66 protein-coding genes, 3 pseudogenes, 2 riboswitches and 1 other annotated feature (2 of these 72 only partly in view) are annotated in these 56,968 nt (G+C 39.8%); of the genes and pseudogenes, 56 read left to right on the forward strand and 13 right to left on the reverse strand.

Annotation, left to right across the window (positions count from 1 at the left end; translation table 11 throughout):
* From ACIQCE_RS09880 to ACIQCE_RS09890, 3 genes are all read left to right on the forward strand, one after another.
* Nucleotides 1-1,186: the 3' portion of a M20/M25/M40 family metallo-hydrolase gene (locus ACIQCE_RS09880; protein WP_400494681.1), read on the forward strand. Its footprint begins 425 nt before the window's first position; only the last 1,186 of its 1,611 coding nucleotides appear in the window; the start codon falls outside the window, past its left edge; the stop codon is at nt 1,184-1,186.
* Nucleotides 1,187-1,373: 187 nt separating this feature from the next.
* Complete coding sequence (locus ACIQCE_RS09885; RefSeq protein ID WP_400494683.1) at nt 1,374-1,862, forward strand: DinB family protein; 489 nt, start codon at nt 1,374-1,376, stop codon at nt 1,860-1,862.
* A gap of 14 nt (nt 1,863-1,876) precedes the next feature.
* On the forward strand, nt 1,877-2,029 hold the full coding sequence (locus ACIQCE_RS09890) for a hypothetical protein (RefSeq protein ID WP_400494684.1): 153 nt from the start codon (nt 1,877-1,879) through the stop codon (nt 2,027-2,029).
* Between the two features lie 36 nt (nt 2,030-2,065).
* Here ACIQCE_RS09890 and proC read toward each other — a convergent pair whose 3' ends face one another.
* On the reverse strand, nt 2,066-2,893 hold the full coding sequence (gene proC / locus ACIQCE_RS09895) for a pyrroline-5-carboxylate reductase (protein ID WP_400494686.1): 828 nt from the start codon (nt 2,891-2,893) through the stop codon (nt 2,066-2,068).
* 41 nt (nt 2,894-2,934) lie between these two features.
* Nucleotides 2,935-3,146 (reverse strand) — a binding site (T-box leader).
* A gap of 169 nt (nt 3,147-3,315) precedes the next feature.
* On the opposite strand from proC, the gene ACIQCE_RS09900 reads away from it, so the two are divergent.
* Entirely contained in the window at nt 3,316-4,266 is a 951-nt protein-coding gene (locus ACIQCE_RS09900; RefSeq protein WP_400494688.1) for an MBL fold metallo-hydrolase, read from the forward strand.
* A 12-nt stretch (nt 4,267-4,278) separates the two neighbouring features.
* Complete coding sequence (locus ACIQCE_RS09905; RefSeq protein WP_353855333.1) at nt 4,279-5,055, forward strand: SDR family NAD(P)-dependent oxidoreductase; 777 nt, start codon at nt 4,279-4,281, stop codon at nt 5,053-5,055.
* Nucleotides 5,056-5,153: 98 nt separating this feature from the next.
* On the opposite strand, the pseudogene ACIQCE_RS09910 reads toward ACIQCE_RS09905, so the two are convergent.
* Nucleotides 5,154-5,315: pseudogene (locus ACIQCE_RS09910) on the reverse strand (CoA-disulfide reductase); the annotation flags it as partial.
* Nucleotides 5,316-5,491: 176 nt separating this feature from the next.
* Between ACIQCE_RS09910 and coaA the strand changes: the two are divergent.
* A complete protein-coding gene (gene coaA / locus ACIQCE_RS09915; protein ID WP_400494690.1) occupies nt 5,492-6,451 on the forward strand; it encodes a type I pantothenate kinase in 960 nt (319 codons plus the stop codon).
* Nucleotides 6,452-6,596: 145 nt separating this feature from the next.
* On the opposite strand, the gene ACIQCE_RS09920 is transcribed toward coaA, so the two are convergent.
* The 4 genes from ACIQCE_RS09920 to ACIQCE_RS09935 all read right to left on the reverse strand — a co-directional run bounded on the left by ACIQCE_RS09920 (nt 6,597) and on the right by ACIQCE_RS09935 (nt 10,503).
* Nucleotides 6,597-7,832 carry an MDR family MFS transporter gene (locus ACIQCE_RS09920; RefSeq protein ID WP_400494691.1) on the reverse strand — a complete coding sequence of 412 codons (1,236 nt, stop codon included), beginning with the start codon at nt 7,830-7,832 and terminating at the stop codon, nt 6,597-6,599.
* Between the two features lie 288 nt (nt 7,833-8,120).
* Nucleotides 8,121-8,483: a YolD-like family protein gene (locus tag ACIQCE_RS09925; RefSeq protein WP_353855336.1), complete on the reverse strand. Its 363-nt coding sequence runs from the start codon at nt 8,481-8,483 to the stop codon at nt 8,121-8,123.
* A gap of 15 nt (nt 8,484-8,498) precedes the next feature.
* On the reverse strand, nt 8,499-9,731 hold the full coding sequence (locus ACIQCE_RS09930) for a DNA polymerase IV (RefSeq protein ID WP_353855337.1): 1,233 nt from the start codon (nt 9,729-9,731) through the stop codon (nt 8,499-8,501).
* Nucleotides 9,732-10,053: 322 nt separating this feature from the next.
* The gene (locus ACIQCE_RS09935) at nt 10,054-10,503 is read right to left on the reverse strand and encodes a YfmQ family protein (protein ID WP_400494694.1); all 450 of its coding nucleotides are present in this window, start codon (nt 10,501-10,503) and stop codon (nt 10,054-10,056) included.
* Between the two features lie 214 nt (nt 10,504-10,717).
* On the opposite strand from ACIQCE_RS09935, the gene ACIQCE_RS09940 reads away from it, so the two are divergent.
* The 4 genes and pseudogenes from ACIQCE_RS09940 to ACIQCE_RS09955 all read left to right on the forward strand — a co-directional run bounded on the left by ACIQCE_RS09940 (nt 10,718) and on the right by ACIQCE_RS09955 (nt 13,350).
* On the forward strand, nt 10,718-10,981 hold the full coding sequence (locus ACIQCE_RS09940; protein WP_400494697.1) for a hypothetical protein: 264 nt from the start codon (nt 10,718-10,720) through the stop codon (nt 10,979-10,981).
* 225 nt (nt 10,982-11,206) lie between these two features.
* Nucleotides 11,207-11,533: an iron-sulfur cluster biosynthesis family protein gene (locus tag ACIQCE_RS09945; protein WP_400494699.1), complete on the forward strand. Its 327-nt coding sequence runs from the start codon at nt 11,207-11,209 to the stop codon at nt 11,531-11,533.
* 12 nt (nt 11,534-11,545) lie between these two features.
* The gene (locus ACIQCE_RS09950; RefSeq protein WP_095408938.1) at nt 11,546-11,785 is read left to right on the forward strand and encodes a YqkC family protein; all 240 of its coding nucleotides are present in this window, start codon (nt 11,546-11,548) and stop codon (nt 11,783-11,785) included.
* A gap of 302 nt (nt 11,786-12,087) precedes the next feature.
* A pseudogene (locus tag ACIQCE_RS09955) lies at nt 12,088-13,350 on the forward strand (response regulator aspartate phosphatase).
* Nucleotides 13,351-13,378: 28 nt separating this feature from the next.
* Here ACIQCE_RS09955 and ACIQCE_RS09960 read toward each other — a convergent pair.
* The gene (locus ACIQCE_RS09960) at nt 13,379-14,308 is read right to left on the reverse strand and encodes an alpha/beta hydrolase (protein WP_400494701.1); all 930 of its coding nucleotides are present in this window, start codon (nt 14,306-14,308) and stop codon (nt 13,379-13,381) included.
* A gap of 356 nt (nt 14,309-14,664) precedes the next feature.
* A complete protein-coding gene (locus ACIQCE_RS09970; RefSeq protein ID WP_400494705.1) occupies nt 14,665-15,585 on the reverse strand; it encodes an aldo/keto reductase in 921 nt (306 codons plus the stop codon).
* 167 nt (nt 15,586-15,752) lie between these two features.
* Between ACIQCE_RS09970 and ACIQCE_RS09975 the strand changes: the two genes are divergently transcribed.
* From ACIQCE_RS09975 to lysA, 23 genes are all read left to right on the forward strand, one after another.
* On the forward strand, nt 15,753-16,301 hold the full coding sequence (locus ACIQCE_RS09975) for an NUDIX hydrolase (protein ID WP_353855342.1): 549 nt from the start codon (nt 15,753-15,755) through the stop codon (nt 16,299-16,301).
* Nucleotides 16,302-16,306: 5 nt separating this feature from the next.
* A complete protein-coding gene (locus ACIQCE_RS09980) occupies nt 16,307-17,485 on the forward strand; it encodes a TIGR00375 family protein (protein ID WP_400494987.1) in 1,179 nt (392 codons plus the stop codon).
* Nucleotides 17,486-17,556: 71 nt separating this feature from the next.
* On the forward strand, nt 17,557-17,745 hold the full coding sequence (locus ACIQCE_RS09985) for a GNAT family N-acetyltransferase (RefSeq protein ID WP_400494707.1): 189 nt from the start codon (nt 17,557-17,559) through the stop codon (nt 17,743-17,745).
* 15 nt (nt 17,746-17,760) lie between these two features.
* Nucleotides 17,761-17,919, forward strand: a complete 159-nt coding sequence (locus tag ACIQCE_RS09990) for a GNAT family N-acetyltransferase (protein ID WP_400494709.1) — start codon at nt 17,761-17,763, stop codon at nt 17,917-17,919.
* 374 nt (nt 17,920-18,293) lie between these two features.
* Nucleotides 18,294-19,424 (forward strand): S8 family peptidase, encoded by a 1,131-nt coding sequence (locus ACIQCE_RS09995; protein ID WP_400494711.1) that lies wholly within the window; start codon nt 18,294-18,296, stop codon nt 19,422-19,424.
* A 118-nt stretch (nt 19,425-19,542) separates the two neighbouring features.
* The gene (spoIIM, locus tag ACIQCE_RS10000) at nt 19,543-20,187 is read left to right on the forward strand and encodes a stage II sporulation protein M (RefSeq protein WP_400494713.1); all 645 of its coding nucleotides are present in this window, start codon (nt 19,543-19,545) and stop codon (nt 20,185-20,187) included.
* Nucleotides 20,188-20,311: 124 nt separating this feature from the next.
* Entirely contained in the window at nt 20,312-20,764 is a 453-nt protein-coding gene (fur, locus tag ACIQCE_RS10005; RefSeq protein ID WP_400494715.1) for a ferric iron uptake transcriptional regulator, read from the forward strand.
* Nucleotides 20,765-20,878: 114 nt separating this feature from the next.
* On the forward strand, nt 20,879-21,106 hold the full coding sequence (locus ACIQCE_RS10010; protein WP_353856520.1) for a YqzK family protein: 228 nt from the start codon (nt 20,879-20,881) through the stop codon (nt 21,104-21,106).
* 6 nt (nt 21,107-21,112) lie between these two features.
* A complete protein-coding gene (gene xerD, locus ACIQCE_RS10015; RefSeq protein WP_400494718.1) occupies nt 21,113-22,003 on the forward strand; it encodes a site-specific tyrosine recombinase XerD in 891 nt (296 codons plus the stop codon).
* A 150-nt stretch (nt 22,004-22,153) separates the two neighbouring features.
* Nucleotides 22,154-23,338, forward strand: a complete 1,185-nt coding sequence (deoB, locus tag ACIQCE_RS10020; RefSeq protein WP_400494720.1) for a phosphopentomutase — start codon at nt 22,154-22,156, stop codon at nt 23,336-23,338.
* Between the two features lie 11 nt (nt 23,339-23,349).
* Nucleotides 23,350-24,162, forward strand: coding sequence for a purine-nucleoside phosphorylase (locus tag ACIQCE_RS10025; protein ID WP_400494722.1), 813 nt, complete (start codon nt 23,350-23,352; stop codon nt 24,160-24,162).
* Nucleotides 24,163-24,287: 125 nt separating this feature from the next.
* A complete protein-coding gene (locus ACIQCE_RS10030) occupies nt 24,288-25,475 on the forward strand; it encodes a D-alanyl-D-alanine carboxypeptidase family protein (protein ID WP_400494724.1) in 1,188 nt (395 codons plus the stop codon).
* Between the two features lie 163 nt (nt 25,476-25,638).
* Nucleotides 25,639-25,992 (forward strand): anti-sigma F factor antagonist, encoded by a 354-nt coding sequence (gene spoIIAA / locus ACIQCE_RS10035; protein ID WP_400494726.1) that lies wholly within the window; start codon nt 25,639-25,641, stop codon nt 25,990-25,992.
* Nucleotides 25,989-26,429, forward strand: coding sequence for an anti-sigma F factor (gene spoIIAB, locus ACIQCE_RS10040; RefSeq protein ID WP_353855352.1), 441 nt, complete (start codon nt 25,989-25,991; stop codon nt 26,427-26,429). The genes spoIIAA and spoIIAB overlap by 4 nt, the downstream gene beginning before the upstream one ends.
* A gap of 13 nt (nt 26,430-26,442) precedes the next feature.
* Nucleotides 26,443-27,210, forward strand: coding sequence for an RNA polymerase sporulation sigma factor SigF (sigF, locus tag ACIQCE_RS10045; protein ID WP_353855353.1), 768 nt, complete (start codon nt 26,443-26,445; stop codon nt 27,208-27,210).
* Nucleotides 27,211-27,324: 114 nt separating this feature from the next.
* Nucleotides 27,325-27,945 carry a stage V sporulation protein AA gene (locus ACIQCE_RS10050; RefSeq protein ID WP_400494730.1) on the forward strand — a complete coding sequence of 207 codons (621 nt, stop codon included), beginning with the start codon at nt 27,325-27,327 and terminating at the stop codon, nt 27,943-27,945.
* Nucleotides 27,935-28,351, forward strand: coding sequence for a stage V sporulation protein AB (locus ACIQCE_RS10055; protein ID WP_353855355.1), 417 nt, complete (start codon nt 27,935-27,937; stop codon nt 28,349-28,351). The genes ACIQCE_RS10050 and ACIQCE_RS10055 overlap by 11 nt, the downstream gene beginning before the upstream one ends.
* Before the next feature lie 21 nt (nt 28,352-28,372).
* A complete protein-coding gene (spoVAC, locus tag ACIQCE_RS10060; protein ID WP_400494732.1) occupies nt 28,373-28,825 on the forward strand; it encodes a stage V sporulation protein AC in 453 nt (150 codons plus the stop codon).
* A 12-nt stretch (nt 28,826-28,837) separates the two neighbouring features.
* A complete protein-coding gene (gene spoVAD / locus ACIQCE_RS10065) occupies nt 28,838-29,854 on the forward strand; it encodes a stage V sporulation protein AD (RefSeq protein WP_400494734.1) in 1,017 nt (338 codons plus the stop codon).
* The gene (gene spoVAE / locus ACIQCE_RS10070) at nt 29,854-30,204 is read left to right on the forward strand and encodes a stage V sporulation protein AE (RefSeq protein WP_353855358.1); all 351 of its coding nucleotides are present in this window, start codon (nt 29,854-29,856) and stop codon (nt 30,202-30,204) included. The genes spoVAD and spoVAE overlap by 1 nt, the downstream gene beginning before the upstream one ends.
* A 6-nt stretch (nt 30,205-30,210) precedes the next feature.
* A complete protein-coding gene (gene spoVAEA, locus ACIQCE_RS10075) occupies nt 30,211-30,819 on the forward strand; it encodes a stage V sporulation protein SpoVABEA (protein WP_400494737.1) in 609 nt (202 codons plus the stop codon).
* Entirely contained in the window at nt 30,773-32,245 is a 1,473-nt protein-coding gene (locus ACIQCE_RS10080) for a spore germination protein (protein WP_400494739.1), read from the forward strand. Before spoVAEA ends, ACIQCE_RS10080 begins: the two co-directional genes overlap by 47 nt.
* 116 nt (nt 32,246-32,361) lie before the next feature.
* Nucleotides 32,362-33,687 (forward strand): diaminopimelate decarboxylase, encoded by a 1,326-nt coding sequence (gene lysA / locus ACIQCE_RS10085; protein ID WP_400494990.1) that lies wholly within the window; start codon nt 32,362-32,364, stop codon nt 33,685-33,687.
* A 73-nt stretch (nt 33,688-33,760) separates the two neighbouring features.
* Here the strand turns inward: lysA and ACIQCE_RS10090 are convergent, their stop codons facing one another.
* Nucleotides 33,761-34,645: a DUF1002 domain-containing protein gene (locus ACIQCE_RS10090; protein ID WP_400494741.1), complete on the reverse strand. Its 885-nt coding sequence runs from the start codon at nt 34,643-34,645 to the stop codon at nt 33,761-33,763.
* A 406-nt stretch (nt 34,646-35,051) separates the two neighbouring features.
* Between ACIQCE_RS10090 and ACIQCE_RS10095 the strand changes: the two genes are divergently transcribed.
* The 7 genes and pseudogenes from ACIQCE_RS10095 to ACIQCE_RS10125 all read left to right on the forward strand — a co-directional run bounded on the left by ACIQCE_RS10095 (nt 35,052) and on the right by ACIQCE_RS10125 (nt 39,201).
* Entirely contained in the window at nt 35,052-35,489 is a 438-nt protein-coding gene (locus tag ACIQCE_RS10095; protein ID WP_400494743.1) for a peptidylprolyl isomerase, read from the forward strand.
* A 145-nt stretch (nt 35,490-35,634) separates the two neighbouring features.
* On the forward strand, nt 35,635-35,871 hold the full coding sequence (locus tag ACIQCE_RS10100; RefSeq protein WP_353856522.1) for a DUF2164 domain-containing protein: 237 nt from the start codon (nt 35,635-35,637) through the stop codon (nt 35,869-35,871).
* A 249-nt stretch (nt 35,872-36,120) separates the two neighbouring features.
* Nucleotides 36,121-36,465, forward strand: a complete 345-nt coding sequence (locus ACIQCE_RS10105; RefSeq protein WP_353855364.1) for a hypothetical protein — start codon at nt 36,121-36,123, stop codon at nt 36,463-36,465.
* Nucleotides 36,466-36,579: 114 nt separating this feature from the next.
* Nucleotides 36,580-36,722: riboswitch (FMN riboswitch) on the forward strand.
* A gap of 234 nt (nt 36,723-36,956) precedes the next feature.
* Nucleotides 36,957-37,607, forward strand: a complete 651-nt coding sequence (gene ribE, locus ACIQCE_RS10110; protein WP_400494746.1) for a riboflavin synthase — start codon at nt 36,957-36,959, stop codon at nt 37,605-37,607.
* Nucleotides 37,608-37,618: 11 nt separating this feature from the next.
* Nucleotides 37,619-38,233 (forward strand): annotated as a pseudogene (gene ribB, locus ACIQCE_RS10115) (3,4-dihydroxy-2-butanone-4-phosphate synthase); the annotation flags it as partial.
* A 36-nt stretch (nt 38,234-38,269) separates the two neighbouring features.
* On the forward strand, nt 38,270-38,734 hold the full coding sequence (ribH, locus tag ACIQCE_RS10120) for a 6,7-dimethyl-8-ribityllumazine synthase (protein WP_400494748.1): 465 nt from the start codon (nt 38,270-38,272) through the stop codon (nt 38,732-38,734).
* Between the two features lie 113 nt (nt 38,735-38,847).
* Nucleotides 38,848-39,201 (forward strand): GNAT family N-acetyltransferase, encoded by a 354-nt coding sequence (locus ACIQCE_RS10125; protein WP_353855367.1) that lies wholly within the window; start codon nt 38,848-38,850, stop codon nt 39,199-39,201.
* A gap of 26 nt (nt 39,202-39,227) precedes the next feature.
* Here ACIQCE_RS10125 and ACIQCE_RS10130 read toward each other — a convergent pair whose 3' ends face one another.
* Both ACIQCE_RS10130 and ACIQCE_RS10135 read right to left on the reverse strand, forming a co-directional pair.
* Nucleotides 39,228-39,752 carry a DUF309 domain-containing protein gene (locus ACIQCE_RS10130; protein ID WP_400494750.1) on the reverse strand — a complete coding sequence of 175 codons (525 nt, stop codon included), beginning with the start codon at nt 39,750-39,752 and terminating at the stop codon, nt 39,228-39,230.
* 90 nt (nt 39,753-39,842) lie between these two features.
* Entirely contained in the window at nt 39,843-39,935 is a 93-nt protein-coding gene (locus ACIQCE_RS10135; protein WP_008359694.1) for a YjcZ family sporulation protein, read from the reverse strand.
* Between the two features lie 209 nt (nt 39,936-40,144).
* Here ACIQCE_RS10135 and ACIQCE_RS10140 point away from each other — a divergent pair, with 209 nt between their 5' ends.
* From ACIQCE_RS10140 to ACIQCE_RS10210, 15 genes are all read left to right on the forward strand, one after another.
* Nucleotides 40,145-40,903 (forward strand): segregation/condensation protein A, encoded by a 759-nt coding sequence (locus tag ACIQCE_RS10140; RefSeq protein WP_353855369.1) that lies wholly within the window; start codon nt 40,145-40,147, stop codon nt 40,901-40,903.
* On the forward strand, nt 40,893-41,486 hold the full coding sequence (gene scpB, locus ACIQCE_RS10145; RefSeq protein WP_400494753.1) for an SMC-Scp complex subunit ScpB: 594 nt from the start codon (nt 40,893-40,895) through the stop codon (nt 41,484-41,486). The genes ACIQCE_RS10140 and scpB overlap by 11 nt, the downstream gene beginning before the upstream one ends.
* Nucleotides 41,487-41,600: 114 nt before the next feature.
* Nucleotides 41,601-42,080 carry a YpuI family protein gene (locus tag ACIQCE_RS10150; protein WP_400494755.1) on the forward strand — a complete coding sequence of 160 codons (480 nt, stop codon included), beginning with the start codon at nt 41,601-41,603 and terminating at the stop codon, nt 42,078-42,080.
* Nucleotides 42,081-42,187: 107 nt separating this feature from the next.
* Entirely contained in the window at nt 42,188-43,339 is a 1,152-nt protein-coding gene (locus ACIQCE_RS10155; protein ID WP_400494757.1) for a D-alanyl-D-alanine carboxypeptidase family protein, read from the forward strand.
* On the forward strand, nt 43,327-43,917 hold the full coding sequence (locus tag ACIQCE_RS10160) for a nucleoside recognition domain-containing protein (RefSeq protein ID WP_353855373.1): 591 nt from the start codon (nt 43,327-43,329) through the stop codon (nt 43,915-43,917). Before ACIQCE_RS10155 ends, ACIQCE_RS10160 begins: the two co-directional genes overlap by 13 nt.
* Nucleotide 43,918: 1 nt before the next feature.
* Nucleotides 43,919-44,455: a spore maturation protein gene (locus ACIQCE_RS10165; protein ID WP_400494760.1), complete on the forward strand. Its 537-nt coding sequence runs from the start codon at nt 43,919-43,921 to the stop codon at nt 44,453-44,455.
* A gap of 136 nt (nt 44,456-44,591) precedes the next feature.
* Complete coding sequence (rluB, locus tag ACIQCE_RS10170) at nt 44,592-45,326, forward strand: 23S rRNA pseudouridine(2605) synthase RluB (protein WP_353855375.1); 735 nt, start codon at nt 44,592-44,594, stop codon at nt 45,324-45,326.
* 90 nt (nt 45,327-45,416) lie between these two features.
* On the forward strand, nt 45,417-45,947 hold the full coding sequence (gene resA, locus ACIQCE_RS10175; RefSeq protein WP_400494762.1) for a thiol-disulfide oxidoreductase ResA: 531 nt from the start codon (nt 45,417-45,419) through the stop codon (nt 45,945-45,947).
* 1 nt (nt 45,948) lies between these two features.
* A complete protein-coding gene (gene resB, locus ACIQCE_RS10180) occupies nt 45,949-47,610 on the forward strand; it encodes a cytochrome c biogenesis protein ResB (protein WP_400494764.1) in 1,662 nt (553 codons plus the stop codon).
* Nucleotide 47,611: 1 nt separating this feature from the next.
* Nucleotides 47,612-48,790 (forward strand): c-type cytochrome biogenesis protein CcsB, encoded by a 1,179-nt coding sequence (gene ccsB, locus ACIQCE_RS10185; protein WP_400494766.1) that lies wholly within the window; start codon nt 47,612-47,614, stop codon nt 48,788-48,790.
* Between the two features lie 87 nt (nt 48,791-48,877).
* Nucleotides 48,878-49,600, forward strand: coding sequence for a response regulator transcription factor (locus ACIQCE_RS10190; protein WP_353855379.1), 723 nt, complete (start codon nt 48,878-48,880; stop codon nt 49,598-49,600).
* Entirely contained in the window at nt 49,597-51,378 is a 1,782-nt protein-coding gene (locus ACIQCE_RS10195) for an ATP-binding protein (RefSeq protein ID WP_400494769.1), read from the forward strand. The genes ACIQCE_RS10190 and ACIQCE_RS10195 overlap by 4 nt, the downstream gene beginning before the upstream one ends.
* Nucleotides 51,379-51,581: 203 nt before the next feature.
* On the forward strand, nt 51,582-52,190 hold the full coding sequence (gene sigX, locus ACIQCE_RS10200; protein ID WP_400494771.1) for an RNA polymerase sigma factor SigX: 609 nt from the start codon (nt 51,582-51,584) through the stop codon (nt 52,188-52,190).
* The gene (locus ACIQCE_RS10205) at nt 52,102-53,196 is read left to right on the forward strand and encodes a sigma X negative regulator (protein ID WP_400494773.1); all 1,095 of its coding nucleotides are present in this window, start codon (nt 52,102-52,104) and stop codon (nt 53,194-53,196) included. Before sigX ends, ACIQCE_RS10205 begins: the two co-directional genes overlap by 89 nt.
* A gap of 100 nt (nt 53,197-53,296) precedes the next feature.
* Entirely contained in the window at nt 53,297-53,941 is a 645-nt protein-coding gene (locus ACIQCE_RS10210) for a peptidoglycan DD-metalloendopeptidase family protein (RefSeq protein ID WP_400494775.1), read from the forward strand.
* A gap of 30 nt (nt 53,942-53,971) precedes the next feature.
* On the opposite strand, the gene serA is transcribed toward ACIQCE_RS10210, so the two are convergent.
* Complete coding sequence (serA, locus tag ACIQCE_RS10215; protein ID WP_400494777.1) at nt 53,972-55,546, reverse strand: phosphoglycerate dehydrogenase; 1,575 nt, start codon at nt 55,544-55,546, stop codon at nt 53,972-53,974.
* Nucleotides 55,547-55,828: 282 nt separating this feature from the next.
* A riboswitch (FMN riboswitch) is annotated at nt 55,829-55,959 on the forward strand.
* Nucleotides 55,960-56,107: 148 nt separating this feature from the next.
* Here serA and fmnP point away from each other — a divergent pair.
* Nucleotides 56,108-56,689, forward strand: a complete 582-nt coding sequence (gene fmnP / locus ACIQCE_RS10220; protein WP_400494780.1) for a riboflavin transporter FmnP — start codon at nt 56,108-56,110, stop codon at nt 56,687-56,689.
* A 34-nt stretch (nt 56,690-56,723) separates the two neighbouring features.
* Here fmnP and ACIQCE_RS10225 read toward each other — a convergent pair whose 3' ends face one another.
* On the reverse strand, nt 56,724-56,968 hold the 3' portion of the coding sequence (locus ACIQCE_RS10225) for a ferredoxin (protein WP_008361239.1). It continues 4 nt past the right edge of the window; 245 of the gene's 249 nt are visible here — the last part of the coding sequence; the start codon falls outside the window, past its right edge; it ends in the stop codon at nt 56,724-56,726.

Raw genomic sequence — 56,968 nt, forward strand, 5'->3', positions numbered from 1 at the left:
GGTCCAGCTTTCTATGCTTGAAAGAGCGATGACAGGGATATTTGAAGGGAATGTGTTGCTTGTCACTGTACCTGATGAAGAGGTGAATTCACAAGGAATGTTAGAAGCTGTGCCAAAGCTAAAGGAGCTAAAAGAGCTACATGGGCTTGAATATACGTCGTGTTTAAACAGTGAGCCGATGTTTGAAAAGCATCCTGGTGATGAGCATCTGTATCTTTATACAGGCAGTATAGGCAAGGTACTCGCCGGCTTTTTTTGTAAAGGAATTGAAACGCATGTAGGAGAGCCCTTTTCAGGTTTAAACGCAAATTTTATGGTATCTGAATTAAACCGGTTGTTAGAGCTGAATACCGATTATTGTGAGGAAGTGGATGGTGAAGTCACGCCGCCTCCGACCAATTTGATGCAAAAGGATTTAAAGGAAGCCTATTCCGTTCAAACGCCTCATACAGCCGTTTCTTTGTTTAATGTGCTTATGATGAAACGCTCAAGTGAAGAGCTGCATAAACTTCTCTATGAAACAGCAAAGAAAGCAGCAGTACAAATTGAGGACAATCTACGGCAAAAAACAGCCGGTTTTCAGCGTTTTAAACATTTTACACCGATTGAAACGCACATCACGGTACTTACGTATCATGAGTTGTATCAAAAAGCCGCAGAGCGATCAGGAAAACAGGAAGTCGAACGAATCGTCAACTATGCATTTGCCAATCGAGGTGAGCTTGGAGATCGTGACTTTTCAACGAAAATCGTATCAGAGCTAACGACTCTTTGTAAGGAAGATGGTCCACTCATTGTCCTGTTTTATAGTCCACCATTTTATCCTTCTGTATCCTCAACAGATGATCCGCATATTCAGGCGACCTTGGAGAAGATTCAAAAGGAGGCAAAGGAGGTCTATGGACTTGAGGTAGAAGAGGTGAAATACTTCCCTGGTCTGTCTGATTTAAGCTACTTACAGCTCGAAAAACAGGATGTAGGGTATTACACGACCAACATGCCGCTTTACCAAAAAGGCTATTCATTACCACAAGGAAAAAAGGAGGCTCTTTACGTTCCGGTCATCAACGTTGGTCCATTAGGAAAGGATCCGCACAAATGGACAGAACGCCTGCATGTCCCATTCTCCTTCGGCATTTTGCCGTCATTACTTGAATCAACGATACATTCTTTATTAAAAAAATAAGAATATGAGACGAAGCCCTATGATGAATATGATAGGGCTTTTGGTAGTGAAGATATATTTTTCTTTCAAACATTCTTAAAAATATATGACGATGCATGTATAATGAAATGACATAAATGGATTTTAAAGGATATGATGATCAATCAACATAAACATACATTCACTTGAAAGGGGATAGGGGAACACAATGGAAACTGGAAAATTAGCAAAAACAGAAATTATCGCATCACTTCAGCAAAGTATATGTGAACTTGAGCAACTTATACAGGTGTGTGATGTGCAAACACTAGATCAGTCTATCGGACATGGCAAGTGGTCCATTAAACAAATCGTCGGACATTTATATGATACAGAAGAAGTCTGGTCAAATCGGATAGAGCAGGTCATATCAAACGATCACACGCCTTTTCAATCGTATGATCCTGACATTTACGTGAAGGAAAGAGCTTATGAATTGTATAATGCTCAGGAGATCAAATCGCTGATTAATCGCTTGAAAGAGAAAAGATGTAAAACGCTTCAGCTATTAGAAAAGGATATATGGGACCAATCAGGTTTGCATCCAGAAGAAGGCGTGATGACAGTGCAAATATTAGCTGAAACCATCGCTTTACATGAAAATCATCATCTGGCTCAAATCAAAGCCATCATGTCAATGAGTGAATCATCTACGTGAGGAGGTGTTAATAAATGACGCATCAAGAATTGTTAATTGATGTGAATTTTTATCAAGCACGTGATTCTCTATTAGAACAAGCCACTTCTAAAAAAGAACAGAAAGAACCAAAGTGTGAATCATACCGTTCAAATCCAGTCACTAGCGAAATAGATGGGCATATGTGAAAAAGCACCTTTTATCAAAACAGGTGCTTTTTCATATCACTTATACGTGCCCACTGAAAACATTTCATTTAATTCTGCTGCGCGTTTTGTCGCTGTTTTGACACAATCGACAACCGCTTCTTCAAAATGGTACGAAGCGAGTGTGTTCAGCCCAGCTTCTGTTGTTCCGCCTTCGCTTGTGATTTCTTTGCGTAATTCAGCAGGTTCTTTTCCGCTCTCCTGAAGCATATTGGCAGCGCCTGCAATCATTTGGCAAATGAGTAATTTCGCTGTTGCTTGCTCCATACCAAGCTCAGAAGCTGCTCGTTCCATTCCTTCAATCAAATGATAAATGAAAGCAGGACCGCTTCCTGCTATGGCTGTGACAGCATTTAGCTGTGACTCATCTAATACGGTCACATGACCAATTGTTTCAAACAGTTTGACTGCCTTTTCCTTTTGTTCCTTTGTGACTTCATCGCTTATGGCAATGCCTGTCGCTGATTGCTGAATAGCTGCAGACGTGTTAGGCATGGCACGAATCACCGCCATTTTTTCCCCAGCATAATGTTGAATCGTCTCAATTGAAATACCAGCTAAAATTGAAATGATAAGCTGTCCCTTTAAATGAGGTCGTACGTCAGAAATGCCGCTTTCTGCATCCTTCGGCTTCAAAGCAAAAACAAGTATATCTGCTTGTTCATAAATAAAGGAACGGGAGAAATCCGTTTTGACCCCGTAGCGCACCTTTAATTCCTCTAACCGCTTTTCGTTTGTTTTATTTGTCACAATAATGTCCTCATTTGACATGAGTCCGCTTTTTAATAAACCTTTGATCATAGACTCGGTCATCGAACCTGCACCGATAAATCCAATTTTACTCATAAGCTGCTCCTCCTTGTAAAAAATAAAAAAACCTCTCGCCTGCAAAGGACGAAAGGTATTTCGCGGTACCACCCTCAATTAGCATGCAAACATGCATACTCAGCTCTAGTCCCTTAACGCGGGAAACGTTTAGGTTTGCCTAACAGCTCAAAGGGCAGGTTCAGCAAATAAGAGGATGGTGAAGTCTTACAGCCAAGGAACTTCACTCTCTTGCATCATTATTTTGCTTACTAATCCTTGTCATCGCACATCTTATATTTGTTGTTCATTATGCAACGATGGACAAGTTTGTGTCAATAGGAGCTGATAAAAAAATTGACCATGTAAACAACATGACAGCCTGCCTTTTGCAAGATACAATAAATAAAGAGGTGTGAATGGATTTGAGTCACGAGTTAAAAAGCAGGAGATGACGTATAAAAGTGAAAGAAGACATCATTCAGTTATCAATCCCCACACCGTTTGCCGTTGGGGATGTCCATGCATATGTATTAAAAGGAGAGGCTGTGACCCTAGTGGATTGCGGACCTATGACAATAGAGGCGCAGCAAGCCTTTGTTACGCAATTAAAACAACATCATTTGTCCATTGAAGATATAGATCAAGTAGTCTTGACTCATCATCATGCAGATCATGTCGGTCTCTTAGATATGATGAAACCCGAGGTACGTGTGCTTGGACATCAGGTGAATGAACCATATATTAGTCGGGATCCTCAGTTTATGCAGCGCCAAATTGACTTTATGGATACGTATTTTCAGCAATTAGGTGTGCCGCTTCATCAAAATGAATGTGAGAGAATTGTGAAGCAGTCCTATACATATTCCTGTACTGCACATCTTGACATCGTGCTTAAGGAAGGGGATCGTATAAAGGGACATGAGCACTTTCTTGTAGTGGAAACTCCGGGTCATGCACAGTCTCATCTTTCCTTTTTAGATGAAGTGACGGGGAACTTCATTGGTGGTGATTTGCTTTTAACAACCATTTCCTCTAATCCGTTAATGGAAGCACCAGATGAAGGGCAGGAGCGTCAAAAATCGTTGATTCAATATAAAGAATCACTTCATCGATTATTGACTTGGCCAATCAAGACCATCTATCCAGGTCACGGTCAGCTAATTACTTCTCATCATGAATTGATAAAAGAACGTTTTAAGAAACAAGAGAAACGAGCTCATACTATCTATCAGTTGCTCAAACGAAAAGAAATGACAGCTTTTCACCTATGCCGCACGCTGTTTCCTGTTTTATATGAAGAGGCATTATTTTTAACCATGTCTGAAACAGTAGGTCAGCTAGATGTGCTCAAAGCGGCTGGACAAATTGGAGAAATAGAAAAAGATGGGATACTCTATTACCAAGCAAACTAAGGAGTGAAGCGCATGGGACGATTAAAAGGAAAGAGAATATGGATGACGGGTGCATCTAGCGGAATCGGTGAAAAAATGGCCTATTTGGCATCAGAGCAAGGAGCAGAGGTCATCATTTCTGCAAGACGAATAGAAAAACTAACAGATGTGAAAGAAAAGATTATAAATGCTGGAGGAGTTTGTCAAATCGTTGAGCTTGATGTGAGTCAGCTTGAGCAAATTGATCGCGCGTATGAAGAGGTAGGACCTGTTGATATTTTGGTCAACAATGCCGGCTTTGGCTTATTCGATCTAGTAGAAGATGCATCTATTGAAGAAATGATTTCTATGTTTGAGGTCAATGTATTTGGTCTTATCGCCTGCACGAAAAAAGTGATACCAGATATGAAAAAAAGAGGGCAGGGTCATATTATCAATATTGCGTCTCAAGCAGGAAAAATCGCAACACCTAAATCAGCGATCTACTCAGCATCAAAGCATGCAGTGCTCGGTTTTTCAAACAGTCTTAGAATGGAGCTTGCAGACTTTGGTATCCACGTCACAACGGTGAACCCAGGGCCGATTGCAACAGACTTCTTTACCATTGCTGATCGTAGTGGTGAATATGTCAAGAACGTTGATTTCATCATGCTCAGTGCTGACAAGGTAGCAGGAAAGGTCGTTTCAGCGATGATGACCAAAAGAAGAGAAATTAATTTACCCGGTTGGATGAATGCTAGTAGCAAATTGTATCTGCTTTTCCCATTCTTATTTGAAAAAGCAGTGCGCAAAGCGATGATGAAAAAGTAAAAAATGACAGAAACCGGTCATGAACTGGTTTCTTTTTCTGCTTAATGAGGCTTAATTGACAACACCAAAAACATGAAACAGACTGGGCGACGGCTTACTGTGATATCTATAAGACCGCCAATGAAGTAGGGGAGTCCGCCGATCTATATGAGTAAATCTCTCCTTTTTCTAAAGCGACAATGTGGGCGTCTGAATCCTCTCTGTATATTTGCATGGCAGCTCATTCCTGTTGCATCTCCGCCAATTATCACATACTTCATTTGGTGTGCTCCCATCTGTCTATCCAACTCAATCCCCTTATTGACCCTCTTTTACATTCTTTTTTTCATAAAAGGAGCAAACTTTAGCTTAAAATAAAGACAGCGCCTTCATTTTAAGCTACAATCGGATTATCGTTTTTTGTATATGAGTTTAGTGAAGATTGGTGGGAAAGAACTTGGGTGAAGAACGACTGAATTTTAATACACTATATACACGCCATACGAGAGAGGCTTGGGCAGCTCTTGGGGAACATATGCCGGTGTCTGTTTCAGAAGAGGAAGCAAGAGCGCTTCAAGGATTAAACGATTATTTATCGCTTGAAGAAGTTCAGGAGATTTACATACCACTTATTCGTTTTCTTACATTACATGTATTTGCAGAAAAACAAAAAAACCAGCATGTCAATGCTTTTTTGAACTATCCACATGATGCAAAAATCCCCTTTTTAATTGGGATTGCTGGAAGTGTAGCCGTTGGTAAGAGTACGACCGCACGTATTATTGAAACTCTTTTATCAAGACTTGGAGATGGGCTGAAGGTGAGTCTTGTCACAACCGATGGCTTTTTGTATCCTCAAAAAGAGCTAAGAGAGAGAGGTCTTATGGAAAAGAAGGGATTTCCGGAAAGCTATGATGTCAAAGCATTGCTCTCATTTTTAAATGAATTAAAATCGGGTAAACAAATCGTACGTGCACCGGTTTATTCTCATTTAACCTACGACCGACTCGAAGGAGTTTATGAAACAGTGGAGGATGCAGATATTGTCATCATTGAAGGGATCAATGTCCTTCAATCACCAGCGCTAGATGATTTGAAAGATGAACCTCGTGTGTTTGTATCAGATTTCTTTGATTTCTCTATTTATGTGGACGCCGCTGAAATGCAGATTCAATCTTGGTATAAAGAACGTTTTCGTTTGCTTCGAGAAACAGCCTTCCAAGACCCTGAATCATTTTTTCATCAATACAAAGATTTGACCGACGAAGAGGCTGATCAGATGGCAAGTACGATTTGGAATACAGTAAATCGTCCTAATTTATATGAAAATATTTTGCCGACAAAATATAGAGCAGATCTGATTTTAAAAAAAGGTGCTCAGCATAAGGTGGAAGAGATCGCAATACGCCGAGTATAATAAAAATACCGCTCATGTTAGAAAGGGTTTGAGCTTGTCGACAAAATCGACAAGCTTTTTTCTTTCTGTTGAGCTATTTAACCTCTCATGTTTTCGTGATTGAAAGCGAAAAAAACCCTTTACAGTCTGAAAATCGCTCATGTTTTTAATGGTCTGCACGGATGTTAACAGCAACGTTCGCCTCAGATCTTTTTCGCAGCCGGTAGTATCCGATAAGTAAGAATGGAACGCCTGCAATGGTGATGATCGAAAGGACAGAAAAAATTGAAAGGGGGTTCGCTGCCCCGAAAAAGTCAATGCACATGCCGCCAACCCATGGTCCGATGACACTGCCGAGCTGAGAAAACCCCACTGCACCAAAGTACGATCCCTTCACTTCAGGCTTTGCAATATTGTCGATAAAGAGATCCATCATGGCAAATAGCAACACTTCTCCGATGGTAAAGATCACAATGATAAAGGCAAGCGTACCGAGACTTTGTGAGAAAGCAATAGCAAACAAGCTACCTGCAATGAGAACATTTCCGGCGGTCAAAGACAAAATGGTAGAGTAACGCTTGGCGATCAAAAGGAGCGGGTATTGAACCACAATGACAACGACAGCATTTAATGATAAAAGATATCCAAACAGCTTAGGACCGTCCTCAATAAAAGGAGAAGCCGATAAATATTGAGGCAACGTCGAGCTTAGTTGTGAATAGCCGAACGAACATAAAATAATACCGATCAGGATAATGGTAAAGACTGTGTCCTTCTGGATAATGGAAAGGGCTTTTTTGATACTAATTTGTTTGATGCTTGCTGGAGTGGCAACCGGATGTTTCTTGAATTGCCATGCAAGAGTTAATCCGTACAGAAAGTAAATGAAAGCAGCAGCAAGAAACGGAATGGTGGTTTTTGATGACCCAAGATATAAGCCAAGAAGTGGACCAAAGATAACGCCAATGTTAATTGCTGTGTACCTTAAATTGAATACAAACAACCGAATGCTCGGTGGTGTGACATCTGATAAGAGTGCTTTAGAAGTTGGTTCAAAAAGTGCTCGGCAAAGTCCGTTTAGGGCGTTCATGACAAAGAATACCCAGATGGCATCTGCAAACGCAAAACCGACAAAGACAAGTGTCCAGCCGAAGATGGACATGAGCATGACTTTTTTTCTGCCAATTCGGTCGGAAATGTAGCCACCGTAAAAGCTCGCAACGATTCCAATGAGCGAGCTGACAGCAATGATGAATCCCGCAGAAGAGGCTGTTGCCCCTTTGACTTGTGTCAAATAAACGGCTAAAAATGGGATGCTCATGGATGTCGCCATTCGGCCGAATATGGTGCCGATAATGATCGTCCAGCTTAGTGGATGTAAAGTACGTAAGTTATTTTTCATCCTGTTTCTCCCCTGAGTTTGTAAGATGTTCCAATCATACATGAAAAATTGTGTAAATTAAATACACAATTTAATGTAGGAAACAAAGTCATGTGGCAAGAAATTCATAGAGAACTTCCTTAATATGATTGTACATCTTCTTTTGGTACATCCTTTTGCCGATTTTTAAGGTCACGCTGAGCATTGATTTTTCAGAAGGCTAAACAGGTGGTTTTCCACACATTGCCGTAAGCCCTGATCGAGCATTTTTTCAAGCAATCTTTCATCCATTTTGATTTTCCTTTTATTTTACAAATCAAGACAGTCTGCTCTTGATTCAATCGCTACAATTTGCTGCAAGGAAAGCTCCAGAACATCTTCATCATTCACCATTTTCACGCGCTTGGTTTCATAATGAATGGCTTTGACCCATCCCCAAAACTGCGCTTTAATGCCTGAAGATACATATGTAATGGAAATCGCTTGATCCTCGGTAATCGACTGCATCATAAGAAAATTCATGTCCTCGAGCTGATCAGCACTTAGCGGCAGGGGGACGTATTCTTTTTTCTTTCGTTTTTGAGCAAGTAGCTGTTCTCGATGCTCTGGCAGCATCATTCGGCTTGATTCCCACATGATGTTGTATCCTGGTGTTAGTTTATTGGGATTCATGGTTATTCACCTCCGCTATTTATAATGACCGCCAATTTTCTCAGCACGGTGATAAGCTTGCCCAGCGGTTGTCAGTGACGAAGCGTGCAGTAATGAAGCAGGTCCGTATTTGAAATGAATCTCATCAAATACTTTGCTTAGTTTGTCTTTTTTTAGATGATGATCAAATAAAGTCAGCTGATATTCATTGTCAGGCTTGAGTTGAGAGAGGGTGATGCCGACACGACGAATGGGCTGACCATCCCAGTGCTGCTGACACAATTGAATGGCTGCCTCTGCAATATCTACCCCGTACTGGGTGGGAGAGTGGAGTTTGATTTGTCTGTGAAATCCTGTAGGATGCGAAAAATCAGCTCCTCTTACACCGACAGAGACCGTCTGTCCAAGATAGTGCTTAAAACGTGCACGTCTTGCCACCTCTTCACTCAATTCAAGGAGTGCCACTTTGATCTCCTCAAAGGATGAATAATCATGCGGCAAGGTCATGTGATGTCCAATCGCTTTTTGCTGATCATGTGTATGAACGGTTACAGGAGAAGGATCGTGGCCTAAAGCTGTCCGCTGCAAAAGTTCTCCATTAATGCCCCAGCGTTTTTTTAACCGGTCTAATGGATAAGTGGCCAGCGTACCGATTGTGCTGATGCCCATTCGTTTTAGATGATGTTCCATTCGTTTGCCAACTCCAAATAATTTTCCGATCGGAAGCGGCCATAAATCAGCAGCGATTCGATCTGAACTGAGCTCATAAATACCTGATGTATTCTTTTTAGCAAAATGGTCACAAGCCATTTTAGCGAGTACTTTATTAGGACCGATGCCAACACGTGCATAAATGCCGGTCTGATTCATAATGGTCGTCTGTATGTTTTGAGCGATATCGCGGGGAGAGCCCAATAATGTGAGACTGCCAGTAATATCAAGAAACTGCTCATCAATTGAATAGGGCTCAACAAGGTCTGTGTATTGCTCAAGCAGTTCTGTAATCATGACAGATACATCAAGATAACGCTGCATACGGGGACGAACCACAACTGCTTCGGGACATTTCTCTTGTGCTTCCCATAATCTTGATGCATTTTGTACGCCTCGTTTCTTGGCGAGAGGGCATGCTGCAAGCACAACCCCACTTCGCCGCTTTGGATCTCCTGAGACAATGAGTGGCACATGCTCCAAGTGAGGAGCTTCTATCTTCTCTACTGATGCATAAAATGACTGCATATCGACAAGTAGAATTGCTCTTTCATTCATTGCTTTCCACCTCTAAGAACGTATGTTCGTTTTTATTGTAACCAATAGAAGGTGAAATAGATACTGGTAAATCATTCATATCTTTGAGAGCTTGATGGTGAAATGGAAAATGAAGGAGTGATACCATAAATGGTGGATGGGAAGGTATTGTGCTCACGATTGAAACGACGAAATTTTCTAATGGAAAAATAGAGTAAATATGACAGAAGCTGAATCATAAGCGATTTCGTTTATGATTCAGCTTTTTTCTGTACTTTTGATAGTAGAAGGAACTCAAAAGACGAAGTGTCTCACACTTCGTCTACGCAAATTAAATGTAATCTCAGGTATGTGCCATGGTGTGGAAGGTTTGAAGCGGTTCAGAGCGCAAACGGTAAGCTGTGAGTTTTTTCTTTGGCTTATGGGTATACTGCCGAACCACATCCACATGGTCATCGTAATGAAACAAATAAAGGGTCACATCCTGCTTGCCAAGCTTCGTTTGCATTATAAGCGGTGTCGGCCCGTCATTCGGTTGCAGAAAACGCTTTTCATCTCCAGGATAAATATAGTAGCGTTCAATAAAGATCGCTTCATTAAAATGTCGAATAATTTCAGATTTTTGTTGATCGCCTATCGGGCGACCTTGAAAAGTTATGTTTGTTTGATCACCTGTTACTTTTGCATGCACCGCAAAACGACTGAGCAGGCGTTCAACAACACCAGAAGGCAGCGAGGTGACAAGCAGCTTCAAAAGACTAAACACAACAAGCGAACTAACGACCCAAACCAATATCATCATCTCCAATAAACACATTTCTAACCCTTTCCATACGAACCATCTTACCATACGAAAGAGTGAAACTTTTGCACAAAAAGTGAACTTTTTGAAATAAGTGTGAAGATTTGAAAGGAGATGGCGGCTGAAAGAACAGAGATCCCTCAAACTTTAAACTTAGGGGGCTTTCAGTCTGTCTTTACAAATAATTGATCGGACAGGTAGACTATTGAAACAATCGCTTTTTTGTGAAAAAAAAAAGAGCGGTAAAGCCAAAAATGAAAAGGAGCGAAGTCATCAGATACGTCAAGTGAAGCCATCAGATTTTTACGCTGTCACATCTGTCATTCAAAGCTGGTGGAGAGGCAGAGATTTGCGTGAAAAACTGCCAAAGCGATTTTTTGAACATTTTCAGCAAACAAGTTTTGTCGTCGTTGAAAAAGGAACTGATCGGCTTTTTAGTCGTTTTTCTATCACAATCTCATTCAGATGAAGATTCACTTTGTTGGAGTACATCCAGACCACCGCAAACTAAAGATCGACAAAATCCTCTATCAAGTGTTTTATGAAGCTACTAAAAAGGAAGGAGGAACAACGATAAAGGCTGTAACAGCGCCGAGCAATAAAGTCTGATCGAGAATTGGCATAGTTCATGAGAATGTTTAATTGATGATTGATATGTTACAATATAATAATCAACGAAAAAAGGATGTTCGTCATGTATATTCAAATAACAGAGTCGGCAGCATCATTTATAGAAAAACGACAAGCAGAACATGAAACAAACGAACTGCTTCTTCGCTATGATTCAGATGGATGCGGCTGTGCGGTAAGCGGTGTACCAATGATTTGGCTCACAAGTGAAAGAACAGGTGAGTGGGAAGAGCTCAAGCATAATCAATCATTTAAGCTGTATATACACACAGCACAAAAGGTATTTTTTGATGATAAAATGACGATTGATTTTAATGAAAAAGCCAATACACTCATGTTGAAAAGTCCTCAACAAATACTCAGCCCGAGAATGGGTATACTTGTAAAGTAAGGTGGAAATGTAGTGGATCAAAAGCTAAAAGTGATACAAAATACGGCACAGAATAAAACGTGGGTGTCGTTTTTAAATAACAATCATCCCTATAGCCTTTTGCACTGGTCAATAGGTGGAATGGATTCAGTCAAAAAGGATGTTTGGCTCCTTCAAGATGAAGTCACATTTGAAACGGAAGAATTTCCAACGCTCGAATTAGCAGTAAATTGGATTAAAGAGAATATGGAACAAGTGACAGATGTTTTATAAAAGCCCTTTATTGAAAAGGGTTTTTTCGTACGCTTATGATCTCATCAAACAAGAAGACTGTCTAATTTGAAAAATGATCTTATTAAACGACAAAAAACTGTTTTCATATGACATTTTGACAAAATGAAAAGATAGTAATGAAACGAATAGAGGCTGTAAATGCCGAAAAATAGGCAATGGAAACGTTTATTGCGGGATACCGAAAACTTTGCAAAAAATGACTTTTCATATTTTTCCATTCGAGGAAATATGATAGAATACAACATGTATCGTCGTATATGAGGAGGGAGGTGCTAAATGAATTGAAGCTCAAGCTGTCATCGCCTCAGGTTGGAATCAAAATTAACGAATGGTATAGGCAGATTTGTGGATTTCATGTCATGAAAGCAGAGAGGTTGAAGGCCGAAATCGAGCAGGAAATTCTTGAGATGGAACAGGATCAAAACCTGTTACTGTTTTACCAGCTAATGGATTTTCGCCATAAGGTCATGCTTGAATATTTTGAACCGGCAAAAAAAGCCTCGAATGATGAAGAAATTAAGAAGCTTCTAGAAATGATACAAAATTCGCAAACGAAATTAACGGATATGCTTGAATACTATGTTCATTTTTTCAGAGGAATGTTTGAATTTGAACAAAGAAATTATTTGAGTGCCATTGCTTATTACCGTTCAGCAGAAAAAAAGCTCAATCTGATATCAGATGATATAGAGAGAGCGGAATTTTATTTTAAATTAGCAGAAATATACTACCACATGAAACAAACCCACTTTTCGATGCACTATGCTTTGCAAGCGTTAGATACGTATTCGGCCTACAGGACGTACACGCTAAGAATCATCCATTGTGAATTTGTCATTGGTGCAAACTATGATGATTTGAAATGTTATGATCATGCATTGCCCTACTTTAAAAATGCTCTTAAGCGAGCACGCTCAATTGGAAATCCCCGAGTAATAGGTTCGGCCCTTTTCAACTTAGGTAACTGCTATTACCAAATGAATGACCTTGTTACGGCAAGTCGTTATCTGAAGTATTCTCTTGAAGTGTTTGAAAAGGAGAATTTAACCCACCTGAATCGCTCTTTAGACCCATTATTTATGCTGACACAAATCCTGTTTAAACAAAAACAAAAAGAAGAGTCGTTAACCCTCTATCAAAAAGGTATGATGAAAGCCTGTGAATTAGAAGATGAAATATACATCTGTAAATTCCAGTTTTTAAAAGCATTATACGTTGATACAGAAATAAAGATCATAGACGATACATTAGACCTGTTGGAGGACAAGCGTTTATACCCTGATATTGAAGAATTGGCCCTTGATGCTGCTCATTATTATAATGAGCTTGGACAGTTCGAAGCATCTACTCGTTTTTACGAAAGGAAAATTCAAGCAATCTCAAAAATTCAAAATGGAGGTCATTTATATGAAAATGAGTTTGATAGTTCTTTTATTGGCAGCAACTGCAGGATTGTCGGTCATGAGTCAGCAGCAATCTGAAGAGAGTCACATGGAGCTGGCGGGCAGACATCATACAACAGTAGTGACTATCGTATAAGTTAGTCAAGTGAAAGAGGGGACGAACAAAGGTTCAAACTCCTCTTTCATTTTTATTGAATACAAACTTCTTAAGAAATGTCTGAACCTCTTGCTCATAAGCTTCCTTATTTTCGCTATAAGACATCGCATGCGCACCGTGTGGCGCAATAAATAACTGTTTATCTCCTTTTTTATGTGCATATAGCTTTTGGCTCTGTTCACAGGGGATATAGTCGTCATGGCGGCTATGAATGAACAGAACAGGTTCTTTCACTTGATCAATGACATCAAGCGGGGCTACTTGCCGAATGCGGTACCCGTCTCGCCATTTTAACACGTAATCACTTAGCGGGAGAATCCAATTGCCTGATAGGCGAAAGTCCATCTTTAACCTATAAATCAACTGCTCTTCAAGAGAAGCAAAAGGACAGTCAGCAATGTAAAAATTTGCGTTTGCTTCGGGCTTTGCAGCGTATAACAAGGTAGTGACTGCACCCATTGATTCACCATGTATGCCAATCGTGGCATCAGATCCAAGCCTTTTTCTCAGCCACTCAATGACCTGCGCCAAATCTTCTTTTTCATAATACCCATAACTTGTGGTTTTTCCTCCACTCATTCCATGCCTTCTGTGATCATAAAGCAGCACATTCCAGCCGAGTTTTTGAAATAATGTCATATATTTGACTGAATTGATTAGGCTGACTGTGACGCCGTGACAAAGCACGATTGTACGTTTTGTATGTAGAAACGGGACAAAGTAGCCATGAAGATCATAACCAAAGGATGAGGGGATACAAACTTTTTCTTTTTTTAGCTGATTAAACTCATGGTGTTGATAATGTCCTTCATCTGTCTCGCGCTTGACTAACTCTTCATCCGTTAATTTACGAATATACATCAATTTATTGGTGAAGAAAATGCCTATTGCGACAAAAGGGAATGGTAATAAGGCGAGTGCTACAATCCATTTCTCCTTCAAGCTAATTCTTCCTTTCTATCGATTTTCCTATAAAGATCATACCACATATTGGGAAGGTGTCGTGCTCTTAGTCAGCGAATGAAACGGATGATACACTAGGGCAAAAAGAGAGAGACAGACATGAAAAAGACAAACCAAGATCAAGCAAAACGAAAGGACGGCATAAATGAAGATCTAAAACATAAACTCCTTCAAATGAAATAAGAGCTTGCAAGAGAAACTGAAAAAGAGAAGGAAAAAAGAGTCAAGATATGCTTCGTCAGCAGAGAGAAAAAATAAAAGCTTTTCGCAGCTATTAGACGAAAGCAATGTAGATTGGAAAAAGAGAGCACATGAGTGATCTCTTTTTACGTTGTTTACAAGCGGTGAGTGTCATATATAGTCTGCTTTGTGTAGTATTTTAATGCTTTTAATTCTTGATCACTTAAAGAACGTGCATTTGCCGCTGCAACATTTTCTTTTAGCTGCTTAAGAGAACTAGCACCGAATACAACGGAGCTTACGGCAGAATGCTTTAAGAGATATTGGATCGAAAGCTCAGTCAGTGTTAGGTCATAAGCGACGCATTTTAAAGAAGGGATGAGCTGCTCGAGTTCTTCAAATGAGTACGCAAGATAGCCATTTTTTTGAATGGATGCACTGGCGTGAGCAAGTGGTTTTTCAGTTAAAAGCCCTTTCGCAAGAGGACCTCTCGCGACAACACTAATGCTTTGTTCTTCAAGGAGAGAGAGCCATTCTTCTGGACGGCGGTCTAGTAAGCTAAATTGCATCATGACACTGACAATGTTCGATTTTTTAGCATATTCTTTAATGACGTTTGGACGTATGGAAGATATGCCGTAATACCGAATCACCCCTTCTTCCACTAATTCTTCAAAAGCTTCGATTGTTTCGTCAATTGGGTCTTGGATGGTACCGCCATGCAATTGATATAAATCAATATAATCTGTCTGAAGTCGCTTGAGGCTCTGTTTTACGGCCTCTTTTATGTACGCTTTTGAAGGATCCCAATCCCAACCCGGCTTTCCTTTTTCAAAGCGGTTTCCAACTTTTGTCGCCAAAATAAGATCTTGTCGTCTATTCTTAATGGCTTCACCGACGATTTCCTCATTTGTTCCAAAGTCATATAAATCTGCTGTATCCAGATAATTAATTCCGAGATCAATGGCTTCATCCAATAGAGAGAATGCTTTTTCTTTCTCAGTACCAAGGGACATACATCCTAGTGCAGCCTCACTTACAAGTAAATCAGAGGTGCCAATTCGCCTTTTTTTCAATTCAATCACACTCCTATCCTTTCACATTAAAATAAAAAAATGAGGAATTCAAGCCAGTTGATTTCAAATGGCGCATTGAAGCGGTCTTTCGTTCTTCGTTTCTCATCATTCATATATGTTAAAATGAATGAAGCAATAAGTGAAAGTAGAACGAGGAGTTGACAAATTTGAAAGACTTTGAAGAGAAAACATTAACATCTAAAGCATTATACAACGGGAAAATCATTGATTTGATTATTGAAGATGTTGAATTACCAAACGGTAAACAAGCTAAACGAGAAATCATTAAACATCCGGGTGCCGTAGCGGTCATTGCACGTACGGAAGAAAATAAGATCATTTTGGTCAAGCAATATCGTAAAGCATTAGAACGAGCGATTGTTGAAATCCCCGCTGGAAAATTAGAACAAGGTGAAGAGCCAAAACATACAGCACGAAGAGAATTAGAAGAAGAAACAGGATACACGACTCAGCATCTCAAAAAACTAACCGCTTTTTACACATCCCCTGGATTTGCGGATGAGCTTGTTCACATTTATTTGGCTGATCAATTAGTTCCGCTTGAAGAAAAAAGAGAACTTGATGAAGATGAATTTGTAGAAGTCATGGAGGTTTCTTTAGAAGAAGCATTGCACCTCATTGAAAAACAGCATATTTATGATGCAAAAACAGCTTATGCCATCCAGTATTTGCAACTTCAAGAGGTACTTGAGTGAACAAAATGAAGGAGTTTTTTGCAGACATCCATATTCACATTGGCAGGACGAGAACAGGCAGGGCTGTCAAAATTACAGGTGCAAGGTCGTTAACCATTGATCAAATTTTAAAAGAGGCGTCACAAAGTAAGGGGATGGGAATGATTGGTGTGATTGATGCGCAATCTCCCGAAGTTCTAGAAGAATTAAAAGATGGTGTCAAGGAAGGGCGATATTCCGAACTGGATGATGGAGGTCTATCATTTGGACAAACGGTTTTATTGCTGGGCAGTGAACTAGAAATCAATGATGGATATTCAAATGGCCCAATTCATGTGCTTGCATTTATGCCAACATTAATAAAAATGTCTGAATTCTCAGCATGGCTAGCACTTCACATGAAGAATGTTCATTTGAGTTCACAGCGTCTATATGTTGATGGCAGAACACTTCAGCGTAAGGTAAAGGAGCTGGGAGGTTTATTTATCCCTGCACATATTTTCACTCCTCATAAAAGTTTATATGGTAAAGGGGTAAAAGCTTCTTTAACCGAAGTGTTTGATCCGAACTTCATTGATGCTGTTGAGCTTGGACTCAGTTGTGATACGTCCATGGCTTCCCAGCTCAGTGAACTGAATCGCTATCCCTTTTTAACAAATTCAGATGCGCATTCCTTAGGGAAAATCGCACGAGAATATACAAAAATTTTAATGGATCATGCTTCCTTTAGAGAATTTGCATTAGCCCTTCAAGGGAAAGATGGTCGAAAAATTACGGGTAATTATGGACTTGCCCCTCAGCTCGGGAAATATTATCATACGACCTGTGAAAAGTGCGGGGTGAGACCAAATGAGTATGACCATGTATGTCAGACGTGCGGGCATACCCGTTTTATAAAAGGGGTGAGTGAGCGTTTAAAGGAGCTTGCTGATCAGGAATGTGACAAAGGAAAACGGCCGCCTTATGTCCATCAGCTTCCGCTTCAATTTATTCCGGGTGTTGGTGCAAAAACTTTAGAAAAGCTGAAAACAGTATTTCAAACGGAAATGAATATTCTACATCAAGCAACTGAAAAAGAACTGAAAAATGTACTGCCGGAAAAAACAGCTAATTACATCATAAAAGCAAGAAAGGGAGAAGTTGGACTGATCGCTGGCGGAGGCGGAGTCTATGGCAAGGTGGATATCAACCATGAAGCAACTTAAATGGACGTGTCAAACATTTATCAAAAAACGACCTTTATCACCTATTAATGGAAAGGGTCCACGTATTTGTCGTGGAACAAACATGTCCTTATCCAGAAATAGATGATCGTGACCAAAAAGCTCTTCATTTAATAGCAAAAGAGAACGGCAGCATTGTTGCCTATTGCCGAATTTTTCAAAGTGGAATCGTGTATCAGGAAGCTTCTATCGGTCGTGTGCTTGTCACACAAGCGCACCGGAAGAAAGGCTATGGGAGATGACTACTTGGAGCTGCTTTGGAAAAGCTCAGCGAATTAGAAGAAAAAAGAGTGAAAATACAGGCGCAAGCCTATTTGAAGTCGTTTTACGAATCTTTTGGTTTTGAAGCCGTTTCAGACTGTTATAATGAAGATGGTATCCCGCATCTTGATATGGTAAAGAAAAAGGAAGGATAGGCGTGTGTGTACGTCTATCTTTTTTTTGTGATGATAATAACAAAAAAAGGAATCTGCCAAATGGGAAAAACAAAAAAACGCAAGCATGTCCTAAAACAGTACAATTGAAAGGCAGAACAGCCAAGAGGAATTGCGCAGAATTTTAGTACCCAAAAAGAAAATGAAAACAAGAAGCCATACCAAATGACATAACATGAAGGTAAGAGTGTGTATGATCCATGACCAAGATGATCATAAGCCTTTTTATTTTGCTTTTTTGTGACAACTATATCAAAAGATTGGTAAAATTTTAAAAAATAGGACAAACGGTCGTTTCTTTTTGAATAAAGGTGTAGTTAAATAGCAAAAAAGCAATGAAAGGGAGAGTGCGTATTGTGAAAGTAAAGTCATTTGGCGCAGGGCTTTGTATGGCAAGTATAATGCTGGTATCAATCACATTTGGCATAGCTGACATATCTGCAAAGGAGCAAGCAAAAAAAGAGTATATGATCGGCTTTTCTTCTTCCGTTCAAGATCGAGTACAAAAACAGCTTGTGCAAGAAGCTGGTGGACATGTGAAAGAATCAATAGAACAAATAGATATGATGAAAGTTTCATTGAATGAGACTTCGAAAGAAAAGCTGAAACAAGCAAAAGAAGTTACATTTATTGAAGAGGACCAAAAGGCGAAAACAAGTGGCCAAACCGTCCCTTACGGCATAAAGAGCATCAAAGCACAAAAGGTACATAAACGGGGATACGCTGGACAGAACGTCAAAGTAGCGGTACTGGATAGTGGCATTGATGGCAAGCACGAAGATGTAAACGTAGCAGGCGGTATCAGCTTTGTCCCAACTGAGTCTGACCCGCTGGTTGATTTTCACGAGCATGGAACGCATGTGGCAGGTATCATTGCAGCATTAGATAATAAAATTGGAGTCGTAGGTGTAGCGCCAAAAGCTTCTCTTTATGCAGTAAAGGTAGCAGACCAAAACGGTGATGGCTACTATAGCTGGATTATTAAAGGAATTGAATGGGCCATTGAGAATCACATGGATGTCTTGAATATTAGTATGGGGGGCGCAAGTGAATCAGGGGCGCTGGAGGAAGCCGTAGATAGGGCGTATGACAAAGGGCTTCTCATTGTGGCCTCCGCTGGGAATGCGGGTAGTTACGGTTCATTAAATACCATTGACTATCCTGCCAAATACAGCTCGGTTGTTGCTGTAGCATCTGTTGATCAAAGAAGGCAAAGAGCGTTTGACTCCTCTGTTGGAGAAGAAATCGAGGTATCAGCACCGGGCGTTTCGACGTTAAGCACAATTCCTAACAACGAATATGGCTATAAGAGCGGAACGTCAATGGCTTCACCACATGTAGCGGGAGCAGCCGCTGTCATTCTATCAAAACACCCAAACCTGACAAACAAAGAAGTGCGTGAAAGACTCTCGCAAACAGCGACAAAACTTGGGGAGCCATTTTATTATGGAGCAGGGCTTGTGAACTTACAAAAAGCTGCACGATAAAAATAAAAGAGAAAGCAAGTCTGTCTGCTGTTGTCTCTTTTTTCTTACAATAAAACTGTCATGTTTCGTATTCTCTCTCATAGAATCTAGTAACCTTTACTATTTGGGAGGAAGACGTATGCGCAAAAAGTCTTGGAAGGAACATCTTCTTCAGCATGTAAAAGATCATCTCTCTATTTATTTGTTTGTATCTGTTCTCTTTTTAATGGGCGTCATCTTTGGAGCGATCATTGTCAATAGCATGACAATTAGTCAGAAAGAGGATTTATTCTATTATTTAAATCAATTTTTTGGTCAGCTGACGAATGAGAAAACAACAGAATCTAAAGAAATGTTTTTACAAAGTTTCTTACATCATATGAAATACTTAGGTCTCATGTGGATACTAGGGATATCCATCATTGGGTTGCCGCTGATCTTTCTCATGATTTTTTTAAAAGGAATCGTCGTTGGTTTTACCGTCGGTTTCCTTGTCAATCAAATGGGGCTGAATGGATTCTTTCTTTCTTTTGTATCTGTCCTCCCGCAAAACATTTTGCTAATTCCAGCTTATTTGGTCATCGGAACTTGTGCAATTGCTTTTTCCATTCGTCTCATTGGACAACTCTTCTTGAAAAAGAACATTAGTCAAGCACCTGTCCAGTGGTTTGGAAGATATGCATCTGTATTGCTCATGATTTTAACGCTTGCTGCTCTTTCCTCTTTTTTTGAATCTTATCTTTCGTTGATGTTAATGAAAAAACTAGCAAGTGTACTCTTTTAAGGAATATTTTATAATAATTATTAAATAATAATCAATTTATTTATCAATTTAAAATGATTATAGTTGGCTCTCTGCACATGATTTGATATAATGATCAAGTAATGTGGCGTAGGAGGGAAAGTCAATGGAAAATCGTATTGATCGGATTAAGAAACAGCTTCATTCTTCCAGCTATAAGCTCACGCCACAGCGTGAAGCAACAGTTAGAGTACTACTTGAGAATGAAGAAGACCATTTAAGTGCAGAAGATGTATACCTCCTCGTAAAAGAGAAGTCTCCTGAAATTGGTCTTGCTACTGTTTATCGGACGTTAGAATTACTAACTGAACTGAAAGTTGTTGATAAAATTAACTTTGGAGACGGCGTTTCGCGATATGATCTTCGTAAAGAAGGAGCCGCTCACTTCCATCATCACCTTGTCTGCATGGAATGCGGAACAGTTGATGAGATTGAAGAAGATTTATTAGAAGATGTGGAAGAAATGATCGAACGTGATTGGAAATTTAAAATTAAGGATCATCGATTGACATTCCATGGCATTTGCCATCGTTGTCATGATGATGCATCCGGCAAATAACCCGAGTTGGAACCTTTTCATTCAATATGAGAAGGTTTTTTGCATTTTAATTGTATATTCCTTGTCCCATCTGGCATATGCTGAAATAACGAGAAGATGAGAAAGGACATGAAAATCATGAAATGGCTCAAAACAACAGGTGAAGTGATAAAAGTATTTATCTTGTTTACTGGTTTTACCGTCCTGTTCTATTATGCTATGATATGGATAAATTCAGAATATGAAAGCTATCATCGCTATGACAAACCAGAAGGTGCAGCGATTAAAGTGATGGAAATGGATCAGCCGAATCGAGACAACTGGCAAAGTCGATTGATTTATTTTTATCAAAACGGGGAGTAGAAATCATTGAACGATCAATTATCCGACTTTATTCATTTTTTGACAGTGGAGAGAGGACTCTCTGAAAATACCATTGTCTCTTATAAAAGAGATTTACAGAATTACTTGTCCTTTTTAATGACGCATGAGCAGTTAAAGGATGTAAATGATGTGACGCGAATACATATCATTCATTATTTAAAGCAGCTAAAAGATGAAGGAAAATCAAGTAAAACGTCCGTGCGGCATTTATCATCTATTCGTTCCTTTCATCAATTTTTACTTCGGGAAAAAGTGACAACAGATGATCCATCTTGGAACATTGAAACACAAAAAACAGAGCGGACATTGCCTAAAGTTCTTTCATTGCATGAGGTAGAAAAGCTTCTGGATACACCAAATCAGCACATGCCATTTGACTATCGGGATAAAGCCATGCTCGAGCTTTTATATGCAACAGGCATTCGTGTGAGTGAAATGCTCGATCTGACACTTTCTGATGTTCATCTGACAATGGGATTTATCCGCTGTTTTGGAAAAGGGAGAAAAGAACGAATTGTGCCAATTGGTGAAGCGGCTGCAAGTGCGATTGAGGTGTATTTAGAAAAAGGAAGAAGCAAGCTACTAAAAAAGCAGACTACTGATGCGTTATTTTTGAATCATCACGGCAAAAAGATGTCAAGACAAGGATTTTGGAAGAATCTAAAGAAACGAGCGATTGAAGCAGGCATTCAAAAGGAATTGACACCCCATACGCTCAGACATTCATTTGCTACACATCTGCTTGAAAACGGTGCTGATCTAAGAGCAGTACAGGAGATGCTTGGGCATGCGGATATCTCGACCACACAAATTTATACGCATGTCACGAAAACAAGATTGAAAGATGTGTATCACAAATACCATCCGAGGGCATAAGTAAAGCATGACACGATAAACGTGTATCATGCTTTTTTCTGTTTGTACCGTTTAAGGTTGTCAATTGACTTGAAAACGGTTTATACTTGAGATGTCTGACCTCTATAATGAAAGGTGACAGGACAAGAATGTTGAAGGAGGCGCTTTTTAATGCCTGATTATCAGTATAAACGCATTTTCCTCATTGTGATGGATTCAGTAGGGATTGGTGAAGCACCAGATGCTGCTGACTTTAATGATGTAGGTGCAGATACACTTGGACATATTGCAGAAAAAATGAACGGGCTTCATATGCCAAATATGGGTAAACTCGGTCTAAGTCATATTAGAGAAATCAAAGGAATTCCAGCGGACGAAAAACCGCTTGCGTATTATGGAAAAATGCAAGAAGCATCAAACGGTAAAGATACGATGACAGGACACTGGGAAATCATGGGTCTTTACATAGACACACCGTTCAAAGTATTTCCAGACGGCTTTCCAGATGAACTATTAAATGAATTAAAAGAAAAAACAGGGCGAGGCATTATCGGAAATAAACCAGCTTCTGGCACAGAAATCCTTGACGAGCTTGGCGAAGAGCATATGAAAACAGGTGATTTAATTGTTTATACATCTGCTGATTCTGTCTTGCAAATTGCTGCCCACGAAGAAGTTGTGCCATTAGAAGAGCTTTACCGCATTTGTGAAATTGCACGAGAACTAACGTTAGATGAAAAATATATGGTAGGACGTATTATCGCTCGTCCGTTTGTTGGAGAGCCGGGTGCATTTGTCCGAACCCCAAACCGTCACGATTATGCCTTGAAACCATTTGATCGGACAGTCATGAATGAGCTGAAAGATGACGGGCTAGATGTCATTGCCATTGGTAAAATTTCTGATATTTATGATGGTGAAGGAATTACATCGTCTCTCAGGACAAAATCAAATATGGATGGTATGGACAAGCTGATTGAGACGCTTAAAACAGATTTTACAGGATTAAGCTTTTTGAACCTTGTCGATTTTGATGCACTTTATGGGCATAGAAGAGATCCAGAGGGCTACGGAAAGGCATTAGAGGAATTTGATGCACGACTTCCTGAAGTGTTTGAACGATTAAAAGAAGATGACTTGCTCGTTATTACAGCAGATCATGGGAATGACCCGATCCATCATGGAACAGACCATACAAGAGAATATGTTCCGCTCATTGTATACAGCAAAAAACATCAAGAAGCTCATCAACTGCCAACAGCCAAAACCTTTGCTGACATTGGCGCAACGATAGCAGATAATTTCCATTCAACGATGCCTAAATACGGAACAAGCTTTTTATCCAAACTCAAATAGGGGGGAAACACGTGGGAGCAAAGTTTTCAGAAGCGGCGGCATATATTCAACAAGCATCAACATATGAACCAACAGTTGGATTGATATTAGGTTCTGGACTCGGTATTTTAGCAGATGAGATCGAAAATCCAATCAAATTAAAATATGAAGATATTCCTGGATTCCCTGTTTCAACCGTTGAGGGGCATGCAGGACAGCTTGTGATCGGGACGCTTAAGGGCACTGTCGTTTGCGCGATGCAAGGACGTTTTCATTACTATGAAGGATATGATTTGAAACAAGTCACTTTCCCTGTTCGAGTGATGAAAGAAATTGGCATCGACATATTCATTGTGACAAATGCGGCTGGTGGCGTGAATACGTCCTTTCAGCCAGGCGACCTCATGCTGATTACCGATCATATCAATATGATGGGAACGAATCCTTTAATTGGACCAAATGACAGTCAGGGAGTACGTTTCCCTGATATGTCTGCACCGTATGATCAAGAGCTACTCACGCTTGCAGAGAAAACGGCGAAAGACTTAGGAATATCTGTTCAAAAGGGTGTCTATGCTGGGATGACTGGTCCCTCATACGAAACACCAGCTGAAGTACGTTTCCTAAGAACGATTGGATCTGATGCAGTCGGCATGTCGACAGTGCCAGAAGTGATTGTCGCACGTCATGCAGGAATGAAGGTGCTTGGTATTTCATGTATCTCCAATGCAGCCTCAGGTATTTTAGATCAGCCGCTTTCTCATCATGAAGTCATTGAAGTGACTGAAAAGGTGAAAGCACGTTTCCTTGAATTAGTGAAAGGTATTGTCAAACAACTTAAATAGTACGTTAGTGAAAGCCTTCTGTTCATCAAAACAGAGGGCTTTTTTTAAGCAATCAAACGATCTCTGAATAAAACAGCCTTTACAAGGAAAAAATGTAAATGATTACGATAATGGAGGTCTGCCACTTGAAACGTCATATATGTACATTGTTTATCTTAATGATCATTATCTCAATGGTTTCACCATCAGCTATAGCAAAAGAAAGAGTAGAAAAACCATCAGAAAAACAAACGTCAGAACTAGCGCACGAAGCAAAATCAGCGATCCTAATTGAACGTGACACGGGAAAGGTACTTTACAATAAAAATAGTGATGAAAAGCTTGCGCCTGCAAGTATGACCAAGATCATGACCATGCTTCTCATCATGGAAGCAATTGACCAAGGAAAACTGAAAATGACAGACAAAGTGAGAACGAGCGATTATGCAGCATCAATGGGTGGTTCGCAAATTTTCCTTGAACCTGGGGAAGAAATGACTGTTGAAGAAATGCTGAAAGGCATTGCCATTGCATCAGGAAATGATGCGTCAGTTGCCATGGCTGAGCATATTGCTGGATCTGAAGAACAGTTCGTTGAGCAGATGAACAAAAAGGCAAAAGAACTCGGGCTCACCTCAACAGTCTTTCAAAACCCAACCGGACTTCCTGAAAAAGGTCATTACAGTACAGCTCACGATATGGCTAAAATGGCGAAAGAGCTGTTGAAATATGAACAAATTACAAAGTTTACCGGCGTATACGAGGATTATCTCCGGCAAAACACAGATAAGAAATTCTGGCTTGTGAACACGAATCGTCTGATCAAATTTTATCCTGGCGTCGATGGATTGAAAACAGGTTTTACAGGCGAGGCAAAATATTGTTTAACCGCATCTGCTAAAAAAGGCAATATGCGCGTCATTGCTGTTGTATTCGGCGCAAGTACACCGAAAGACAGAAATGCCCAAGTGGTCAAAATGCTAGATTATGCATTTAATCAATATACAACCCACCCGCTTTATAAAAGAGGTCAAGAAGTGGCAGAAATCAAAGTGAGCAAAGGACAAAAGAAAAAGGTTCAGCTTGTCACTTCAGAGCCAATCTCCCTGTTAACAAAAAAAGGCGAGAATATCGATCGGATTAAAAAAGAAATCAAATTGTCTCATGATGTCACGGCCCCATTTTCAAAAGGAACAGAGCTTGGTACGATTGTCTTGAAAAAAGACGGCAAAGTTCTACACGAAAGCCCTGTTGAAGCAAAAGAAGGAATAGAAAAAGCAGGCATTTGGACATTCTTCAAACGAACAATGGCCGATTTTGTGAAATGGAAATAAACGAGAAGAGACTGCTGCATATAGCAGTCTTTTTGCTATGGAATGCAGGGAAAAGAACATCTAAATGTGACGAATGATCACTAGTTTTGTCATGGTGAAGGAATTACTTCATGTAAAAGAGAAACATTCTTTATCCGAAATTAGAGCAAGGAGGAAGAAAAAGATGAGCCTTGGTATTGATTTTCAAGTAAAAGAGAGCGTACTTTGCATTCGATTGACAGGAGAGCTCGATCATCACTCCGCAGAAACGTTGAGGCAAAAGGTGACGAATTATTTGGAAACAGAGGACATTCGCCATATTGTGCTGAATCTGGCTGATTTAACATTTATGGACAGCTCTGGACTCGGCGTGATTTTAGGGAGATATAAACAAATCAAACAGCTTGGCGGGGAAATGGTTGTTTGCGCAATCTCACCGGCTGTTAATCGGTTATTTGATATGTCAGGCTTGTTTAAAATTATCCGAATGGAGCCTTCTGAGCAAACGGCATTACAAACATTGGGGGTGGCATCATGACAAATGAAATGAACCTCACCTTTTCTGCACTGAGTCAAAATGAATCGTTCGCAAGGGTAACTGTGGCTGCATTTATCGCCCAGCTTGACCCCACATTAGATGAACTAACAGAGATTAAAACCGTTGTATCAGAGGCAGTGACAAACTCGATTATTCATGGATATGATGGAAATCCAGATGGGAAGGTGCATATCAGCGTCACACTGGACGATCATATTGTTTATCTCACCATCCGTGATGAAGGGAAGGGGATTACAAATCTTGAAGAAGCAAGACAGCCGCTATTTACAACAAAACCAGACTTAGAACGCTCTGGAATGGGCTTTACCATCATGGAGAATTTCATGGATGACGTTATGGTTGACTCCTCTCCAGAAATGGGCACGACGATCCGTTTAACAAAGCATCTATCAAAAAGCAAAGCGCTTTGTAATTAAAGGAGCTGCTCATATGGATGTGGAGGTAAAAAAGCAAGCAAAAAAGGCGCAGCTGTCAAATGATGAAGTCAAAAGTCTCATCAAAAAAAGCCAAGACGGAGATCAACAAGCAAGAGACCTCCTCGTAGAAAAAAACATGCGTCTTGTTTGGTCCGTTGTTCAGCGCTTTTTAAATAGAGGATATGAACCCGATGATCTGTTTCAGATTGGCTGTATTGGACTATTAAAATCTGTTGATAAGTTTGATTTGTCCTATGACGTCAAATTTTCAACCTATGCGGTCCCGATGATTATCGGTGAAATACAGCGATTTATTCGAGATGATGGAACGGTCAAAGTCAGCCGGTCGTTAAAGGAACTTGGGAATAAAATTAGACGAGCAAGAGATGAATTGTCGAAGTCTCACGGCAGAATGCCGACTGTGCAGGAAATTGCCGATTATCTTGATATTACACCAGAAGATGTGGTTCTTGCTCAGGAAGCGGTTCGATCTCCTTCCTCTATTCATGAAACTGTGTATGAAAATGATGGAGATCCGATTACGTTACTTGATCAAATTGCCGATCACTCAGAAGAAAAATGGTTTGAAAAGATCGCATTAAAAGAAGCAATCAAAGAGTTAGAAGAGCGGGAGAAGCTGATTGTTTACCTGCGTTATTATAAGGATCAAACCCAATCAGAAGTAGCTGAGCGGCTTGGCATTTCACAAGTACAAGTCTCGCGGCTTGAAAAGAAAATCTTAAAACAAATCCAACTGCAGATGGATCAAAAAGACAGCTAGCCCATTCGGCTGGCTTTTTTTGTGTGGTAATTATCGGAAAATCAAGATCTTTCAGTATGAGAACCATTTTTCACCACATACTATTTTTAACCCATCGTATAGGAAGTGACTTGGATGGATGGACAAGTATTTATTCGGCTGCGTCATCGAATCAAGACTGGAAATGATCAGCTCATTTATTTAGAGGATATCGCTCAAATAACTGGTGATGAGTTGGCTGTACAAAAACTTAGAAAAATGCCGATGTATCATGTCAGCAAAAAGGATCGTCACATTGTGGTTCTTGATATTATGCATGTTGTCAAAATGATCAAAAAAACGTGGCCAGATATCGACATCCAAACCGTTGGAAGCTCTGAAGCTATTGTTGAAATTGATACAGGCAAGCGCCAGCTCTCCCCCGTTTTATTTGTGTTTGTATGGCTCCTTTTATTTGTTGGTGCAGCACTTGCCATTATGAATTTTCATGAGGATGTCAGCATGCGTTTAGTCCATATTCGCCTATATGAAATGATCACTGGAAAGACGGTTGAGCACCCTTATTTATTACAAATTCCATATAGCTTTGGATTAGGTTTTGGCATGATTTTATTTTTCAATCATGTGTTTAAAAAGCGATTAAATGAAGAACCGAGTCCGCTTGAAGTAGAGATGTTTAAATATCAGCTCGATCTTGATCATTATGTCGCACTTAACGAAAACAAAGAAACACTGAAAGATATTCATGATCGGTAAATGTCTTTTTATTGTGCTCGTTGGACTTGGCGGCGGTTTAACAGTAGGTGCAGGATTTGTGGCATTTTTGACAGTGCTAGGCATCATACCTCGTTTAATGCAATTGACCAAAACGCATCGATTCATACAAGGCTATGAAGCAGCTGTCATAAGCGGTGCTGTCGTTGGCGGCTGGGCCACCTTAAGTCAAATGCATTTGCATTTATCTAAATGGCTGACGCTTCCTATCGGTCTTTTATCTGGCATCTTTGTTGGTATGCTCGCAGCAGCTTTGACTGAAGTACTAAATGTACTTCCTATCTTAACGAAAAGAATTGGAATGGAAGGGAAAATTGTTTTGCTGCTCATGGCCATCGTCTTAGGAAAAGTATTCGGTTCACTTTTTCATTGGCTTATTTATATTTAGAAAATTTGGAGGGAACAACACGTGTCAAGTTTAAAAGAGAACTATCCATCTAAAGTGAAAACGTATCATCCTAAACCTCCTTATGTACTCAACTGCATAAAGGCTTTTCTCGTTGGCGGCTTGATTTGTACCATAGGCGAGGGACTGCAACACTTTTATATTCACTTTTTTGACTTTAATGAAAAGACGGCAGGGAATCCGACTGTGGCTACACTCATTTTAATCTCTTCCATTTTAACAGGTATCGGGATTTACGATAAAATTGGTCAGTTTGCTGGAGCGGGATCTGCTGTTCCGGTCACTGGCTTTGCAAACAGCATGACAAGTGCTGCCCTTGAACATAAAAGTGAAGGGCTTGTTTTAGGTGTTGCCACAAACATGTTTAAACTAGCCGGAAACGTCATTGTCTTTGGCGTTGTCTCCGCATACGTAGTAGGAATCATTCGATACTTCTTGGAAAAGATGTTTTCGTAGGAGGGATGAAACGTGAAATTAACAGGAAAACAATCTTGGGTATTTGAACATAAACTCTATGTCAATGCAGAAGGAACGGCTGCCGGACCGAAAGAAAAAGCAGGTCCGATTGGTCATCTGATAGATAAGACATACGATGAAATGCATTGTCATCAAAAAAACTGGGAAATGGCAGAAAGACAGCTTATGGATGATGCGATATCAACTGCTTTAGCAAAAGCCGATTTGCAAAAAAGTGATATTGATCTTCTTTTAGCAGGAGATTTACTGAATCAAAATGTTACAGCAAACTATGTGGCAAGAGAGTTAAAGATCCCTTTTCTTTGTTTATTTGGCGCTTGCTCCACTTCAATGGAATCTATCGCCATTGCCTCAGCATTAATAGACGGAGGGTTTGCGAAAAGAGCCATTGCCGCCACAAGCAGTCATAATGCGACGGCAGAGCGCCAATTTCGAAATCCAACGGAATACGGCGGGCAAAAACCAGATACAGCGACAAGTACAGTGACTGGGAGCGGAGCCGTTATTATTAGCAAAACGCCATCTCAAATTCAAATTACAAGTGCTACAGTTGGACGTGTAATGGATCTTGGCATCACAGACCCATTTGACATGGGTTCCGCAATGGCTCCGGCAGCGGCAGACACCATCAAACAGCACTTGGAAGATTTAGGGAGATCTGTTGAAGATTACGATCTTATTTTAACCGGTGACTTATCGTGTATTGGTTCACCGATCTTAAAGGATTTATTAAAAGAACAAGGCATTCAGCTCGGCAAAAAACACGATGATTGCGGCTTAATCATTTATACACCAGATCAAAATGTGTTTGCTGGCGGCAGTGGATGTGCCTGTTCAGCCGTTGTTACCTTTAGTCACATTTTTAATGAAATGAAAGCAGGGAAATTAAAGAGGGTTTTAGTTGTGGCAACAGGTGCACTGCTTAGTCCAATGATGGTTCAGCAAAAAGAGACCATTCCAACCATTGCACATGGCGTCGTATTTGAGCGTGCAGGAGGGGAAAACTAATGGATTATCTTATCGCATTTGTCGCAGGCGGTCTCATTTGTGTCATCGGGCAGCTTTTATTGGATGTAATGAAATTAACGCCCGCACATGTCATGACCACCTTTGTCGTCGCTGGGACCATTTTAGACGGGTTCGGCATTTATGACAAATTTATTAAATTCGCAGGAGCAGGCGCAACGGTGCCTATCGTCAGTTTTGGTCATAGTTTGCTACATGGTGCCATGCATCAAGCGGATATTCATGGGTTTATTGGAATTGGGATGGGAATTTTCGAATTAACCTCTGCTGGAATATCAGCTGCGATCTTATTCTCATTTATTATCGCACTCATATTTAAACCGAAAGGATAACCTGATATGAGGCAAAAACGAAAAGTCATTTTAGTCACAGACGGAGATATATATGCTGCCAAAACCATTGAGCTTGCCGCACAAACCTTTGGCGGAAGATGTATATCAAGCTCAAAAGGGAATCCGAGTAAACGAACAGGTGCTGAGCTTGTAGACATGATATTAAAGACGCCGTATGATCCAGTGTTTGTCATGTTTGATGATTCTGGTCTAACAGGTGAAGGAACAGGGGAAGCAGCGATGAAATATGTTGCGCATCATCCTGAAATCGAAGTGATCGGAGCAATTGCCGTTGCTTCCAAGACTCATCAAGCAGAATGGACAAAGGTGGATGTCTCTATTGATCGAGAAGGTGAACTGACGGAATACGGTGTAGACAAACACGGACTTCCAGAATTAGAGCTTCATAAAATGAACGGGGATACGGTGTATTGTCTCGATTCACTCAACATCCCGTTTGTTGTCGGGATTGGAGACATTGGTAAGATGGGCCGGAAAGATGATCTAAGCAAAGGATCTCCAATCACCATGAAGGCAGTCGAATTAATATTAGAAAGGAGCGGTTTCCATGAAGAAAAACAAGGTAAACGTGTTCCGAGACCCAAAGAAAAATGAAGATTACTTCAAGGAAAATGTGGGGATGGGGATCAGCTTTGATCTTGGCGTTCGGAAAATATATATACAGGATCAAGAAATCCAACTTTACTATGTAAACGGTTTGTGCGATACACAATATGTCATCTATTTATTGAAAGAACTGGTTGAAATCAATGACAACGAACCTGAATCAGATGACATTGCACGTATTGTAGAAAACCGCCTTGTCAATCAGCAAGTTTCAAAAGTTGAAACCTTAGATGAAGCAGTAGACCAAGTGCTTTCAGGTCTTGTAGCAGTTATCGTAGAAGGAGAAAATTACGCATTTATCGTTGACGTCAGGAACTATCCTGGCAGAATGCCAGAAGAACCGGACACAGAAAAGGTCGTCAGAGGAGCAAGAGACGGATTTGTTGAAAACATTATTATGAATACAGCACTCATTCGAAGAAGAGTTCGTGATGAAAAATTACGTTATAAAATGCTTAAAGTCGGCGAACGTTCAAAGGCAGATGTATGTGTTTGTTACATCGAAGATATTGCAGATCCAGATCTTGTAGACATTGTCGAAAAAGAAATAACAAGTATTAAAGTAGATGGTCTGACAATGTCTGATAAAACGATTGAAGAATTTTTGGTAAAGCAAGGGTATAATCCCTTTCCGCTTGTGAGATATACCGAACGGGCAGATGTGGCAGCAAACCATATTTTAGAAGGACATGTCATCATCATCACAGATACCTCACCTAGTGTCATCATTACACCTACCACTATTTTTCACCACGTTCAGCATGCAGAGGAATATAGGCAGACGCCGGCGGTAGGTACTTTTTTAAGGTGGGTTCGATTTTTAGGGATATTATGTTCTACCATTCTCTTACCGATTTGGTTTCTCTTTATCCTAGAGCCAAATCTGTTGCCTGACAATCTTAGTTATATTGGTTTTAACAAACCATCACATATCCCTGTCATTTTTCAAGTATTCCTTGCTGATTTTGGGGTAGAGTTCTTAAGAATGGCAGCCATTCATACGCCAACGGCATTGTCTACGGCCATGGGTTTGATTGCAGCCGTTTTAATTGGACAGATTGCCATTGATGTAGGCTTGTTTACCCCTGAGGTCATTTTGTACGTCTCACTTGCAGCGATTGGAACGTTTACAACCCCGAGCTATGAATTAAGTGTTGCCAATAAAATGGCTCGGTTGCTTATATTGGCGCTTGTGTCAATCTTTAAGCTGAATGGGCTGATCATTGGTTTTACCTTGTTAATCATTTATTTAACATCCATTCGCTCATTACAAACGCCATATATGTGGCCGTTCATTCCATTTAATGGGAAGGCTTTATGGCAAGTGCTCATCCGGACGTCCGTACCTGGCTCTAAAGTAAGGCCAAGCATCGTCCACCCTCAAAACAGATCAAAAATTCCCCCAAATTCTTAAGTCCAATTGAAACTGGCTGAAGATTGTGATATTGTATTTTTAACTTTGAGAAACGGCCAAAAGGCAGCTAACGTAGCTGTCTTTTTTTAGCCGAGGCGGAGAAAGAGGGAATGACATTGTATTTACACGGCACTTGCAGACAAAATGAACTCGGTCATTTAGAAATTGGTGGTGTTGATGCCGTTTCTTTAGCTGAAACGTATGGGACACCACTTTATGTATATGATGTGGCTTTAATACGAGAGCGCGCAAAAAACTTTCAGAAAGCTTTTAAAGAAGAAGAATTAAAAGCGCAAGTAGCTTATGCAAGTAAAGCTTTTTCTTCTATTGCAATGTTTCAGCTTGTCAAGGAAGAAGGTTTATCGCTTGATGTCGTATCAGGTGGGGAGCTACATACAGCCATTTGTGCTGGGTTTCCATCAGATAAAATTCATTTCCATGGCAATAACAAAAGTAGAGAAGAACTGAAGATGGCCTTAGAGTACGGCATCGGCTGCATTGTGGTAGATAACTTCTATGAATTGAAGATGATTGAACAACTTAGTCAAGAGCAATCAAAAAAAGTGAAGGTTCTGCTCCGAATCACACCAGGTGTAGAAGCACATACCCATGATTACATTACAACAGGGCAGGAAGATTCAAAATTTGGTTTTGATCTTCATAACGGACAAGCAGAAGAAGCTTTGAAACAAGCCCTTGGATCAGAAGTGATTGAACTATTAGGTGTCCATTGCCATATTGGCTCACAAATTTTTGATACAGCTGGTTTCGTACTAGCAACGGATAAAATCTTTATGAAACTAAATGAATGGAGAGAATCATTTGGCTTTATCCCAACTGTGTTAAATTTAGGCGGGGGCTTTGGTATACGCTATACAGCTGATGATGAACCGCTACCTGCAACTGAATATGTTGAAAAAATTATTCAAGCAGTAAAAGAGAACGTCGCTCGTTACCAATTCGTTATGCCAGAAATTTGGATCGAACCAGGTCGCTCTCTTGTTGGAGATGCAGGAACGACTCTATATACAATCGGGTCGTCAAAACATGTACCTGGTATTCGTGATTATGTAGCAGTTGACGGAGGGATGAGCGATAACATTCGTCCAGCTTTATACCAAGCGAAATATGAAGCGGCAAGCGCCAATAAAATGAATCATAAGCATGATCAAACAGTCTCTATTGCAGGTAAATGCTGCGAGAGTGGAGATATGCTCATTTGGGATATCGACCTGCCAGAGTTATCACAAGGAGATTTATTAGCTGTCTTTTGTACAGGAGCTTACGGATACAGTATGTCAAACAACTATAACCGCATCCCGCGCCCGGCTGTTGTGTTTGTAGAAGATGGGGAAGCACAGCTCGTTGTCGAGCGAGAGACATATGAGGACATCGTGAAACTTGATTTACCTTATCAATCAAAAGTGAAGTCATCAACTTAAAAAAGCATGTAGAATCTTTAGATTCTACATGCTTTTTAATAGAGGTTGACGTAAAAAAACTCATTCGGATGGTTTATTTTCCACCAGTAAAAACAGAAACAACCGCATTCCAAATGGAGACAAAGAAATCCCAAATCTTTTGTAATATGTTTTTGCCTTCATCAGACTCTATGAAGTTCGTTATCTTGTCTTTCGCTTTGTCGATTTGAGATCCGACTTCTTTCCAATCAATATTGATGTTCTTCATTTTATCGAAAAGAGAGACAAGCTGATCCTTTTGTTCTTGCGTCAAACTTAAGTTCAGATCGGAAGCGGCTTTATCCACTTTTTCTTCCACTTCTTTTGTTGTTTTAGGGACACCGTTTTTGGCAATATCATCTTTAATTTTTGCAATAAGGGCAGATGCATTGTCTTTCCCAATTGAATCACCTAATTTAGATGTTGTGACAAGCTCTTCGTTCGCCACTTGCTTGACATCTTCTGGAATGGCTTTATCGCTCGATACTTCATAAGCTTTTAGTAAACCAGTGAGCGCTGCTGTACCAGATACTTCAAATGGGGCAGTCACGACGACTTTGGCGTCTTTGACACCTGCTGTCATTAAAGCATTTAAATACATCTCATCTGTAATCGTCTTAATGTTGTGGGTATCTACAGTAAGACCAGTACCTGACTTTTCAATCGTGATGGATGAAGATGATAACGCTCTAGTGCCGATTTGAGAACGAGGGATATATTTTCCTAAATATTCGTGCTCTTCTTTATTAGTTACTTCAATTTTTGTCGCATTTTCAGGTGGATTCAACTCGTCAAGCACCTTCTGTCGATCAGCAGGTGTTAAGTCTTGCCCGAGTGTGACGATGACATCGCCGACTGCTGCATCTGCTAAGCTGACTTTTGGCGCGCCAATTAGTAAGAGGAGCGCTGCCATCATACAAAGCATTGTTTTTTTTAACATGTTGACCTCCTTCAAGTCGAAAGCGTTCCTCTTTCAAGAGAAACGGAACTTTGAGCACATGTTTTCCTGTGTACTCCATCATATAGACGTAATAAAATACCTTTACGTTTCAATTTCTTTTCAAAGAGATATCTTTTTTCATTTTACGAATCAAATGGATAATACAGTACTAATGAATGCAAAACGAACCGCAATATAAAACTAAGCCATTAGACCTGTATATGCGAGAGCCACAAGCTGCATATAAGATAGGTATTGAAAATAGGTATAAAAGATTCTTACATGCTATCAATGTTGAAAAGAGAGGTAAACAAGAAATTCTATTGAATCATGAAGCAGGAATGTTTCACTTCATAGAAAATGTGCTATAATGAGCGTTGTTTAACCCGAAAGGAGACTGTGAAAAATGGCGAAAAAGGGATACATACAACTGACAAATGGAAAGAAAATTGAGTTTGAACTTTACCCAGAAGCTGCTCCAGGTACAGTAGCAAACTTTGAAAAGCTAGCAAATGAAGGCTTTTACGATGGGTTGAAGTTCCACCGCGTAATTCCAGGTTTTGTGAGCCAAGGAGGCGATCCGAACGGTAATGGAACTGGAGGTCCTGGTTACACAATTAAATGTGAAACAGAAGGAAATCCTCATCAACATGAAAGAGGTTCATTATCGATGGCACATGCAGGTAAAGACACAGGCGGCAGCCAATTCTTTATCGTACACGATCCACAGCCGCATCTAGATGGTGTTCATACTGTTTTTGGTAAGGTAACATCAGGTATCGAGGCCGTTCTTAACATGGAACAAGGTCAAGGCATGGAAAAAGTCGAAGTTGTAGATGCATAATAAGAAAGGGACACCGCATTTAGCGGTGTTTTTTTATAAGGTAAATACAGCGCAGTAGCATTATATATGATATAATAGAACGTATATTCGCACGATTGGTTTAGTGATTGTCCGATCTAAATAGTGGAGAAAGCTGGTGGACGGTATGAAATCATTTTCAACAGAAGAAAAAAGACAAATGATCAATGAAATACAACGCTTTTTTGCAAAAGAGCGTGAAGAACAAATTGGAGAAGTGGCAGCCGGTCAAGTATTAGCGTTTATCACACATCACCTTGGAAGCTACTATTATAATCAGGGGGTGCGCGATAGTCGAGATATTGCGGTTCAACGTGCACAAGCATTAGAGGAAGACTTGTTTGCACTTGAAAAAAGAATATAGAAAAAAAGTCTCTTTTAAGCTACTAAGTGGTTTACAATCGTTATCAGGAGAAATTCAAAAAAAACACCCCCTTAATAAAGAACGCATATTCGTATCATATGTATTGATTAAAAGGTGGAAACCAAAGTTACGTTTGAATCGTTTTATGAATAACCATTGATGAAATACAGCGCTTTTTTGGTTTTGTTTCATCAAAATAAGGAATAAAACATACAAATAGGCGAAGTGCAGATGGTGGAGGTGCTAAATATGGGGAAAATCAAACTAAAAATTGCAATTTTATTTGTTTTACTGCTTTGTTTAGGTGCAAGCTATTTATACATGAATGGCATGAAAATTGAAGATGTGCCAACAGCCATTGGCGAAAGCTTAACAAACAACGATAAAGATTACACGATCTATGAGTATACCATTACGAAAATTGATGGTGATGAATATTATGGTCAAGCGAAAAATGGCACGAAAATCATTTTTAATGGGAAGAAGTTTGAAGACGATGTCTCCGATTTGAAAAAAGGTGACCGCATTAAAGCCTACTTTAGTAAAGAAAAAAGAATAGACGGTCTTATAAAAGTCGTAAAAGTCGTTAATTAACACGTCTCCTTTCCTATAAGGAGGCTTTTTTAATAGAAATGTAAAGGAATCTTGATTGTTGCATTTGTCAACAAGGATCGCTATAATAGCTCCTAAGGACAGATGAATATCGATTGTATCCTTCGGGGCAGGGTGAAAATCCCGACCGACGGTAATAAAGCGAATGCTTTACAGCCCGTGACCCGTTAATTTAATTAACGGTTGATTCAGTGAAAAGCTGAAGCCGACAGTGAAAGTCTGGATGGGAGAAGGATAAAGAAAGCTATGATTGAAAAATATTTGTTAATCATAGTTTTATTTCTGATGCAAAAAAACAAAGCCCCGGAAAACATTCCGGGGCTTTCTGTATGTAAAAGACATGCAGTGTTTATTAGGTGATCCCTCATATTGTATTGATCATAAAAAGCGACGAAGGTGCTCAATCGATCACATGTCCCTCAATCGCTTTGAACAAAGTGAGCGATACAACTTATGAAGAAGGGGAGGATCACATGTTTACGGGTATTATTGAAGAAATTGGCACAGTCCAGTCATTAAGCAAAAGAGCAGCTGATGCTATGAAAATGGTCATCAAGTGTAGCCGTATTCTAGAGGATGTACATCTTGGAGACAGTATTGCAATTAATGGCGTTTGCCTTACTGTCACAAGCTATTCAGAAGAGCAATTTACGGCAGATGTGATGCCTGAGACGGTCAAAGCCACATCACTTGGTGACCTCAAATTAGGCAGTAAAGTAAATCTAGAACGTGCCATGTCCTCAAATGGAAGATTTGGCGGTCATTTTGTATCAGGTCACATTGATGGAACCGCCTTGATTACCCGAATAGAAAAGAATAGCAATGCCATTTACTATGATTTAGAGATGGACAAGTCCCTCACAGACATGCTTACTAAAAAGGGATCAATTGCATTAGATGGCGTCAGCTTGACGATTTTTGATTTGCGCGATTCACACGTCACAGTCTCCATCATTCCACATACGTTTGAAGGAACAATTTTTCCGACTAAAACTATCGGCGATTTGGTGAATGTAGAGTGTGATATGATCGGGAAATATATTTATCGTTTTTTAACAAAAGGACATCACGATCAACAGCCATCTCGATTGACCCCATCATTTTTAAAAGAGCATGGATTTTAGGAGGCGATTGTATGTATCATTCTGTTGAAGATGCAGTAAAAGCACTTAAACAAGGAGAAATTATTATCGTAGTAGATGATGAAGACAGAGAAAATGAAGGAGACTTTGTGGCACTTGCCGAACACGCAACGCCAGAGGTCATTAACTTTATGGCTTTATATGGCAGAGGTCTCATTTGTACACCAGTACATGCATCAATCGCAAAACGCCTTCACTTGCATCCAATGGTGGCACGGAACACAGATGCACATCATACAGCATTTACGGTGAGCATTGACCATACATCAACAACGACTGGTATTAGTGCATTTGAACGCTCGACAACCATTTTGGCGATGCTAAATAAAAACGCAGAACCAGGAGAATTTACTCGTCCTGGGCACGTGTTTCCACTTATTGCGAAAGATGGCGGTGTATTAGAAAGACCAGGACATACAGAGGCGGCAGTTGATTTGGCGAGGCTTGCTGGTTCAGAGCCAGCTGGAGTCATATGCGAAATTATGAATATAGATGGTACAATGGCGCGTATCCCTGAGCTGATGAACATACAAAAAAAGCATGATTTAAAGATGCTGACCATTGAGGCGTTGCGACAACATTTAAACAATCAAACAACTTTATTAGATACAAAATAAAAATCACAGAAAAAGGATGAGGATCATATGAATACAATACAAGGCCATGTAGTAGCAGAAGGACTAAAATTTGCCATTGTGGTTGCGAGGTTTAATGATTTTATAACAAGCAAGCTGCTAGATGGAGCAGAAGATACATTGCTTAGACATGGAGCAAACGGTGATGATATCGATGTTGTTTGGGTACCAGGTGCGTTTGAAATCCCATATATGGCAAAAAAACTAGCAGAGACCAAAAAATATGACGCTGTCATCACACTTGGGACTGTGATCCGCGGTGCGACATCGCATTATGATTATGTTTGCAATGAGGCAGCAAAAGGAATTGCTCAAAGTGCCATGTCAACAGGCATTCCTATTATCTTTGGCGTCTTGACGACAGAATCAATCGAACAAGCCATTGAAAGAGCGGGCACAAAAGCTGGAAACAAAGGCAGTGAATCGGCTGCTGCTGCTATTGAAATGGCCAATTTAAATCGAACGTTCCGTTAATTTCGTGAAAAAGAGTTTAAAAACTGCATGAAAATGTTTATAATGTGTGATGAGCAAATGATTCACAAGGAGATTTGCTGGAAAAAGGATAATTTCAATACTGAGGGGTATATATGTTAATTCGTTATAAGAAGTCTTTTGAAAAAATTGCTATGGGACTCCTGTCCTTTATGCCAGGTGAGAAAGACGTCAAACAGCTTCAACAGACGATTAAGTCGTATGAAACGGATGATAAGCGGCAGCTTTTCCTTTGGAAAGATGGCGAGGATATTGTTGGTGCAATTGGTGTGTTAAAAACAGACGACCAAGTACAAATTGAACATATTAGTGTCAATCCATCCCATCGCGATCAAGGGATAGGCAAGGAAATGGTATTAGCCGTGGAAGAGATATTTAAAACAAAATCACTCATTCCAAATGAATTAACGCAAGGCTTCTTTCAAAAGTGTCATAGTGAAACAAACTAAATATCACACATTTATAAAAGCAGAGGTCAAATCCCTCTGCTTTTTTTACGTTTTAATTGTCTCTTCCGTTCAAGTATTACATCCGACCGATCACGAAGTCGATGTTTTTCAATTAAAAAGGTATGAGATAAGTTACTTTCCTGTCCAAAGGGAAGACCTTCTTTTTCCGCCATTTGTCTGCATAAAGATAGAAGTGCCTCATCCTTGATCGGGAGCATCACACTTTCATAGGGCATCTCTGCGTCCATTTTCTTTTTAAGTGTCCTAAGGAGCAGGATGAACGCATCATCATCTAGACCAAGATTGGCTAATGCCTTTCTTTCAGTTGATAACAAGTGAAGACTGTTTGAAATTAGCCGTTTTGCTCCTTTTACATTACCTCGTCTTTGGTGATATAAAGCGACAGCAAGCTGAATCAACCCTACCCAGTATTCTTTGCGATGCTCTGGGGGATCTTCTTTCCAATATTCTTCAAGAATTTCATGACATTCAAAATAATCTCTTGTCGTATGAAATTCGTGTAAAAATGCGAGATACGGTTCAGGGTACACATCAGTCATCTCCTTTTCCACTATCAGTCTAACACACCGAAAAGAAAAGAAGAAAGAGCGCCCCTTGTGTCAAAAGGACGCTCTGTTTCTTTAATAAACCCAAGCCGCGCCAACGATGATCAGCAAGATGAACAGCACAACAATAAGCGCAAATCCTCCGCCGAAGTAATAGCCATCTCCCATAATGATACGGCCTCCTTTTTCATCAGTTCGTATTACAGTTGTATTCTATGTATTCGTGCTCACTTTGGTATGGGCGGTTCCGTTGTTTTTTATGTTTTAGCCATTGCAGTGAGGCAGAAATTATATTGGACGAGAGCTTGATGGTGTCTTATACTAAAAGTTAGCCGGTAAAATGGTACTTAGAAGACAGTAGAAATGGTGAGAAAAGAATGCTGGAATATCAAGTGAAAATAGATTCGTTTGAGGGTCCATTGGACTTGCTTTTACATTTAATCAACCGTTTGGAAATAGATATTTATGATATTCCTGTTGCTAAAATTACGGAGCAGTATTTATTATATGTCCATACGATGAGGGAACTTGAGCTGGATGTAGCAAGTGAGTATTTGGTGATGGCAGCAACCCTCCTAAGTATTAAGAGCAGAATGCTTCTTCCTAAACAAGAGGAAGAGCTTTTTGATGAAGAGCTACTCGAAGAGGAAGAGGACCCTCGTGAAGAGCTGATTGGAAAATTGATTGAATACCGTAAGTATAAAAATGCAGCGCAACAATTAAAGGAACGTGAAGAAGAGCGGCAAAATGCCTTTACGAAACCGCCAAGCGATTTAAGTGAATTTGCAAAAGAAGCTGATGCAAAGGACACAAATTTGCATGTAACGGTGTATGATATGTTAGGTGCGTTCCAAAAGGTATTAAACCGAAAAAAAATAACGAAACCAACACCATCAAAGATTACAAGACAAGAAATTCCGATTGAAGACAAAATGAATGAGATTATGAATCATTTAAGAAAAACAAAAAAACGAATCAATTTCATGACACTTTTCCAACATGATCAAAAGGAACACCTTGTCGTGACGTTTCTTGCTGTTCTCGAACTGATGAAAAGCCAACAAATTATGTTAGAGCAAGAAGGGAACTTTGAAGACATCTATATTATAGGGAGTGAAACGATTCATGACGCTTGATATCGTGAATTGGAAAGCCATTTTAGAAGCGCTGCTTTATGCAGCAGGAGATGAAGGCTTAACAAGGAAACAGCTCATGTCTGTTCTTGAAGTTGATGAGGCGGCATTACTCAACATGATGTCTCTCGTGAAAGAAGAGTATCAAAAAAAAGAACGAGGTATTGAACTCATTGAATATGCCGATTCATATATGTTGCTCACAAAAAAAGAATACAGCGTTTACTTAAAAAGATTAGTGGAAACCCCTTCAAAAGGTTTATCGCAAGCTGCACTAGAGGTGCTGGCGATTGTCTCATACAAACAGCCGATTACACGTGCTGAAGTAGAGGAAATCCGTGGCGTCAAATCAGAACGGGTTCTTCACAGTTTAGTAGCCAAAGCATTATTGTGCGAGGTTGGACGTGCAGAAGGTCCGGGACGAGCGATTCTATATGGTACGACACCTACCTTTTTAGAGCAATTTGGCTTAAAGGCTCTTGATGAATTGCCGCCGCTTCCAGAGAATGTTGAGGCAGATGGTATACAAGAAGAAGCCGATTTATTTTTTGAAAACTTCAATCAAACATTTGAAGAAATAAAGTAGTTCAAAACAAGGAAATATGTATGATAAAATATTAAAAAAGATTTTAGGTCTAAAATCTTTTGATGAAAGATAAAATGGTGACAAAGCCATGAGGGGAAGGTAAACACGAAACAAATGGCACATTTAAATGTGAAGGCTCAAGTTGATCAAGCAGGCGTATTTTTATCAAAGGTTGCAACTGAAGTGAATGTTTTTCTGAACGAAGCTACCTTATCAAGCTTGAAACGATTAAACCCCGAAGCGGAAGCCTATTATTGTGACATATTGAGTACATTACGGAAGCTCGCTGTGTATAGCGAAGATGCGGCAGCAGTTTGCCAGAAAATGGGGCAACAGCATACATTCCCGCAGCAAGCCGCACAGCAAATCCTTTACCGTATTTATCATCAGTGTATTGAAGAATTTTTTACTCCGAAAAAGGATACATGGTATGAGGATAGCCGTTCGGCTTATACTGGGAAAAGCAGTATTGTTTTTCACCATGAGGTATCTGCCGGTCTAAAGCAGTTATTTTCATCATTAGAAAAAGACTTTTTAATGATGAGAGAAGAGCTAGAATATACGGTTTCTCATCATCAAATGAAAATGGTATAAGCAAGAAAAGCGTCTCTATACGTAGAGGCGTTTTTTTATGGACGAAGCATCATAACTTTTTCTGCCATGCATACACTTGTACAAAACGGACAAGGACGTGAATGAACATGCCCTATTTAAAAATTGGTACAGCAGTCCTTCTTCTATTTACACTTTTATTGCCATTTTCCTCACATGCTCAAGCAGAAGTCTCATTATCAGTGAGTGCGAGAAGCGCCATTTTAATAGATGGACAATCAGGCAGAGTTCTATTTGGAAAAGGCGAGCATGAAAAAAGAAGAGTCGCCAGCATTACAAAAATTATGACTGCTGTATTAGCGATAGAATCAGGAAAAATGAAAGAAACCGTCAAAGTATCAAAACGTGCAACTCAAGCAGAAGGTTCATCGATTTATTTAAAGGAAGGGCAGAAGGTGAGTTTAGAAGACCTTACCTATGGACTCATGCTGCGCTCTGGAAATGATGCAGCTGTTGCCATTGCTGAACATGTTGGCGGCAGTTTAGAAGGGTTTATTTTTATGATGAATCAAAAAGCCTCTGAATTAGGAATGGAGAATACGAATTTTCAAAATCCTCATGGACTGGATGATCATAAAAACCACTATTCATCTGCCTATGATATGGCAATATTAACAAAATACGCAATGCAGCATAAAGAATATCAAAAAATTGTCGGCACAACCTTTTATAAAGCAAAGACAATGGAAGGTTATTGGAAAAATAAAAACAAGCTGTTAACAGGTTTATATCCGTATTCTACAGGAGGGAAAACGGGTTATACAAAACTTGCAAAACGAACCCTTGTTTCCACCGCTGAAAAAGGTGATGCTGTATTAATCGCAGTCACCATCAATGCACCGGATGACTGGAATGACCACATTTCTATGTTTGAATATGCATTTGACCACTACAAAACATATTTGCTTGCTAAGAAGGGAAGGCTTGCCTCTTTAAAAGGGACTTTTTACGAAAAAAAAGCTTTCATAAAGCGTGATGTGGACTATTTATTAACTGAAGATGAGAAAAAATTAGTGAAAATTGAAACCGAAATGCTCACACCTGAAAAGAAATGGGAGAAAAAACCTTCTGCTATTCCAGATGTTGTCGGAAAAATGACATTTTTGTTAGATGATCAAGTCATCGAACAAGTGCCTATTTATTATGAGAATAAACGCAATCGAATGCCCCAAAAAAGCTTTCAAGAAATGTTTAAATCTGTCTTTCAGACATCTGTAGGCGGTTCGTCATGGTCAATCTAATTTGGGTTTTTCTAACTGTCATCGGTCTTGTATATGCCATGTTTAACGGAACGATGCAGGAAGTGAATGAAGCTGTATTTAAGGGCTCTAAAGAAGCTGTCACGATTTCCATCGGACTGATCAGTGTACTCGTTTTTTGGCTAGGGCTTATGAAAATTGCTGAGGAAGCGGGTCTATTAAATTTTTTCAGTAAACTATGCCGTCCGTTTATTTCAAAGCTATTTCCAGACATCCCGCCCAATCATCCAGCAATGGGGTATATATTGTCTAATCTGATGGCAAATTTCTTCGGTCTCGGTAATGCCGCCACACCGCTTGGAATTAAGGCCATGGAACAAATGAAGAAATTAAACGGAGGGAAAAATGAGGCGAGTCGATCAATGATTACGTTTTTGGCTGTCAACACGTCATCCATTACACTTGTGCCAACAACCGTCATTGCCATTAGAATGACATATGGTGCAGATCAGCCGACAGATATTGTCGGTCCGACTATTTTGGCGACGCTGATTTCCGGCATCGGTGCGATTATCATTGATCGCTATTTCCACTATCGTAGAAGTAGGCGGGGGGGATGATATGGCTTTTGTTAACTGGCTATCACTTGCTTTGATTCCTCTGATCATTGCAGGAATTCTCATTGCAGGAACGATTAAAAAAGTACCGACTTATGAAACGTTTGTTGAAGGCGGCAAAGAAGGAATTCAGATTGCGTTCTCCATCATTCCTTATTTAGTTGGAATGCTTGTTGCGATAACCATTTTTCGTGCTTCAGGTGCGCTTGATTTTGTCATGGATCTGTTAAAGCCTGTGTTTACAGCGATTGGGTTTCCAACAGAGGTAGTTCCGCTGGCGTTTATTCGGCCGATATCAGGAACGGCAGCACTTGGCATGACATCAGATCTCATTGCTACATATGGACCCGATTCTTTTATAGGTCAACTTGCAGCCGTCATGCAGGGATCAACAGACACGACCCTTTACATTTTAACAGTTTATTTTGGAGCTGTTGGAATTAAAAAAATGGGTGATGCACTTAAGGTGGGGCTTTTAGCAGACCTCATTGGGGTTATTGCATCCATTGTTATTGTGAGTTTATTATTTAGCGGCGCCTGACAGGGCGTTTTTTTAATTTTTGTCGCATGGACATCAACTTTTTAGCTGAAATGAGGCATTCAAAAAGCTAATTTTTTCACGAATGCTTGTTTGTTTCTAGTCAACAAAGTAAGATAGTACATGAGGTGAAAGACAAATGGAACGTTTACAGAAAGTCATTGCACATGCCGGTGTCGCATCTAGGCGAAAGGCTGAAGAACTTATTAAAGAAGGACGAGTTACCGTAAATGGTCAAAAGGTGACAGAGCTTGGCGTAAAAGTGGGCTCTTCAGATAAAATTGAAGTCAACGGATTAAAGTTAGAAAGAGAAGAACCTGTCTATTTCTTGCTCTATAAACCGCGCGGCGTCATTTCTGCAGCAGAAGATGATAAAGGGCGTAAAGTTGTGACAGACTTTTTTGACGATGTCCCGCAGCGACTCTATCCGGTTGGACGCTTAGATTATGATACGAGCGGTTTGATTTTGATTACAAATGACGGGGAATTTGCTCACAAGCTGATGCATCCTAAATATGAAATTGATAAAACATATGTAGCGAAGCTGAAAGGAATTCCTTCAAAAGAATTGCTCAGAAAGCTGGAAAGAGGCATTCTTTTAGATCATAAAAAAACAGCGCCAGCTCGTGTCAAAATGCTTTCCATTGATAAACGAAAGCAGACGTGCATCGTCCAATTAACCATTCATGAAGGGCGAAACAGACAAGTGAGACGTATGTTTGAAGCCATTGGTCATGATGTCTTAAAGCTTAAGAGAGAGCAATACGCATTTCTTCATATCGAAGGGATGAGACCAGGAGATCGCAGAGAATTGTCGCCGCACGAGGTGAAGCGTCTGAGAGCAATCGCTGATCACGGTACAAGTGCTTTCTAATTTTCACATAAACTTCAAAAAATGGAGAAGCATCAAAAGAAGGAGAATGCTATAATTTACCTGAATGTCTATGGGGAAGGGGTACTTCAGATGAAGAAAAGGCGATTTTTCATAAGGACGGGCATTCTCCTCGTGATGCTTGCTGCACTATGTTATACAATGTATAATTCAGTATTTGCTAAACAGGATCGAATCAAAGAAGGCTCAATTGCACCTAACTTTGTCCTTCAATCAGTGAATGGGGAGCGGATTGAACTAAAGGACTTAAAAGGAAAAGGGGTCTTTCTTAATTTTTGGGGTACATGGTGTGGTCCATGTAAACAAGAATTTCCTTATATGGCGAATCAGTATAAAGTGTTCAAGGATCGCGGTGTGGAAATTGTTGCGGTGAATGTCGGGGAATCGAATATTGCTGTAAAGAATTTTATGGATGCCTATGGCGTGAACTTTCCTGTTGCCATGGATAAAGATCGTCAAGTAACAGAGGCATATGATATCACGCCGCTGCCAACTACATTTTTAATTAATCCTGAAGGAAAGGTAATCAAAGTCATAAAGGGAACAATGACAGAACGTAATGTCTATGAATATATGAATTTGATTAAACCAAAGGGGTCATAGAATGAAAGAGGTAAAGTGCGAGTGTGGACATATTAATCCAGTCGGTACTATTCTATGTGAATCATGCGGGAACCCAATTGCAGCAAAAGAGAAAAACTCTTCAAAGCTGCTAGATATGAGATATGACGGCAGTGCAAGACGCTCGCAAACGTATAACAAAACGATTGTTGATAAGGTATGGAACTTTTTTTCTTCTGTTAAAGTTGGCGTTTGGTTGATCGTCATTACGCTTTTAGCTTCCTCGCTTGGAACAATCTTTCCGCAGGAACAATTTATCCCACCAGGTGCATCAGCTTCAACTTACTATGAAGAGCAATACGGATCGTTTGGCAAACTTTATTACATACTTGGATTTCATGATCTATATAGTTCTTGGTGGTTTTTGGCACTTGTGGCATCAATTGGTATTTCTCTTGTGATTTGCAGCCTTGATCGAGTGATTCCGCTTTATCGAGCGCTCAAAAATCAAGGTGTCATTAAAACAGAAGGATTTATGAGAAGGCAGCGTCTTTTCAGTGAAACAGATCAAACATTAGACGAGCATACATATAAAGGCATCGTAAAAGCAATGAAACTAAAGCGTTACCGAGTACTAGAAGAAGATGGGCATATATTAGCTGAAAAAGGACGTTTTTCTCGTTGGGGTCCTTACGTTAATCACATAGGATTAATTATTTTTCTGATCGGATCCATGCTTCGTTTCGTTCCAGGTATGTATGTGGATGAAACACTATGGGTAAGAGAAGGTGAAACAGCACCGATTCCAGGCACAGATGGTCAATACTTTCTGAAAAATAATCAATTCTCAATAGATCGTTATGAATCAGGAAATGAAAAAAAAGTGTTTGAAAATGCCATTGAAAAGGCAGGAGACGGACAAGTCGTCAAAAGCTATAAAACCGATGCCATTTTATACAAGCGCGAAGGAGAAGTCGTTTACGGTGAAAAGCCGAAGCTCAAAGAGGTGACAGAACACGATATTAAAGTGAATGAACCGCTTAAGTTTGACAATTTCTCATTGTATCAAGTGGATTTTAAACAAAATGAACTTGATCAAATGGTGTTTCAGTTAATTCGTAAAGATACAGAGAAATCATTCGGAACAGTGAAGATCAATCTGCTTGAGCCTAAGTCAGAATATGATCTTGGTAGCGGTTACAAGGTCAAGGTTGTCAGTTATTTACCGGATTTTTATTTTGATGAAGACGGGACACCGAGTACGAAAACGAGGAATCCGAATAATCCTGCTTTCGTGTTTGAAATGATTTCCCCTGAAAAACCAAAAGGGGAAAAGAGCTTTGTGGCAATTCAAGAGACGGTTGAAGGTTCTGATAACAATTTATATAAGATGAAATTTGATCGTGTCGAAACAAAAGATGTGACAGGATTAACCGTTAGAAAAGATTTGACACTCTGGATACTGATTATTGGCGGCATCATCTTTATGATTGGTGTTGTGCAGGGGATGTATTGGCAGCATAGAAGGATCTGGCTGTCAGCAAAGGATGGAAAAGTATTAGTCGCAGGACATACAAACAAAAACTGGTTCGGCTTAAAGTCAGATCTAAACGTGTTATTAAGTGGCAGTGGCATCAAACAGCCAGTTGATCAAAAAGAACTGCCTGATACAACGAGTATCAGCAAAAGCAAGGGGGAAGGATGAGATGGCGGCAGTCAGTGAAAATCTGTTATTTGCAGCTTTTCTATTTTATTTAGCGGCAGTTCCTTTTTTTGGTGGTGCCATTAGAGGAAAAAAGAAAGAAGATGGACCGCGCAAAAATAAGTCGGCACTCATCGGCATTGTGTTGACTATTATCGGCTTTCTAAGTCAATTCGGTTATTTCATTGCAAGATGGATTGCTTCTGGTCATGCACCAGTCAGTAATCTATTTGAGTTCACAACGGCCTTTGGGATGATGTTTGTGCTTGCATTTATTATGTTATATTTTGTTTATCAAGTGTCTGTACTTGGCTTATTTACTTTACCGATTGTACTATTAATCATTGCCTATGCAAGTATGTTTCCATCAGATATATCACCGCTGATTCCTTCACTACAAAGTAATTGGCTGTATATTCACGTGACAACAGCAGCACTTGGTCAAGCGATTTTAGCGATTAGTTTTGTCGCAGGTGTCATCTTCCTTTTAAAACAAGTCGATCAAACAAAACCAGGTAAAAAAACTTTCGGCTTAGAGTTTGTCATGTTTATGATTGTCGTCACACTTGCATTTATTGCTGTCACTTCAATTTTTAGAATGACAGGGTATGAAGCGAAGTTTAATTGGGTAGATAAAAATAAAGAAAAAAGTGTTATGGTATATGAAATGCCTGCACTTGTTGGACCCAACAAAGGGGAGCTGATTACCAGAGATCGAATGGAGCCTTTTGTTGATTTACCGCCTGTTTTTTCTGGCAGAAAGGTAAATACAGTTTTATGGTCATTTGGCGTTGGACTGATCATTTACGGGCTATTCAGATTGATCATTCGAAAACGGCTAAGTGCTCTTCTTCAACCGCTTGTCAAGCAAGTCAATCTCGATTTAGTAGATGAAATTGGGTATCGGGCAGTCTCCATTGGTTTCCCGGTATTTGCACTAGGCGGACTTATTTTTGCTATGATTTGGGCGCAAATTGCCTGGACAAGATTTTGGGGTTGGGATCCGAAGGAAGTATGGGCATTGATTACATTTCTTTTTTATGCTGCTTATCTCCATCTTCGTTTATCAAGAGGATGGCATGGAGAAAAATCAGCGTGGCTTGCAGTGATCGGCTTTGCCATTATTATGTTTAATCTCATCTTTGTGAATCTTGTCATTGCAGGACTTCATTCTTACGCGTAAATCACAGAATAAAGGCCAACTTTTATGATTCAATTCGGCTTTTTGTTAAAATGTTAGGTAACAACGGAGAAAGCAGGAGGATTGTTAATGGAACACTCAACTCAAACGAAAATATTAGTCGTAGATGATGAGGCAAGAATTCGCCGCCTTTTAAAAATGTATTTAGAACGTGAAAACTATGAAATTGATGAAGCGGAAAATGGGGATGAGGCTATTCAAAAAGGCCTTCAAACCGATTATGACCTCATACTGCTCGATTTAATGATGCCTGGAACAGATGGAATTGAAGTGTGTAAGCAAATTCGAGATAAAAAAGCCACTCCAATTATTATGTTGACCGCAAAAGGTGAGGAAGCGAACCGTGTGCAAGGGTTTGAGGCAGGAACAGATGATTACATTGTGAAACCTTTTAGCCCTCGTGAAGTTGTATTACGTGTAAAGGCATTACTGAGAAGATCGTCTCAAACATCTTATCTGAACACAGGAACAACAACGAAGGATGTCCTTGTGTTCTCACATCTATCCATCGACCATGATGCACATAGAGTGACGGCTGATGGAAAAGAAGTAAGTCTGACGCCGAAGGAATATGAGCTTTTATACTTCCTGGCTAAAACACCAGATAAAGTATACGACCGAGAGAAGTTATTAAAAGAAGTGTGGCAATATGAATTTTTCGGAGATCTTAGAACTGTTGATACTCATGTGAAAAGACTTCGAGAAAAACTCAATAAAGTGTCACCAGAGGCGGCTAAAAAAATCGTTACTGTATGGGGTGTCGGTTATAAATTTGAGGTCGGCGCTGAATGAAACTGTGGAAAAGTGTCGTAGGAAAACTATGGTTAACCATTCTTTTCCTCGTCCTGATTGTTTTATCTATTTTAACAGTGCTTCTTTTGGAATTTATTGAGAATTATCATGTAGAAGAAGCGAAGTCTGATTTAACACAAATGGCAAACAAAGTAGCGGTCATTTTAGAAAGCCATGAAGATCAATCGCTCGCAAGGTCTATCACGTCAGAGCTTGCAGACAAATTGACGAGTATTGCGATCTTTCAAGAGGATGGTCTAGAATGGTACTCTTCTCAAAAAGGCGGAAAGCTTCCTGCTATTACAAAAGAACAAATTGAAGCGGACAAAGACCTGTACAAAGCATTAAAAGATCGAAAAAAGATTAGCAAACGTGATGAACCGAATGCTGAGAATCAGAAAGATGAACGAATTGTGGTGGGTGTTCCTTATGAAGCGAACGGAAAGAAAGGGATGGTCTTCTTATCTCAATCGTTACTTGCTGTAGAGCAGACAACAAAGCATACAACGCGCTATATTTTTTTAGCTGCTGGGATTGCCATTGTACTAACCACAATATTTGCTTTCTTCCTCTCTACACGTGTAACCTATCCGCTTCGAAAGATGAGAGAGGGAGCACAGGATTTGGCGAAAGGGAAATTTGATACGAAAATACCAATTTTAACGCAAGATGAAATTGGAGAACTTGCCATTGCTTTTAACCAAATGGGGAAACAGCTTAAATTTCACATTACTGCACTAAACCAAGAAAAAGAGCACTTGTCCAATATTCTTAGCAGTATGGCCGACGGTGTCATCACGATTAATATTGACGGAACCATTCTCATGACAAATCCGCCTGCGGAAAGATTCCTTCAGGCTTGGTATTATGAACAAAACATGAATATCAAAGATGGTGATGAACTTCCGCCAGAAGCACGTGAACTCTTTCATACTGCAGTCAATACAGAAAAAGAGCAAATGATAGAAGTCACATTACAAGGACGCACTTGGGTTCTTTTAATGACCCCACTTTATAATCAGCAAGATGTCCGAGGTGCTGTTGCTGTTCTTCGCGATATGACGGAGGAACGAAGACTCGATAAGTTGAGAAAAGATTTCATTGCCAATGTCAGTCATGAACTCCGTACACCAATTGCAATGCTTCAAGGATATAGTGAGGCCATTATAGATGACATTGCTGGATCAGAAGAAGAAAAGAAAGAAATTGCACAAATTATCTATGACGAATCACTTCGAATGGGGCGACTTGTAAATGATCTTCTTGATCTAGCGAGAATGGAAGCAGGTCATATCACGTTAAACCTTGAATCAACAAATACGGAAGAGCTGATTGAGAAAATCTACCGCAAGTTTCTAGGAATTGCGAAGGAAAAACAAATCAACCTAACGTATGATATACAAGTGGATGAACCGCATTTTGTATTCGATCCAGATAAAATTGAGCAAGTGTTTACCAACCTCATAGATAATGCCATTAGACATACTCCTGATGGCGGAGAGGTTCACTTCTCGGCTCAATCGGTAAAAAATGGCTTGAAGATGGATGTGAAAGATTCCGGGAGCGGCATTCCGGAAGAGGATTTGCCATTTATCTTCGAAAGATTCTATAAAGCTGATAAAGCAAGAACAAGAGGACGTTCTGGTACAGGCCTTGGCCTTGCAATTGTAAAGAACATTGTAGAAGCCCACCAAGGGTCGATTCATGTGCATAGCAAAGCGGGAACAGGTACACACTTTACATTCTATATTCCGAGAAAAAAACAGGAACTCGTCTAATCTTGACGAAGAATCTTGTTACATGAGAAACACTTTTTTTCGAAAGAAAAAGAAGTGTTTTTTTATATCCTCAAATTTTTAAGGAGAACTTAAACAAAAAATCCTTTCAAAAATGCCGATCTTGTCATATATTTGTCATAAAGTTGTAATGTAACGTTTTGTGAGAGTTACTCGACAAAAATAAGTGAACGGAGGGGTTTCCTATGCATGAAACCTTTCAAAAAATATATGATTCGTACCATCAAGACTTGTACCAGTTTTTATTTTATATGGTAAAAGATAAAAATCAGGCAGAGGATCTCGTTCAGGAGGTTTACATTCGGGTACTTCACTCATATAAAACTTTTGAAGGAAGAAGCAGCGAGAAAACATGGTTGTTTTCGGTTGCAAGGCATGTGGCCATTGACTATTTTCGCAAACAGCAAACCATTAGACAAAGGGTGCTCGGCACGTTTGATTGGGAGAAGCAAGACGTAAAAGATCCAGACTTACTCCCTGAAGAATTGGCCGTACAAGATGAAAATTTAAAAGAAATATACGCTGCACTTGATCATTGCACAATTGATCAAAGAGCCGTTATCATTTTAAGGTTTATCCAAGGCTACTCAATCATAGAGACAGCAAAGGCGTTAAAGTTCTCGGAAAGCAAAGTCAAAACAACCCAGCACCGAGGCCTGAAAGTGCTCCGAAAACATATGGAGCTTTTGAAGGAGGAGCTAGCGAATGAAAAGGAACAGGTCCGATTGGAACGAAGAACGAATCAAGGTGTTGCTAAGTCAGCTTCCAAAGGTGGAGGACAACCGTTCATCTAAGCAGATCTACCAGCAGGTGCTGATGGCGGGTGTGAAGAAGAAGAGTGTCAAATGGATCGGTCCAGCAGTTGCAATGGTCGTCGTCTTATTTATGGCCTTTCTTATTTCCCCCCATTTATTTCAGCCATCTGCTCATGATCTGAAAAAAGCGAAAATGGATTCAAGTGCTGACAAAGGACAGGTGTATCTAACGTTACAGTCCAAAAAGAAAACAAAAGAACCATCGTTTGTTGTTTCTGCGGCTGAACAACAACAATACATGACGATTGCTTACATAGATGAATCGACATCTCGGGTTGTTCCTATTAGTATCGAGAAAAAAGGAGAGGATGATACCGTCCGGGCATTGCTTAGAACATATGAACAAGTACAATTGCCTGAAATGACAAAGCCGCTTCAATCCTATATAGATATGGTGGATGTTAGCGAAAAAGGGGATACATTAGTCTTTCAGCTAAAGAACGATTTGTCCATTGATACGTTAAAAGAAGCCAATCGATTGAAAGAAATGGTAAAGGAAACGCTAAAATGGAGCAAATATGAGAATGTACAGGTCAAGTCAGTAAAGGGATCTCATCTTCAAGTAGGGGCACATGGAACCATTTCAATTGATAAACAGTCAAAGCATGCTTACTACTTACTAAAGAATCAGAGCGGCACATTTTTAGTTCCATCAAAGGCTCATTATGATACCTATGATGAGGCAGTAGAGGCGATGAAAAGAGCAAATGACGCAGGACTTTATCCGTTGCTAGAGCAAATACCTGTTAAGAGCGTTACATCAAATGGAAAACATGTCACTATCACATTCGGAGCATCAGCACATTTAACGGACTCAATAGATCATATTTTACTCATTGAAGGTCTGTTGCTCACAGCGAAAGATTTTGGTTATACAGAGGTGACCATTCGAAATGCAGGTACGGATCAAGTAGGGCCATATGAATTAAAGGAACCAATTGATGTTCCAGCTTTGCCAAACCCAATCGTAATAAAAGATCGTTAAAGGACGCAAAATACATGCGTCCTTTTTGATGTATAGAAATGGATATTCTGGCTATATACTAAGCTGTCATGAAAAGAACCTTAAAAAAGGGGAGTCACTGATGAAAAGGTATTACTTCATATGGGTCAGTTGTTTATTGCTTTTTACCTTTTTGCCGTCTGCACATGCAGAGAGAAACGAATGGGTGGAACCAGTAAAAGGGGAAGTCACTGATTTGTTTGGGACAAGAGGCGGCTCACATAAAGGATTAGACATTGCCGCACCAGAAGGAGAATCTATTTTTGCAGCTAACGAAGGTGTCGTCACTCGTTCGTATGTATCTGCTACATATGGAGAAGTGGTGTTTATTCAGCACTCAAATGGATATGAAACGGTCTATGCTCATTTAAATCAACGATTTGTCTTTACTGGCGATCGTGTACATGCAGGACAACCGATCGGAATCATTGGCAACACAGGAGCCTCTAGAGGCACTCATTTGCATTTTGAAGTGCATCGAGGCAAATGGTCGCCAGGTAAAGAACATGCAATAAATCCGCTAACGCTCATCTCTGCTGAACGTTTTAAAGAGCCAGCACTTCATGTGAATGGACAAGAAAAGAACACATACGTGATCAAAAAAGGGGATACCCTTTGGTCAATTGCAAAAGCACACCAGATGACAGTTGATCAATTGAAAAAAGTGAATCAATTGACAACTCACTTGATTCGAACCGGCGACCGTTTAACGATTTCATTTAAATAAACCTCATGCATTGGCATGAGGTTTAAGATTTTATAGGTCAATCAGACGGACTGAGAGTATATCTCGTACTTCCGTTAGTTTTTGTACAATTTCATTTTCGAGGTGCTTATCGAAAGAAAGCATCATGATGGCTTCGCCACCTTTTTCTTTACGTCCCACCTGCATTGTTGCGATGTTGACATCATGATCCCCTAAGATCTGACCTACTTGACCAATGACACCAGGTGCATCTGTGTGCTGAATGTATACGAGATGACCGTCAGGATAAAAGTCAATATTAAAGCCGTTAATGGAGACGACACGCTCTCCTAGATGTGGAATGTATGTGGCTTTTAAAGTGAAGGTTGAAAAATCACCTTTGACTTTAATTGAAATGCTATTCTCATAACCAGATTCGCTAGAAGATATCTTCTCACTGAAGCTAATACCGCGCTCCTTGGCTACCATACCTGCATTTACTTCATTCACAGTAGAGTCTACACGCTCTTTTAAAAAGCCGGACAATAGACTTTTTGTAATAAAAGATGTTTCGAGTTTTGCAATTGAGCCTTCGTAAGAAATGTCTACTTCCTTTACAGGTTCTCTCATAGATTGAGAAACAAGACGTCCAAGCTTTCCTGCAAATTGATGATAAGGCTGGATTTTTTTAAATTCGTCTTTGGTCATCGCTGGTAGATTGATAGATGACATGACAGGGAGACCTTTTGCAAATTGAAGTACTTCTTCTGATACTTGTGCAGCTACATTTAATTGCGCTTCTTTTGTAGATGCACCAAGATGTGGTGTTGCAATCACATTTGGATGATCCACAAGCGGATTATCAGTAGGAGGTTCTACCTCAAATACATCTAGTGCAGCTCCTGCAACATGACCGCTTTCAAGTGCTTCAAGAAGATCGCCTTCGTGAATAATGCCACCACGGGCGCAGTTGATGAGCCGGACCCCTTTTTTCGTTTTTGCAATTGTTTCTTTATTTAGAAGGCCTCTTGTTTCCTTTGTTAATGGTGTATGTACCGTAATAATGTCTGATACTTTGAGCACTTCATCAAATGATTTGGCATTGACACCCATTTTTTCTGCACGTTCTTTTGTGAGGAACGGGTCAAAAACGTTCACAGTCATTCCAAATGCTCTCGCACGCTGAGCGATTTCGCTTCCGATTCTGCCTAGTCCAACAATTCCAAGTGATTTCCCATAAAGCTCAGCACCCACAAAAGCGCTTCTGTTCCATTCTTTTGATTTGACAGAAATATTCGCTTGCGGAATATGACGCATGAGTGAAGAGATCATAGCAAAAGTGTGTTCTGCTGTTGATATGGTGTTTCCATTTGGTGCGTTAATGACAATCACGCCATGTTTTGTGGCTTCATCAATATCAATATTGTCTACTCCAACTCCAGCACGACCAACAATTTTTAATGAAGTCATTTTTTCATAAAGATCTTTCGTTACTTTTGTTGCGCTTCTGACAAGTAAAGCATCAAAAGTGTGCAATTCGTCTTCAGCTTCTGTTACATTTTTCTGAACAATTTCGATAAAATCTGATTCTAGCAAAGGCAAAAGACCATCATTGCTCATTTTATCTGAGACTAATACTCGAAACATCGTAAGATTTCCTCCTAAATAAACGTCATAAATATCTGATAATTTACCATATTCCTTTTCACTGTGTCAATCAAATTAAAGCAGTAAAGCAAAAAAGAAAACACGAACATTTTTAGAAAGACACATACGAAATGAACACCTTTAAACAAAAGATAGACAATTTTTATTCCATTGTCATTCTATTTTTTTCGTTTTTTACCTAATTTCAAAACTAGATTGCTCAGGATTTTTATCTGTACAAATGTTCATATATCATATATAATGATGTCGAATTGAATAATGATCAATCTTCGGGGCAGGGTGCAATTCCCTACCGGCGGTGATGAGCATAGTCTCTAAGCCCGCGAGCCTTTTTGGCAGGATTCGGTGTGATTCCGAAGCCGACAGTATAGTCTGGATGGGAGAAGATGGAGGTTCATAAACGTTGCAAACTTGGTTGTTTACACGTTTATTTGTCTAGCCTAAATTTCCCGCTCCTTTCGTTATCGAGAGCGGTTTTTTTGTGGCTGAAAATTGAACAATCCTCTTTTCGAAAGATTTGATCGAAAAGGAGAGAGAACTTTGAATCAAAGTAGAGTAAAACGTTTAGTGGTTACAAGTATGCTCAGCAGCATTTCGTTTGTTTTGATTTTATTGGATTTTCCTTTTCCTGGACTACCGGCGTATTTAAAAATTGATTTTAGCGATATTCCAGCGATTATTGCTATTTTAATTTATGGACCGGGAGCGGGTATTGCAGTTGAGGCATTAAAAAATGTACTCCATTATCTCATTCAGGGTAGCATGTCTGGTGTTCCTGTTGGGCAAGTAGCAAACTTTATTGCAGGTACACTATTCATTCTACCAGTGGCCTTCATGTTCAAAAAAATCAAATCAGCAAGAGGGATGGCATGGTCTATGATCATGGGAACAGTGCTGATGACAGTGATGATGAGCATTTTAAATTACTTCTTGTTCCTTCCAGCTTATACTTGGTTTTTAAATGCGCCTGAACTTTCAGATCATGCGCTGAAGACGACCATTACAGCAGGAATTTTACCTTTTAACTTTATAAAAGGGATTATCATTACCATTGTCTTTAGCTTTATTTTTGTAAAAATGCGTCCATGGTTTGAGAATAAACGTCGACTGCAAAATAGTTAAAATAAAAAAAGCCCCTGTGAAAGGGGCTTTTATACTATTCATGCTTAAGCGGGTCACCATCAAAAGATTCGTCCGCAACTTTGATGGAGTCAGTCGGGCATCCTTCAAATGCATCAAGCATATCTTCTTCAAGTACTTCTGGAACTTCTACAGTCCCTTGGTTGTCATCAAGCGTAACAAATGCAATGCCTTCATCATCATAATCATAAATGTCTGGAGCAGCTGCACCGCATGCGCCGCAAGCAATACATGTGTCTTTGTCTACAATTGTATATTTTG

This window comes from Bacillus sp. NPDC093026 (assembly GCF_044754665.1).
Lineage (GTDB): Bacteria > Bacillota > Bacilli > Bacillales > Bacillaceae > Bacillus > Bacillus maqinnsis.

Coding starts and splice junctions, on each gene's coding strand:
- ACIQCE_RS09885 (WP_400494683.1), top strand. CDS start 1,374: ATGGAAACTGGAAAATTAGCAAAAACAGAAATTATCGCATCACTTCAG.
- ACIQCE_RS09890 (WP_400494684.1), top strand. CDS start 1,877: ATGACGCATCAAGAATTGTTAATTGATGTGAATTTTTATCAAGCACGT.
- proC (WP_400494686.1), bottom strand. CDS start 2,893: ATGAGTAAAATTGGATTTATCGGTGCAGGTTCGATGACCGAGTCTATG.
- ACIQCE_RS09905 (WP_353855333.1), top strand. CDS start 4,279: ATGGGACGATTAAAAGGAAAGAGAATATGGATGACGGGTGCATCTAGC.
- ACIQCE_RS09920 (WP_400494691.1), bottom strand. CDS start 7,832: ATGAAAAATAACTTACGTACTTTACATCCACTAAGCTGGACGATCATT.
- ACIQCE_RS09925 (WP_353855336.1), bottom strand. CDS start 8,483: ATGAATCCCAATAAACTAACACCAGGATACAACATCATGTGGGAATCA.
- ACIQCE_RS09930 (WP_353855337.1), bottom strand. CDS start 9,731: ATGAATGAAAGAGCAATTCTACTTGTCGATATGCAGTCATTTTATGCA.
- ACIQCE_RS09945 (WP_400494699.1), top strand. CDS start 11,207: ATGTATATTCAAATAACAGAGTCGGCAGCATCATTTATAGAAAAACGA.
- ACIQCE_RS09980 (WP_400494987.1), top strand. CDS start 16,307: ATGAAGGAGTTTTTTGCAGACATCCATATTCACATTGGCAGGACGAGA.
- spoIIM (WP_400494713.1), top strand. CDS start 19,543: ATGCGCAAAAAGTCTTGGAAGGAACATCTTCTTCAGCATGTAAAAGAT.
- fur (WP_400494715.1), top strand. CDS start 20,312: ATGGAAAATCGTATTGATCGGATTAAGAAACAGCTTCATTCTTCCAGC.
- deoB (WP_400494720.1), top strand. CDS start 22,154: ATGCCTGATTATCAGTATAAACGCATTTTCCTCATTGTGATGGATTCA.
- spoIIAA (WP_400494726.1), top strand. CDS start 25,639: ATGAGCCTTGGTATTGATTTTCAAGTAAAAGAGAGCGTACTTTGCATT.
- spoIIAB (WP_353855352.1), top strand. CDS start 25,989: ATGACAAATGAAATGAACCTCACCTTTTCTGCACTGAGTCAAAATGAA.
- sigF (WP_353855353.1), top strand. CDS start 26,443: ATGGATGTGGAGGTAAAAAAGCAAGCAAAAAAGGCGCAGCTGTCAAAT.
- ACIQCE_RS10050 (WP_400494730.1), top strand. CDS start 27,325: ATGGATGGACAAGTATTTATTCGGCTGCGTCATCGAATCAAGACTGGA.
- ACIQCE_RS10055 (WP_353855355.1), top strand. CDS start 27,935: ATGATCGGTAAATGTCTTTTTATTGTGCTCGTTGGACTTGGCGGCGGT.
- spoVAE (WP_353855358.1), top strand. CDS start 29,854: ATGGATTATCTTATCGCATTTGTCGCAGGCGGTCTCATTTGTGTCATC.
- spoVAEA (WP_400494737.1), top strand. CDS start 30,211: ATGAGGCAAAAACGAAAAGTCATTTTAGTCACAGACGGAGATATATAT.
- ACIQCE_RS10080 (WP_400494739.1), top strand. CDS start 30,773: ATGAAGAAAAACAAGGTAAACGTGTTCCGAGACCCAAAGAAAAATGAA.
- ACIQCE_RS10090 (WP_400494741.1), bottom strand. CDS start 34,645: ATGTTAAAAAAAACAATGCTTTGTATGATGGCAGCGCTCCTCTTACTA.
- ACIQCE_RS10095 (WP_400494743.1), top strand. CDS start 35,052: ATGGCGAAAAAGGGATACATACAACTGACAAATGGAAAGAAAATTGAG.
- ACIQCE_RS10100 (WP_353856522.1), top strand. CDS start 35,635: ATGAAATCATTTTCAACAGAAGAAAAAAGACAAATGATCAATGAAATA.
- ACIQCE_RS10105 (WP_353855364.1), top strand. CDS start 36,121: ATGGGGAAAATCAAACTAAAAATTGCAATTTTATTTGTTTTACTGCTT.
- ribE (WP_400494746.1), top strand. CDS start 36,957: ATGTTTACGGGTATTATTGAAGAAATTGGCACAGTCCAGTCATTAAGC.
- ribH (WP_400494748.1), top strand. CDS start 38,270: ATGAATACAATACAAGGCCATGTAGTAGCAGAAGGACTAAAATTTGCC.
- ACIQCE_RS10125 (WP_353855367.1), top strand. CDS start 38,848: ATGTTAATTCGTTATAAGAAGTCTTTTGAAAAAATTGCTATGGGACTC.
- ACIQCE_RS10135 (WP_008359694.1), bottom strand. CDS start 39,935: ATGGGAGATGGCTATTACTTCGGCGGAGGATTTGCGCTTATTGTTGTG.
- ACIQCE_RS10140 (WP_353855369.1), top strand. CDS start 40,145: ATGCTGGAATATCAAGTGAAAATAGATTCGTTTGAGGGTCCATTGGAC.
- scpB (WP_400494753.1), top strand. CDS start 40,893: ATGACGCTTGATATCGTGAATTGGAAAGCCATTTTAGAAGCGCTGCTT.
- ACIQCE_RS10150 (WP_400494755.1), top strand. CDS start 41,601: ATGGCACATTTAAATGTGAAGGCTCAAGTTGATCAAGCAGGCGTATTT.
- ACIQCE_RS10155 (WP_400494757.1), top strand. CDS start 42,188: ATGCCCTATTTAAAAATTGGTACAGCAGTCCTTCTTCTATTTACACTT.
- ACIQCE_RS10160 (WP_353855373.1), top strand. CDS start 43,327: ATGGTCAATCTAATTTGGGTTTTTCTAACTGTCATCGGTCTTGTATAT.
- ACIQCE_RS10165 (WP_400494760.1), top strand. CDS start 43,919: ATGGCTTTTGTTAACTGGCTATCACTTGCTTTGATTCCTCTGATCATT.
- rluB (WP_353855375.1), top strand. CDS start 44,592: ATGGAACGTTTACAGAAAGTCATTGCACATGCCGGTGTCGCATCTAGG.
- resA (WP_400494762.1), top strand. CDS start 45,417: ATGAAGAAAAGGCGATTTTTCATAAGGACGGGCATTCTCCTCGTGATG.
- resB (WP_400494764.1), top strand. CDS start 45,949: ATGAAAGAGGTAAAGTGCGAGTGTGGACATATTAATCCAGTCGGTACT.
- ccsB (WP_400494766.1), top strand. CDS start 47,612: ATGGCGGCAGTCAGTGAAAATCTGTTATTTGCAGCTTTTCTATTTTAT.
- ACIQCE_RS10190 (WP_353855379.1), top strand. CDS start 48,878: ATGGAACACTCAACTCAAACGAAAATATTAGTCGTAGATGATGAGGCA.
- ACIQCE_RS10195 (WP_400494769.1), top strand. CDS start 49,597: ATGAAACTGTGGAAAAGTGTCGTAGGAAAACTATGGTTAACCATTCTT.
- sigX (WP_400494771.1), top strand. CDS start 51,582: ATGCATGAAACCTTTCAAAAAATATATGATTCGTACCATCAAGACTTG.
- ACIQCE_RS10205 (WP_400494773.1), top strand. CDS start 52,102: ATGAAAAGGAACAGGTCCGATTGGAACGAAGAACGAATCAAGGTGTTG.
- ACIQCE_RS10210 (WP_400494775.1), top strand. CDS start 53,297: ATGAAAAGGTATTACTTCATATGGGTCAGTTGTTTATTGCTTTTTACC.
- serA (WP_400494777.1), bottom strand. CDS start 55,546: ATGTTTCGAGTATTAGTCTCAGATAAAATGAGCAATGATGGTCTTTTG.